This window comes from Betaproteobacteria bacterium, assembly GCA_016709965.1.
GTDB classification, from domain to species: Bacteria; Pseudomonadota; Gammaproteobacteria; order Burkholderiales; family Rhodocyclaceae; genus Azonexus; species Azonexus amarohabitans.
Genome location: JADJLT010000002.1, coordinates 1 through 57,671, shown reverse-complemented (window position 1 = coordinate 57,671; position 57,671 = coordinate 1). Strand labels below are relative to the sequence as shown.

Annotated in this window: 49 protein-coding genes, 3 tRNA genes and 3 pseudogenes (1 of these 55 running past the window's edge); 29 read left to right on the top strand and 26 right to left on the bottom strand. The window is 54.9% G+C overall.

From position 1 onward, the window contains the following. The 3 genes from IPJ12_11615 to IPJ12_11605 all read right to left on the bottom strand — a co-directional run. Positions 1-227, bottom strand: partial view of an o-succinylbenzoate synthase gene (locus IPJ12_11615; GenBank protein ID MBK7647786.1) — the start only. It extends 757 nt beyond the left edge of the window; the window shows 227 of its 984 coding nt (coding positions 1-227); its start codon is at positions 225-227; its stop codon lies beyond the left edge, outside the window. Then, positions 224-1,048 (bottom strand): 1,4-dihydroxy-2-naphthoyl-CoA synthase, encoded by an 825-nt coding sequence (gene menB / locus IPJ12_11610; protein ID MBK7647785.1) that lies wholly within the window; start codon positions 1,046-1,048, stop codon positions 224-226. The genes IPJ12_11615 and menB overlap by 4 nt, the downstream gene beginning before the upstream one ends. Before the next feature lie 76 nt (positions 1,049-1,124). Further along, positions 1,125-2,681 (bottom strand): response regulator, encoded by a 1,557-nt coding sequence (locus IPJ12_11605; protein MBK7647784.1) that lies wholly within the window; start codon positions 2,679-2,681, stop codon positions 1,125-1,127. An 86-nt stretch (positions 2,682-2,767) separates the two neighbouring features. On the opposite strand from IPJ12_11605, the pseudogene IPJ12_11600 reads away from it, so the two are divergent. Next, positions 2,768-3,744: pseudogene (locus IPJ12_11600) on the top strand (IS1595 family transposase). Here the strand turns inward: IPJ12_11600 and IPJ12_11595 are convergent. From IPJ12_11595 to IPJ12_11580, 4 genes are all read right to left on the bottom strand, one after another. Next, positions 3,731-5,146: a sensor domain-containing diguanylate cyclase gene (locus IPJ12_11595; GenBank protein MBK7647783.1), complete on the bottom strand. Its 1,416-nt coding sequence runs from the start codon at positions 5,144-5,146 to the stop codon at positions 3,731-3,733. The pseudogene IPJ12_11600 and the gene IPJ12_11595 sit on opposite strands and share 14 nt — an antisense overlap. A gap of 204 nt (positions 5,147-5,350) precedes the next feature. Continuing rightward, positions 5,351-6,088, bottom strand: coding sequence for a hypothetical protein (locus IPJ12_11590; protein MBK7647782.1), 738 nt, complete (start codon positions 6,086-6,088; stop codon positions 5,351-5,353). A gap of 11 nt (positions 6,089-6,099) precedes the next feature. Then, the gene (locus IPJ12_11585) at positions 6,100-6,924 is read right to left on the bottom strand and encodes an FTR1 family protein (GenBank protein ID MBK7647781.1); all 825 of its coding nucleotides are present in this window, start codon (positions 6,922-6,924) and stop codon (positions 6,100-6,102) included. Positions 6,925-6,930: 6 nt separating this feature from the next. Further along, the gene (locus IPJ12_11580; GenBank protein MBK7647780.1) at positions 6,931-7,269 is read right to left on the bottom strand and encodes a cupredoxin domain-containing protein; all 339 of its coding nucleotides are present in this window, start codon (positions 7,267-7,269) and stop codon (positions 6,931-6,933) included. A 254-nt stretch (positions 7,270-7,523) separates the two neighbouring features. On the opposite strand from IPJ12_11580, the gene IPJ12_11575 reads away from it, so the two are divergent. Next, positions 7,524-7,871, top strand: coding sequence for a PilZ domain-containing protein (locus tag IPJ12_11575; GenBank protein MBK7647779.1), 348 nt, complete (start codon positions 7,524-7,526; stop codon positions 7,869-7,871). Positions 7,872-7,893: 22 nt separating this feature from the next. Here IPJ12_11575 and ilvN read toward each other — a convergent pair whose 3' ends face one another. Together ilvN and ilvB are read right to left on the bottom strand one after the other, a co-directional pair. Further along, the gene (gene ilvN, locus IPJ12_11570; GenBank protein ID MBK7647778.1) at positions 7,894-8,205 is read right to left on the bottom strand and encodes an acetolactate synthase small subunit; all 312 of its coding nucleotides are present in this window, start codon (positions 8,203-8,205) and stop codon (positions 7,894-7,896) included. A 1-nt stretch (position 8,206) separates the two neighbouring features. Continuing rightward, positions 8,207-9,877, bottom strand: a complete 1,671-nt coding sequence (ilvB, locus tag IPJ12_11565; GenBank protein ID MBK7647777.1) for an acetolactate synthase large subunit — start codon at positions 9,875-9,877, stop codon at positions 8,207-8,209. Positions 9,878-10,286: 409 nt separating this feature from the next. Between ilvB and IPJ12_11560 the strand changes: the two genes are divergently transcribed. Beyond that, positions 10,287-11,945 carry a hypothetical protein gene (locus IPJ12_11560; protein MBK7647776.1) on the top strand — a complete coding sequence of 553 codons (1,659 nt, stop codon included), beginning with the start codon at positions 10,287-10,289 and terminating at the stop codon, positions 11,943-11,945. Between the two features lie 73 nt (positions 11,946-12,018). Here IPJ12_11560 and IPJ12_11555 read toward each other — a convergent pair whose 3' ends face one another. The 4 genes from IPJ12_11555 to IPJ12_11540 form a co-directional block, all read right to left on the bottom strand. Then, positions 12,019-12,789, bottom strand: coding sequence for a hypothetical protein (locus IPJ12_11555; protein ID MBK7647775.1), 771 nt, complete (start codon positions 12,787-12,789; stop codon positions 12,019-12,021). A gap of 65 nt (positions 12,790-12,854) precedes the next feature. Next, on the bottom strand, positions 12,855-14,888 hold the full coding sequence (locus IPJ12_11550; GenBank protein MBK7647774.1) for a response regulator: 2,034 nt from the start codon (positions 14,886-14,888) through the stop codon (positions 12,855-12,857). A 133-nt stretch (positions 14,889-15,021) separates the two neighbouring features. Then, positions 15,022-16,554, bottom strand: coding sequence for a fumarate hydratase (locus tag IPJ12_11545; protein MBK7647773.1), 1,533 nt, complete (start codon positions 16,552-16,554; stop codon positions 15,022-15,024). A gap of 13 nt (positions 16,555-16,567) precedes the next feature. After that, complete coding sequence (locus IPJ12_11540; protein MBK7647772.1) at positions 16,568-17,104, bottom strand: TIGR00645 family protein; 537 nt, start codon at positions 17,102-17,104, stop codon at positions 16,568-16,570. 252 nt (positions 17,105-17,356) lie between these two features. On the opposite strand from IPJ12_11540, the gene acs reads away from it, so the two are divergent. From acs to IPJ12_11480, 12 genes are all read left to right on the top strand, one after another. Next, complete coding sequence (gene acs, locus IPJ12_11535) at positions 17,357-19,318, top strand: acetate--CoA ligase (GenBank protein MBK7647771.1); 1,962 nt, start codon at positions 17,357-17,359, stop codon at positions 19,316-19,318. A gap of 174 nt (positions 19,319-19,492) precedes the next feature. Beyond that, positions 19,493-19,684, top strand: coding sequence for a hypothetical protein (locus IPJ12_11530; GenBank protein MBK7647770.1), 192 nt, complete (start codon positions 19,493-19,495; stop codon positions 19,682-19,684). Beyond that, on the top strand, positions 19,685-22,396 hold the full coding sequence (locus tag IPJ12_11525; GenBank protein MBK7647769.1) for a histidine kinase: 2,712 nt from the start codon (positions 19,685-19,687) through the stop codon (positions 22,394-22,396). An 18-nt stretch (positions 22,397-22,414) separates the two neighbouring features. Continuing rightward, positions 22,415-22,786, top strand: a complete 372-nt coding sequence (locus tag IPJ12_11520; GenBank protein MBK7647768.1) for a response regulator — start codon at positions 22,415-22,417, stop codon at positions 22,784-22,786. Positions 22,787-22,877: 91 nt separating this feature from the next. Continuing rightward, positions 22,878-25,040, top strand: coding sequence for a 3'-5' exoribonuclease (locus IPJ12_11515; protein MBK7647767.1), 2,163 nt, complete (start codon positions 22,878-22,880; stop codon positions 25,038-25,040). 7 nt (positions 25,041-25,047) lie between these two features. After that, complete coding sequence (locus IPJ12_11510; protein MBK7647766.1) at positions 25,048-26,103, top strand: hypothetical protein; 1,056 nt, start codon at positions 25,048-25,050, stop codon at positions 26,101-26,103. A 95-nt stretch (positions 26,104-26,198) separates the two neighbouring features. Beyond that, entirely contained in the window at positions 26,199-28,088 is a 1,890-nt protein-coding gene (locus tag IPJ12_11505; GenBank protein MBK7647765.1) for a CBS domain-containing protein, read from the top strand. 2 nt (positions 28,089-28,090) lie between these two features. Then, a complete protein-coding gene (locus IPJ12_11500) occupies positions 28,091-28,756 on the top strand; it encodes a hypothetical protein (protein MBK7647764.1) in 666 nt (221 codons plus the stop codon). Between the two features lie 81 nt (positions 28,757-28,837). Next, positions 28,838-30,802, top strand: a complete 1,965-nt coding sequence (locus IPJ12_11495; protein ID MBK7647763.1) for a VC_2705 family sodium/solute symporter — start codon at positions 28,838-28,840, stop codon at positions 30,800-30,802. Next, positions 30,802-31,050, top strand: a complete 249-nt coding sequence (locus IPJ12_11490) for a DUF4212 domain-containing protein (GenBank protein MBK7647762.1) — start codon at positions 30,802-30,804, stop codon at positions 31,048-31,050. Before IPJ12_11495 ends, IPJ12_11490 begins: the two co-directional genes overlap by 1 nt. Before the next feature lie 314 nt (positions 31,051-31,364). Continuing rightward, positions 31,365-31,455 (top strand) — tRNA-Ser (locus tag IPJ12_11485). A gap of 123 nt (positions 31,456-31,578) precedes the next feature. After that, a complete protein-coding gene (locus IPJ12_11480) occupies positions 31,579-31,785 on the top strand; it encodes a type II toxin-antitoxin system HicB family antitoxin (protein MBK7647761.1) in 207 nt (68 codons plus the stop codon). 81 nt (positions 31,786-31,866) lie between these two features. Here IPJ12_11480 and IPJ12_11475 read toward each other — a convergent pair whose 3' ends face one another. Then, positions 31,867-32,682, bottom strand: coding sequence for an inositol monophosphatase (locus IPJ12_11475; protein ID MBK7647760.1), 816 nt, complete (start codon positions 32,680-32,682; stop codon positions 31,867-31,869). A gap of 67 nt (positions 32,683-32,749) precedes the next feature. Between IPJ12_11475 and IPJ12_11470 the strand changes: the two genes are divergently transcribed. Beyond that, a complete protein-coding gene (locus IPJ12_11470; protein MBK7647759.1) occupies positions 32,750-33,511 on the top strand; it encodes an RNA methyltransferase in 762 nt (253 codons plus the stop codon). 8 nt (positions 33,512-33,519) lie between these two features. On the opposite strand, the gene IPJ12_11465 is transcribed toward IPJ12_11470, so the two are convergent. The 7 genes from IPJ12_11465 to IPJ12_11435 all read right to left on the bottom strand — a co-directional run bounded on the left by IPJ12_11465 (position 33,520) and on the right by IPJ12_11435 (position 40,739). Continuing rightward, positions 33,520-34,398: an HDOD domain-containing protein gene (locus tag IPJ12_11465; protein MBK7647758.1), complete on the bottom strand. Its 879-nt coding sequence runs from the start codon at positions 34,396-34,398 to the stop codon at positions 33,520-33,522. Positions 34,399-34,461: 63 nt separating this feature from the next. Further along, positions 34,462-34,537, bottom strand: a tRNA-Val gene (locus tag IPJ12_11460). 9 nt (positions 34,538-34,546) lie between these two features. Then, on the bottom strand, positions 34,547-34,819 hold the full coding sequence (locus IPJ12_11455) for an HU family DNA-binding protein (GenBank protein MBK7647757.1): 273 nt from the start codon (positions 34,817-34,819) through the stop codon (positions 34,547-34,549). A 163-nt stretch (positions 34,820-34,982) separates the two neighbouring features. Then, entirely contained in the window at positions 34,983-37,394 is a 2,412-nt protein-coding gene (gene lon, locus IPJ12_11450) for an endopeptidase La (GenBank protein ID MBK7647756.1), read from the bottom strand. A 67-nt stretch (positions 37,395-37,461) separates the two neighbouring features. Next, positions 37,462-38,724 (bottom strand): ATP-dependent Clp protease ATP-binding subunit ClpX, encoded by a 1,263-nt coding sequence (gene clpX, locus IPJ12_11445; protein MBK7647755.1) that lies wholly within the window; start codon positions 38,722-38,724, stop codon positions 37,462-37,464. Positions 38,725-38,737: 13 nt separating this feature from the next. Continuing rightward, on the bottom strand, positions 38,738-39,367 hold the full coding sequence (gene clpP / locus IPJ12_11440; protein ID MBK7647754.1) for an ATP-dependent Clp endopeptidase proteolytic subunit ClpP: 630 nt from the start codon (positions 39,365-39,367) through the stop codon (positions 38,738-38,740). Positions 39,368-39,434: 67 nt separating this feature from the next. Then, complete coding sequence (locus tag IPJ12_11435; protein MBK7647753.1) at positions 39,435-40,739, bottom strand: trigger factor; 1,305 nt, start codon at positions 40,737-40,739, stop codon at positions 39,435-39,437. Positions 40,740-40,905: 166 nt separating this feature from the next. Here IPJ12_11435 and IPJ12_11430 point away from each other — a divergent pair. The 4 genes from IPJ12_11430 to IPJ12_11415 all read left to right on the top strand — a co-directional run bounded on the left by IPJ12_11430 (position 40,906) and on the right by IPJ12_11415 (position 45,095). Continuing rightward, positions 40,906-40,981, top strand: a tRNA-His gene (locus IPJ12_11430). Positions 40,982-41,158: 177 nt separating this feature from the next. After that, the gene (locus IPJ12_11425; GenBank protein ID MBK7647752.1) at positions 41,159-42,397 is read left to right on the top strand and encodes a tyrosine-type recombinase/integrase; all 1,239 of its coding nucleotides are present in this window, start codon (positions 41,159-41,161) and stop codon (positions 42,395-42,397) included. 411 nt (positions 42,398-42,808) lie between these two features. Then, complete coding sequence (locus tag IPJ12_11420) at positions 42,809-44,305, top strand: IS21 family transposase (GenBank protein ID MBK7647751.1); 1,497 nt, start codon at positions 42,809-42,811, stop codon at positions 44,303-44,305. After that, on the top strand, positions 44,298-45,095 hold the full coding sequence (locus IPJ12_11415; protein ID MBK7647750.1) for an ATP-binding protein: 798 nt from the start codon (positions 44,298-44,300) through the stop codon (positions 45,093-45,095). The genes IPJ12_11420 and IPJ12_11415 overlap by 8 nt, the downstream gene beginning before the upstream one ends. A gap of 317 nt (positions 45,096-45,412) precedes the next feature. Here the strand turns inward: IPJ12_11415 and IPJ12_11410 are convergent, their stop codons facing one another. Both IPJ12_11410 and IPJ12_11405 read right to left on the bottom strand, forming a co-directional pair. Next, positions 45,413-46,612: a hypothetical protein gene (locus IPJ12_11410; protein ID MBK7647749.1), complete on the bottom strand. Its 1,200-nt coding sequence runs from the start codon at positions 46,610-46,612 to the stop codon at positions 45,413-45,415. Between the two features lie 236 nt (positions 46,613-46,848). Beyond that, positions 46,849-47,550 (bottom strand): hypothetical protein, encoded by a 702-nt coding sequence (locus tag IPJ12_11405; GenBank protein ID MBK7647748.1) that lies wholly within the window; start codon positions 47,548-47,550, stop codon positions 46,849-46,851. Between the two features lie 171 nt (positions 47,551-47,721). Between IPJ12_11405 and IPJ12_11400 the strand changes: the two genes are divergently transcribed. The 3 genes from IPJ12_11400 to IPJ12_11390 are packed head-to-tail and all read left to right on the top strand — an operon-like array spanning position 47,722 to position 49,401. After that, entirely contained in the window at positions 47,722-49,041 is a 1,320-nt protein-coding gene (locus IPJ12_11400) for a trypsin-like peptidase domain-containing protein (GenBank protein ID MBK7647747.1), read from the top strand. Continuing rightward, on the top strand, positions 49,038-49,193 hold the full coding sequence (locus tag IPJ12_11395; GenBank protein MBK7647746.1) for a hypothetical protein: 156 nt from the start codon (positions 49,038-49,040) through the stop codon (positions 49,191-49,193). The genes IPJ12_11400 and IPJ12_11395 overlap by 4 nt, the downstream gene beginning before the upstream one ends. Beyond that, positions 49,177-49,401, top strand: a complete 225-nt coding sequence (locus tag IPJ12_11390) for a hypothetical protein (GenBank protein MBK7647745.1) — start codon at positions 49,177-49,179, stop codon at positions 49,399-49,401. Before IPJ12_11395 ends, IPJ12_11390 begins: the two co-directional genes overlap by 17 nt. 1 nt (position 49,402) lies before the next feature. Here IPJ12_11390 and IPJ12_11385 read toward each other — a convergent pair. From IPJ12_11385 to IPJ12_11375, 3 genes and pseudogenes are all read right to left on the bottom strand, one after another. Next, positions 49,403-50,931: pseudogene (locus IPJ12_11385) on the bottom strand (IS66 family transposase). Positions 50,932-50,993: 62 nt separating this feature from the next. After that, entirely contained in the window at positions 50,994-51,332 is a 339-nt protein-coding gene (gene tnpB, locus IPJ12_11380; protein MBK7647744.1) for an IS66 family insertion sequence element accessory protein TnpB, read from the bottom strand. Between the two features lie 52 nt (positions 51,333-51,384). Then, the gene (locus IPJ12_11375; GenBank protein ID MBK7647743.1) at positions 51,385-51,693 is read right to left on the bottom strand and encodes a transposase; all 309 of its coding nucleotides are present in this window, start codon (positions 51,691-51,693) and stop codon (positions 51,385-51,387) included. Here IPJ12_11375 and IPJ12_11370 point away from each other — a divergent pair. The 6 genes and pseudogenes from IPJ12_11370 (at position 51,590) to IPJ12_11345 (ending at position 56,519) form a co-directional block, all read left to right on the top strand. Further along, positions 51,590-52,432: a hypothetical protein gene (locus IPJ12_11370; protein MBK7647742.1), complete on the top strand. Its 843-nt coding sequence runs from the start codon at positions 51,590-51,592 to the stop codon at positions 52,430-52,432. The genes IPJ12_11375 and IPJ12_11370 overlap by 104 nt on opposite strands. A 160-nt stretch (positions 52,433-52,592) precedes the next feature. Beyond that, positions 52,593-52,888 (top strand): annotated as a pseudogene (locus IPJ12_11365) (transposase family protein). A gap of 625 nt (positions 52,889-53,513) precedes the next feature. Further along, a complete protein-coding gene (locus IPJ12_11360; protein MBK7647741.1) occupies positions 53,514-54,107 on the top strand; it encodes a hypothetical protein in 594 nt (197 codons plus the stop codon). Positions 54,108-54,702: 595 nt separating this feature from the next. Further along, a complete protein-coding gene (locus IPJ12_11355; GenBank protein MBK7647740.1) occupies positions 54,703-55,278 on the top strand; it encodes a hypothetical protein in 576 nt (191 codons plus the stop codon). 360 nt (positions 55,279-55,638) lie between these two features. Then, positions 55,639-55,998, top strand: a complete 360-nt coding sequence (locus IPJ12_11350) for a hypothetical protein (protein MBK7647739.1) — start codon at positions 55,639-55,641, stop codon at positions 55,996-55,998. Next, complete coding sequence (locus IPJ12_11345) at positions 55,977-56,519, top strand: hypothetical protein (protein ID MBK7647738.1); 543 nt, start codon at positions 55,977-55,979, stop codon at positions 56,517-56,519. Before IPJ12_11350 ends, IPJ12_11345 begins: the two co-directional genes overlap by 22 nt. The last annotated feature ends 1,152 nt before the right edge of the window (positions 56,520-57,671 follow it).

Genomic DNA, 57,671 nt, shown 5'->3' with positions numbered 1-57,671 from the left:
TGAGCAATCAGATCAAATTGAGCCGATTCTTCGGCGAAAGCCGTTGCCGCTGCTTCGCTGATGCCAAATTCGGGCAGGGGCGCGCAATCACCCCAACCGGTCAGCCCATCGGCAGTTTGCAGGCGGCACAGACGGCCCTGACGCTGGCTGAAGTCACCCTGGCTGGTTTGCCACGGACGTTTCAGCGGCAGCACATAGGGCAGCCAGTCGGCCGCAATAATCTTCACGGCCGTTTGCGGTACTTGCCGAAATTGGGCTGGCGGCGTTCGAGCCAGGCGTTGCGACCTTCCTGACCTTCTTCACTCATGTAGAAGAGGCCGGTTGCGTTGCCGGCGAGTTCCTGGATACCGGCCAGGCCGTCGGTGTCGGCGTTGAAGCCGGCCTTGATCATGCGCAGTGCCATGGGCGACAGTTGCAGCATGTCGCGGCACCATTGCACCGTTTCTTCTTCGAGTTGTTCGATTGGCACGACGGCATTGACCAAACCCCAGTCGAGCGCCGTGGCGGCGTCATACTGGCGACACAGCAGCCAGATTTCCTTGGCCCGCTTGAGTCCGATGGTGCGTGCCATCAGGCCGGCACCGAGGCCGGCGTCAAAGCTGCCGACGCGCGGCCCGGTCTGGCCGAAGCGGGCGTTCTCGGCGGCAATGGTGAGGTCACAGACAAGGTGCAGGACGTGGCCGCCGCCAATGGCAAAGCCGGCGACCATGGCGACGACCGGCTTGGGCAGCCGGCGAATCTGCATCTGCAGGTCGAGTACGTTGAGGTGCGGCGTGCCACCTTCATCGATGTAGCCCTCGGCGCCGCGTACTTTCTGGTCGCCGCCGGCACAAAAGGCTTCATTGCCGGCACCGGTCAGGATGATGGCACCGATGTTGTTGTCACGATGCGCTCGGTGGAAGGCATCGATCAGTTCATTGACTGTTTCCGGACGAAAGGCGTTGCGCCGCTCCGGTCGATTGATGGTGATTTTGGCGATGCCTTCGGCGGTGTCGTAAAGGATGTCGGCGTAGGGTTGGGCGCTTTGCCAGCAAATGCTGTTCGTCATGATTCGGCGGTCAGTTGCAATGGGCGGAAGTATAGCCGGGCGGCGTGCGGCAAATGAGGATCGCGACTTATAACGCTCAGATTGCCGCCAACGACCCGGATTTCGACAGCCATTTGAACAGGGTCTCGTACAGCTCAGCCGGCTTGACCGGCTTCCCGAGATGTTCGTTCATGCCGGCGTCGAGACAAAGCTGTCGATCCTCGCTAAAAGCGTTTGCTGTCAGCGCGATGATGGGGAGCGTCTCGTAACCGGGCAGGGCGCGAATGGCCTTGGCCGCTTGCAGTCCGTTCAATTTGGGCATGCGGAGATCGAGCAGTACCACATCGTAGCGAGTCTGCTTCGCCATCGTTACTGCCTCGACACCGTCATTGGCGATGTCCACAATCAACCCGACCACCTCCAGCAGATCGCGGGCAACCTCCTGATTGATCGGTTCATCTTCGGCAAGCAGAATCCGCCTGCCTGAGTACTTGTCATGCAGGCGTTCTTCCGCAGAAGACAGGGCCGGGCGAGCAGATGACTTTATTGGCGGGATGGCTTTGGCTATTCGCGCAGTGAACCAGAAAGTACTGCCCGCACCTTTTCCGCTATCCAGTCCGATGGTGCCACCCATCAGTACGACCAGACTCTTGCAGATCGCCAGTCCCAGCCCTGTGCCACCATATTTCCGCGAAGGTGAGGCATCTGCTTGTTCGAAGGGTCGGAACAGCCGGGACTGGTCCGCTTCGGATACGCCGATACCAGTATCTCGTATCTCGAAGCGAATCATCAGATCGTCGGATGTCTCTTCGACTGGTGCTGCTGAAATGGTGACTGAGCCGCTTGCAGTAAATTTGATGGCATTGTTGGTCAGGTTGAGAAGTACCTGGCCAAGTCGCACAGGGTCGCCCTTGAGACGGCCGATCGGCCGGGGCGGGGCATGTACGGTCAATGCCAGGCCTTTGTCTGCCGCGGTTGGGCGCGCTAGTGAGTTCAGCGTGTCGAGCACTGCCGGTAATTCGAATTCAACCTGATCCAGGTGGTAACGCTCGGCTTCTATTTTGGAAATGTCGAGAATGTCGTTGATGATACCGAGCAGATGATCCGACGCCCCTTTGACCTTGTTGAGCTGATCAATTTGTTTGCTGTCGGTGGCGCGGCGTAGCGCCAGAGTGGTCATGCCCATGATGCCGTTCATCGGCGTGCGCAACTCGTGACTCATGTTGGCCAGGAAGGTGGTTTTTGCCCGATTGGCGGATTCTGCTGCTTCCTTGGCGATGGACAGGGCGGCAGTGTGTTCTTCGACCAGGGCTGCCAGATGGTGGCGGTGACTCTCCAGTTCGGCTTCGATGTGCTTGCGTTCGGTGATGTTACGTCCCGAACCGACGGTGCCGATTACTTCGCCGTGTTCGTTGAGAAAAGGTGCCTTGCGTACGTCGAGGTAGAGTGCTTCTCCCTTGACGTTGCCGAACTCCTCAAACGATGACGGAATCCCTCTTTTGAGTGTGATAGCGTCGGTATTCTGGCAAAGCTCGCCGAAGGTATGCCACTGAGGGTTATCCGGATGCAGTTCCTGTTGTCGTTTGGCAAAAAAAAGATCTGATTTCCCGATGGGTTCATCGGTATCAACCGCCATCAGAAGCTCTTCACTCATGGCCTTGTTGGCAAAAATATAGGCTATGTAATCTTTGCATGTTGGTCTATAACAAAGTTATCTGAATCAATCGGATAGGTGTTGCGATGAAGCCCAATGATTTCCGGAAACTGTCGAGTGCGTTGAAGGAATTGACGCCGCACCAGCGGCAAGTCTTGATGGATCGGCTGCAACCGGCGGCGCAGGAGTCGGCGTCCTACCAAGTGGTTGAGACCCGGATGACCGAGAAGCCGCACTGTCCGCATTGCGCACACGAGCAGGTTTCCCGCTGGGGGTTCGCCAATGGCTTGCAACGTTATCGCTGCAACGCCTGTCGAGCGACTTTCAACGCCCTGACTGACACACCGCTAGCAGGACTTCGGCACAAAGCGAAATGGATGGACTATGCGAAACAGCTGGCTGAGGGGACGAGCATCCGCAAAAGTGCCGCTGCGGTGGGGATTCATCCCAACACGGCATTCCGCTGGCGCCACCGCTTCCTGAACTTGCCCAATGGTCAGCAGGCGATCAGCCTGGCGGGCATTGCTGAAGCCGATGAGACGTATTTCCTTGAGTCACAGAAGGGCAGAAGACAAGGTTTGAGTCGTGCTCCCCGCAAGCGGGGCGGCAAAGCCAGTAAGCGCGGCCTGTCGGAAGAACAGACCGCTGTCCTGATTTGCCGGGATCGTACCGGCAACACCGCAGACTTCATCCTGGAGAAGGCCGATAAGGCACACCTCGGGGCGGTGCTCAAGCCGCTTTTGGCGACCGATGTCATTCTGTGCACCGACGGAGAAAAGGCGCTGGCGGCTGTTGCCAAAGAAATGGGTATCACCCACCGGCCGGTCAATCTGGCTGCTGGTCAGCGTGTTGTGGCGGGGTCTATCATGTGCAGAACGTCAATGCCTACGATAGCCGACTCAAGGAATGGATACGCCGCTTCCACGGCGTCGCCACCCGCTACTTGGGTAACTATCTGGGCTGGCGACGATTGATTGAGCGACACGACCGCGATATTTCCTCTGACGATTTCCTCCGTGCCGCTTTGGGGATCGATGGAGTTCAACATGCTATGGGTACATAGCCAAAATATAACGTTGCTCAAGGTCTTTCGCCCAGATCATGTCGGGAACGTTATCGCACATCAGCCGCAGCATCGAAGCCAGCTTTCGTGAATGCTCGCTTGCTTCTGCCAGTTCTGTCGTACGCAGTGCAATGCGTGCTTCCAGTTCTTTTTCGGATTGCTCCAAGGCTTCCCTGGCCAGACGTTCGGATTTCAGCGCTTCTGCCTGCGCATCTTCTTTTTCCCGACGCAGATCATGAATGCGGTCTGCCAGAGCAAAAGAGAAAAGGAGCATTTCCAGTGCAGAACCGATCAGCATCCCATAGGTGGTCAGCAGATTGGTGGGAAGCCAGTTGAAAGTTCTCAGGGCGAGGAGGACGACTCCAATCAGCAGCAGTGACCAACCCGTAAGAAAAGTACCGGCACCGGGCTGACGGTGTTTCAGGCCGATCAGGCCGCAGGCGACGGCGGTCATCGAAAATACCGATCCAATGATCGCGGTGGCAATGGCGCCTGGTCGATAAGCGTAGAACAGCGTGGCCAGTGCAAGCACAAAGCAGCCTTGAAGAACCCGGATCAGCTTGTCGAAGGCCGGCGAGTTTTGGGATGTGTTCAGGAATTGTCGGGTGAACATTGCCCCGAAATAGCCGGTCAGGCAGAAGCTGCCGGGCAGCGCTATATTTCCCCAGACTGGTGAGTCAGGCCACAAAAACTGGTTGCCGAGGCCGAACATGGATAGTTGGGCAAGAATCATCCCGAGCGCGCAGCCGACGTAGCTCAGATAAATACGGTCACGCAGCGAGAAGTAGAGCAGCAGGTTGTAAAGTCCCAGCGCCAGGAGCATGCCAAAATACAAGGACATGGTGCTGTAGGCGACTTGATCGCTGGCATTAAGCGCATCCGGGGACCAGAGCGTCATCGGCAGTGTCAGACTGCCTTCAGAGCGGATGCGAAGGTAAATGGTCTGATCAATACCGGGCGTCAGATCAACGGGAAATACCAGATTGTGGTGAGCAAAGGGCCTGGCCGCAAAGGGTTGGCGATCGCCAGCGGCCTGCTGAATGACTTCGTCACCCTGACGGGTAAAATATTTGACTTCGTCCAGTGACGGATAGGCGATGGCAAGAAGCCAGCTGCGGCGTGTGTTCGCTTCTGGACTCAGTTTCAGGCGTAACCAGTAGGTGGATGCCGTATAGCCAAAATTCAGATCAGTACTGCCAGCGATAGTCTGAAAATTGCCGGCGATCTCCGGACGTTCCATATCTTCGAATTTCAGCTGGCCGTTAACATCTTCAAGAACCTCCAGATGAGGTCTTAAGGCAACCGTGCTTGTATCTGCGGTTAGACGTAGCTCAGTCTGCGCATGGGCAAGGCTCAGTAACGTTGCCAGCAGAAAGGCGAGCAGCACGCGAGCGAAATGCATGAAGTATCCGGAATATTATATTTTTTCGCATGATACTACGCTAAAAGTGATAGTTGTCTGTGCAGGTGATTCTTGTGCTGTTGTTCTGACAGTTGTTGTCGGAACAATGATGTGCGCTGCAGCCACTGCTGCGGCCATATTCTGGCAATGATAGTTGTCTCGCCGTACCGTAACGGCGAGACAACGAGCGCTTGGGTAGGTCGGTCAGAACTCGTATTCAACCTGCACGCGGACGGTATGCTCCGGCGCTGCGCTCGAAGCAGCAAACAACCATGCTGCGTTGTATTTGATGAACTGGTGATCACTGACCGGAAGCTTTCCGAAGACAGCCGGACCCAGTTTGTGGATACGTTCGCTTTCTGGCGCCCAACGATTCCATTCGCCCATTTCACCGAACCCCTGTAGTCCAAACTCAAACTTGGGCAGCCAGCGGTATTTTGCCTGCCACTGGTATTGAAGTTCTGTTTTTCCCGGTGTTTCTGCCTTGAAACTGCGCTGGAACAGCAGGTTGGCATTAAGCTGGATTTTGCCAAACTCGGTTTGAAACAACGGGCCCCATTTCACTTCCCAGCCTTCGGCATGATCTTTTGGGCGTTCGATTTCAAGAAGAAATCCGACGTCTACCGGGTATTTGCCCGTCTCGGTCAGCTGAAACTTGTTCTCCCATTCGATCGCATCGTAATGAGTGCCTTCGCCATTGGCGCTCTTGTATTTCAGGTATATCTCGGTAAACCACCATTCAGTGGCACCGTAACCGAAGCCGATGCTGGCGGCAGATTCGTGCGGGTCACTGCCATTTCGCGCAGTACCGTACTTGAAGTCGATTTCCTTTTCACCATATTCGACGGTCGGTGTGTAGATGTAGTCCGATGGTCCGGCGTGGGCAAAGATCGGGCTCAACAAAGCCCCTGCAACCAGAATTGTTGCATAAGCGGGTTTCATGGAAATTTCCTTTAAGCGGCAGAGAGGGTCGGTGTGCGCGGACGAACCAGATACATTCCGGTCAATATCAACATCATTGTGGTCATGTAGAAAACCACCTGAATTCCGGAGGGCATGGCTTCATAGCCAATCAAGGTGTGCAGGAAACGCCCGAAAATTGAGGCGTTGTCCAGCAACCATGAGGTGTTCCAAACAGGATTGCCCAGCGTGGGCAGCAGGTCAGCCTGGACCAGAAAGCGCGCAACCTGGCTGGACATGGCACAGGCCAGAAGCAGGATAAGTCCGCTGGTTGAAGCAAAGAAGAGGCGGGGCGGAATGTTGAGGAAGCCGGCATAGAGACCGAAGCCAGCCGTCATGCCAAGAGCCAGACCGATCAGGCCACCACCAATGATGCTGGTCATACTTTCGCTGCCGCCAGCCAGCATGCCATAGAGGAACAGCGCGGTTTCCGAGCCTTCTCGCAGAATTGCCAGCGTAACCACCAGGGCCAGGGCCGACATTTCCCGGCCACCCGAGGCGACATCCGCCCCTAATTTCTTGGCATCGCGAGCCAATTGCGCACCGTGTCGAGCCATCCAGATGTTGTGCCAGGCGAGCATCATCGCTGCCACGGCAAGAACGCCAGCATTAAACAGTTCCTGACCCATACCTTCGGCCATGTCGGCAATTTGACCGGTCAGCGAGGCGACGATCAGCGAGCCGACAACACCGGCTGCGATACCGGCAATCAGCCAGACATTTCGCGTTGGCATGTTGCGGGTGGCGGCAGCGATGATGCCGATGATCAGTGCTGCCTCGAGCACCTCCCTGAAGACGATGATGGCGGAACCAAGCATATTCAATTACTCCGCGATGACTGTGCCGCGAGCCGTCTTTTCATTGAACTCACCGAAAAATGGGTAACGACCTGGTTTGAGGGGGCCAATGTAAATATTGACCTTGGTGCCAGGGGCGATGATCTTTTCCCGGTTCAGTTCGTGGCTTTCGAATTCTTCAGGCGTTGCGTCCTGGTTATGGACGACCAGTTTTACTTTTTGGCCGGACGGAACACGAACTTCTGCAGGTTCGAATTTATGGTCGCGAATGACCACCATTACTTCGCTATCGGCTGCGAAGACGGACATTGAACACAAAGCAAGCAAAGCAAAAAGTTTTTTCATGACAGCTCCTTTGTTGCGCATGATAATAATTCGCATTTAGATTGTCAACAATCCAGCGGGCGCTGTTCGCCTGTGATTTTGCGTAGAGTCAGGGTGATGTCTGGTGGGCTGAAAATGACAAATGCGCTGCGTTGACTGCGCTTGTAAAGGCGGGACAGGTGGACTAACCTTAGTATTGACTCTTACATACCCGTGGCATTTACCTATTTGCTACACGCCTAGATGTCGGGATTGAACAAATCGCGGCATGAATATAGTCCGATCGGAAATGCATAGTGAGAGAACGCCGTCGCTCCCCCCGAATTTGTCTTAATGGTCATGTCTATCTCAGTCTGGGTGGACATAACCTTGCGTTGCCTGCGGCTGATATTTCCGTCTCTGGTGTGGGCGTATTGATTGATGAGGCGGTTTTCGGTGCCAAGCCGAGCGGCGAGGTTGGTGTCTGCCGAATTGAGTCAGCTGATTTGGGCGGTCGGATCGAAGCCTACGTTAGCGTCATGCGGATACGGCGGCTGGGTGATCAGCGCCTGGTTGGTCTGCGCTTCGAGTCAATCAGTGATGATGAACTGGAGTTGATCCAGGAATACAATCGGAAGCACCGGGAACTCCCGGCAACTTCCTGATTGTTTGACTATTTTTGCTGCCTTACGGGCGGAAGAAGCTTTCCAGATCCTGAAAGACCGCATGTTCGGCGTTATGCCGGCGAAGGGCGATGACGTCCTCCAGCTTTTCCACCTGTTTCATCATTTGCGAAAGACGCTGGTCTTCGTTGACCAGTAGCCAGATGCGACTCTGGCGACCATCACCCACCGGCAGGCAAAGGATGCCTTCAACGTTATATGAGCGGCGTGAAAACAGCCCGACCACGTGCGACATCACGCCGGGGTGGTTGTTGACGTCAATTTCCAGCACGGCACGTGACAGAGCGTTTTGTTCATTGCGGTTGATGGCGTTCATCTCAGGCTCCAATCATGTCGCGGTTGGCGGCACCGGGTGGCACCATCGGGTAGACCTTCTCTTCGGCATCGATGCTGGCGTGGATCAGGCAGGGGCCGGGGCGGGTAATTGCTTCCTGCAGCGCGGCGCTGGAATCGGATGCAAGGTCGAGGTCGACCGCGGCTATGCCGAAGCCTTGGGCGACCTTGATGAAATCCGGCATGCCCTTGAATTTCGAGGCAAACAGGCGCTCGCCGTAAAACAAGGTCTGCTGCTGATGCACTAGCCCGAGTACGGCATTGTTCATGAGCACGATTTTGAGGTTTACGTTTTCCTCAGCAGCGGTGACCAGTTCCTGGATGTTCATCAGGATAGAGCCGTCGCCGGTAAAGCAGACCACGGTGCGCTGCGGTTCGGCCAGCGCGGCGCCGATGGCGGCCGGCACGCCAAAGCCCATGGTGCCGAGTCCACCGGAGGTCAGCCATTGGCGCGGCCGACGCAGCGGGTAGGCTTGAGCGACCCACATCTGGTGCTGGCCGACGTCGGTGGCGATGACTGCATCGTCATCGAGGCAGGCAGCGACGCTTCTGATCAGGCCGAAATGGGATCGCGGGTTGTCCGCGTCGTGCATGTCGAGCGGAAAATCGGCTTTCAGGGTATTGCTACGGTCAACCCAGATTTTTCGCGAATTTTGAAATACAGCAGGTAGCAGTTGGTTGAGCGCTTCCTGCACATCCGCGGTAATACCGATGTGGGCCGTCTTGATTTTGTCCAGTTCGGCAGGGTCGATGTCAATGTGGATAATTTTCGCTTGCGGGCAGAAGGCAGCGACTTTGCCGGTGGCGCGATCATCGAATCGGGAGCCGACGGCAATCAGCAGGTCGCATTCTTCGAGAGCGAGATTGGTATAACGCGCTGCATGCATGCCGAGCATGCCGAGCGCCAGGGGATGATCAACCGGCATGGCGCCCAGCGCCATCAGTGTCATGACGGTTGGCAAGCCGGCTTTTTCAGCAAGTTCGATGGCCGAAGCGGCGGCGCCGGAATGCACGACACCGCCACCGAGATAAAGGATGGGGCGTTCGGCAGCATTGATCAATGCTGCGGCCTGCGCGATCAGTACCTGATCTGCCTTCGGGGCAGGCCGGGTGCAACCGGGTTCGGGCAACTCGCTGATTTCGATGGCCTGGCTTTGCACATCCTTGGGGATGTCAATCAGCACCGGGCCGGGGCGGCCGGAGGCAGCGATTTCGAAGGCGTGCGGAATGACTTCCAGCAATTCCTCGACCGATGACACCAGAAAATTATGTTTGGTGATGGGAATGCTCAGGCCGTAGGTGTCGACTTCCTGAAAAGCGTCGGTGCCGATCATCGCCTTGGGCACTTGGCCGGTGATGGCGACCAGCGGAATCGAGTCGAGCTTGGCGTCGGCGATGGCGGTCAGCAGATTGGTTGCACCGGGGCCGGAGGAGGCCATGCACACCGCCACTTCGCCGGTGGCGCGGGCCATGCCCTGGGCGATGAAGCCGGCGCCCTGTTCATGGCGGGCGAGGACGTGGCGGATCGTCGTGGATTGCCCGAGCGCATCGTAAATCGGCAGGATGGCGCCGCCCGGGTAGCCGGTAACGATGCGGATGCCCTGACGCTCAAGGAGTCGAACGGTGATCTGGGCGCCGGTGAGTGTTTCTGTCATGGAGATTTCCTTTGGGTGGGTGGCTTAACCGGCGGGTTCCAAAACAAAACCCCGCCGGTTTTCGCCGGCGGGGTTTGGGGTTCTGTGCTGCTTCTGCTTACCCGATCCGCGACGGCGCGTGCTTGACGACGCCTACTACGACTACGCGTACGACGACCGGTTCAACTGCAAGTGCAGAGAATTGGCGGGAGGTACGGTTTGCGTTCATGCGGGATTCGGTGGGGGAAATTCAGAAGAAGCGTAACTATCGTTCACTTCGTGCTGAAAATCAAGGGCTTGAGGTGCTGTGGAATTCGATCGAAAATTTGCGAGTATCCGGCAGGCAATCCGGCGCTAATTGTTGGATACTTCGTCGATATTGAGGATGAATCAGGAATGCCGATAAACATGAACAGGCGGGGAAGATTGCATGACTGAGTCTCTTGGCGATACCGACGCGGGCAGGGTTCGCTTGTTCCACGCCAGTCTGGTTTGGCCGCTGCAACTTGAGCCATTGACGGTGAGTGGCACCGAAGGAAGGCACTGGGAAGTTTTTGAGTCGTGCAAGGAGCCTCATCCCTGGCACCGTATTGATGACGAATTCATGGAGGACTCGAGTCAGTTCGAGGAGCGGCATTATCGGGAATTTGTCTCGTTTCTGCCTTATGTGCAGCGCTTTTTGTATGGGGAAGGCCGTTCGCGAAATTCGCGGCCGGGTGACCCGCCGGGCAATTCGCCGATGCACGTCTTTCGGCGCAAGGATATTGCCAGCTTGCGATTGGTCCTGCGCAAGGGACAGGCACCGATTACCTTGAAGCTGGTTCATCTTGACCTGTATTTTTTCCACGACCTGGATGTCGTGCTGCTCAATCTCGAAGTACGTGCCGATGAATTGCCGCTAGCTACGGCGCGCGACCTGCTATTCCGCTTTGGTCGTGCCTATCCCTCGGGTTGGGAGGAGGGTGGCGAGGGGCTCCACAACGTCTATCTGGCCGAGTGGATCGGCGTTGATGGTCAGGTGATTGCGCGTTCCGATGCCGAAAAGCGGGAGAAATACCTGAGTTATGTCTGCCAGCATCGCAGCCCCTGCATTTCCGAGCATTGGGCCAGTCTGTTGCGGCCGATGGTGCTGGCGCATTCCGATGAGGTCGGGAGCTTGCGCTACCGCCTGATCGAATATCAGCGCATGCCGGTGATGGCTTATCTCGCTATCGACGAGCCGCGCAAACTGACCCGCGAGGATTGGGTGCGCATTGGTTTTGCGACCACCTTGCACCCAAATGAGACACTGCCGATTAACGAACCGGGGGTCATCGAGTTTGAAAATCGGTTCTGCCAGGACCGGTTCTGGACCAACAGCGAGGCCGGCCCGAATACGCGTTTCATGTGTACCGGCAATGCGTTTACCGTCGTTGGCGATGCGGCGTTCCCGTTTTTCGTGGATGGTGAACGTGGGGTTCTGGCTCAGTTCCGGCACCAGTATTTCATCGTTTTTCTGATTGCCCACCTGCATCGGGCGTCGCTGCTGGCGTTTTCGGAAGTCCTCGTCGACGCCGTCAATGATCTCGATATTCGTGACGATGTTTCGGTTCGTCGCTTCAAGCGTCGTATCCGGGCCAACTTTGAAACCTTTCTGCGCTTTACGCACCGCTACTGGTTCCATGAGCTTTCCGAACGGCCGCACGTGCAGACCATGTACCGTCTGTGCTCGAATCATTTGCACAACGACGCCATGTACGATGACGTGCGCGATGAAATCCGCGAGATGAGTCATTACCTGGACAGCGATTCGCAGCGTCGGCAGTCCAATACGGTGGTCCGGCTGACTGTGATTACCATTCTTGGTTTGATCGCCACGGTGACGACTGGTTATTTCGGCATGAACATCATTTCGTTTGGCGAGGGTTCAGTGCTGGAGCGGGGGCTGCATGGGCTGGTCGCCACCACGGTATTTATCGTGCTGGTCCTCTTTGCGGTTGCCAAATCGAAACGCCTGTCTGATTTCCTGGAGGCCTTGTCGGATGAAAAACTGACGCTGGTCGGCAAGTTCCGTGCGCTGTGGGGCGTGGTGGGCAAGACGGAACGCTAAAAAGCGGCGAATCGGAAATTTCGATTTTGGCTATTTTTTCCGGTTGACCGTAGCAATGACTTTGATCCCGCAGTTAGGGGCGCAGCAGTCCGATTTCTCGTGCCGTCGCCGGGCCAATCAGCGTGTCAGCAAGGCTGGCGGGCATTTCGGCCGTTTGTTCGTCAATCGGCGTGCGCCCCCCCATGATTTCCGCCATTTCCTGTGGCAAACGCGGATTGCGTTGTGGTTCAGCATAGCCATCCGGGTAGATCGGTTGCAGGGTGGCGAGGTTGTATTTGTCCGTAGCGCCGAAGGTGTGCAACATTTCGTGGGCAATCACGACGCTGTTTTGTCGACGCTGCTGGCGGCTGGCATAAACGTGGATGAGGCCGATCTGTCCTTTCGACAGACCCGTCGAGTGCGGCACCGCTCCGTTGAGTTCAGGGTCGTGAAATAGCACAAATAGCCGGATATTCGGTCTTGGTCCGCTGATCTGGTCATGCTGCGACGCCCACCAGCGCAATTTGAGGCTCCACCAGATGGCGTCCAGTGCGCTTGCAGGGCGAGGAGGGAGGGGCGGCATGTCGGCCTGCGGCGGCGCGACGTTGAGAATGATCGGTTGCAGTACCGAGTTGCCGGCATTTTTCGTCTGTAACTGCATCCATTCGGCGATCTCGGCAAAACTGTCGTTGTTCAAGCTGCGAATGTAGTTGGCAGTGGCTGGCGAGTTATCGCCCGCGATTGGATAAATCGCGACATGGATGCTGTGTTCCCAAGCGGTCAGCCGCGAATTGCTGCGCCAGTCAGCAAGGCCAACGGTGGCCAGAATAATCAGCAGAATGAGGATGCGGAATTTGCGGAACATGGTGTCGGCGGGGGGAGTCTAGCGCGCTAACTCAAGCGACCCGGCACCGCGGACCGATGGGCTGATCAATGTGTTGCCGCCGCGGTGGCCTGCTCGAGCGAACGAAGGATAGCGGCGAACAGATTTTGCGGTTCGATCGGCTTGGCGACAAAGTCGTTCATGCCCGCCTCAAGGCAACGCATCCGGTCTTCTTCAAAGGCATTGGCGGTCATGGCAATGATCGCCACTTTCGCGCCAACAGGCAGTGAGCGAATCAACCGGGTAGCCTGCAAGCCATCCATGTTCGGCATTTGCATGTCCATCAGGATTACATCAAACCTTTGGCTTTCCAGCATGCCGACAGCCTGGCAGCCATCGTCGGCCAAGGTCACGATTTGTCCTGCATCTTCCAGCATGGAGGCGGCAATTTCCCGATTGATCGGTTCGTCATCAACCACCAGAACACGGTGCCCTGGAAAGCGTTTGATCAGTATTTGTTCAGGACTTTCGAGCGTGCGAGGCATGACGTTGGATGCTGTATAGAGCTTTTTTTTCAGTCTTACGGTCAACCAGAAAAGACTGCCTTTTCCCAATTCGCTGCTGGCACCGACAGTGCCGCCCATGAGTTCCGCCAGCCGCTTGGTAATTGCCAGTCCTAATCCGGAGCCCCCATATTTTCGTGTAATCGTATTGTCCGCCTGTTCAAATGCAGAGAATAGTTTGGACAACACATGGTCCTCGATGCCAATGCCGGTATCCTCGACTTCGAAGCAGAGCAGGGCGTCCTCAGCATTGTCTTCAAGCAGGCGAACGCGCAGAGTGACTTGGCCGGCCTCGGTGAATTTGATGGCATTGGCCGCGTAGTTGAGCACCGCTTGTTGCAAGGCTGTGGCATCGCCCAAAAGGTTGGGCGGCGTGGGGTCAGCTTCGGTAATCAGGCGCAGACGCTGATGCTGGGCGCGAGCTTGCAGCATCGAGGTGACGTTGGCGAGAATACTGTCGACCTGAATTTTCGTTTGGGTAAGTGTGACTTTTCCTGCTTCGATTTTTGAAAGTTCAAGCACCGTGTTGATGATGTTCAACAGGTGGGTGCCGGCTGCTTCCAGTTTGTCGATCTGTTCGAATTGTCGTGGTGTCAAGCCGCCACGACGGATCAGATGCGCCATGCCGTTAATGGCGTTGAGCGGCGTCCGGATTTCGTGGCTCATGTTGGCCAGGAATGCGCTCTTTGCTACGCTGGCTGCTTCTGCAGATTCCTTGGCTTTGCTCAGCTCGGCGGTACGTTCTTCGACCAGTTTTTCAAGTTGTTTGTGATGCCCGATCAGTTCGTCCTGAGCCATTTTGGTGGGCGTGATGTCGCGGGTAATCGACAATAGGCAAGTGACGCCATCCAGCTCTATTCGAGAAACCGAGAACATTCCCCAGAATATTTCGCCAGTTTTTTTGCGAAAGCGTGCCTCAAGGAGCAACTTGTCCTCACCATTGCGAATCCGCTCGGCAAAGCGTTGGCGATCCGCGGGGTCGAACCAGATGTTGAGGGTCAGTGCGCTCTGCCCGATGAGTTCATCCCGCGTGTAACCGATTTTTTCGATAAATGCGTCGTTAATGTCGATATAAACGCCGTCTTTCAAGCGTGTGATGGCGATCACATCAAACGTTGTCTGGAATACAGTTTGGTAACGTGTCTCGCTGGCATCGAGCGCTAGCCTTGAATTGATAATCTCGGTGATATCCTGGAAATACCAGACTCGCCCCAGATATTCACCACTGCTGCTGCGTAGTGGCGTTGAATGGCGCTGTAGCGTACGTCCATCCTTCAGAAGGATGTCGCAGATGTCTTCCATCTCTGGATTCGCGTACAACTCAAGTACGCGCTCGATAAAGGACTCGGGGTGCTCGACCAGCAGAGCTACCTGATTGAGCTGGTTTGAATCTGGTGTGAATAGCAAGTTATCAATTGGTGATGCCGGTATGGGCAGTCCCCAAACAGAAAAAAATCGCTCATTAACTGAAACGACTGCACTGTCCTGATTGACGACCAGAACTCCATTGGGCGACCCGTCAACGATTGCGCGTTGCAATGAGGCATGAAAGGAGTCGCTCAGCTTGCCCGTGTCCATGATTATGCGCGGTCTATTGAATCACTAATTGTACTCACATTGTATCCAACAGCGTGATCTGGTGCTCTCTGGTAAATCATCGAGCAGGCGCAAAAAACCCGGCATTTGCCGGGTTTTATGTGGGTGATTTCTATCACGCAGCGACAGGAATCTTGCCAATCTTGATCTGCCATTCTTTCGGCCCGGTGTTGTGAACACTAATGCCTGAGGAGTCCACTGCAACGGTCACCGGCATGTTCTCGACATCGAACTCGTAAATCGCTTCCATACCGAGATCCGCGAAGCCGACGACCTTGGCTGACTTGATCGCCTTGGCCACCAGGTAGGCGGCGCCGCCGACGGCCATCAGGTAGGCCGACTTGTTGTCCTTGATCGCCTCGATGGCAATCGGGCCGCGCTCGGACTTGCCGATCATCGAGATCAGGCCGGTTTGTTCAAGCATCATGCGGGTGAACTTGTCCATGCGCGTGCCGGTGGTCGGGCCGGCCGGTCCGACAACTTCATCACGCACTGGATCGACCGGGCCGACGTAGTAAATGACGCGGTTGGTGAAGTCCACCGGCAACTTCTCCCCCTTGGCCAACATGTCGGCAATTCGCTTGTGAGCGGCGTCGCGGCCGGTCAGCATCTTGCCGTTGAGGAGCAGCTTTTGGCCCGGCTTCCAGGCGGCAACTTCTTCCTTGGTCAGTGTATTCAGATTGACCTGGGTGGCGGACTTGAGATCCGGCGTCCAAGTGACGGCCGGCCAGTCTTCCAGCTTCGGCACTTCCAGCTTGGCCGGGCCGGAACCGTCGAGATGGAAATGGCAGTGGCGGGTTGCGGCGCAGTTCGGGACCAGAGCGACCGGCAGGTTGGCCGCATGGCAGGGGTAGTCCAGAACCTTGACGTCGAGCACGGTGGTCAGGCCGCCGAGGCCTTGGGCGCCAACGCCCAGTGCATTGATCTTTTCCATCAGTTCGAGGCGCAGCTCTTCCGGGCGGGTCAGCTTCGCACCCGTAGCAGCCTTGGCCTTCAGTTCGTGGATATCAACCGGGGCCATGATCGATTCCTTGGCCAGCAGCATGGCCTTTTCAGGCGTGCCGCCGATGCCGATGCCGATGATGCCGGGCGGGCACCAGCCAGCGCCCATTTCCGGAATCTTGTGCAGCACCCAGTCGACCAGATCGTCGGAAGGATTGAGCATGGCGAACTTGGATTTGGCTTCCGAGCCGCCGCCCTTGGCGGCACAGATCACTTCAACATGATGTCCGGGAACGATCTCGAAATGGACGACGGCCGGGGTGTTGTCCTTGGTGTTCTTGCGGGCACCTGCGGGGTCGGCCAGCACCGAGGCGCGTAGCGGATTGTCCGGGTTGCCGTAGGCACGACGGACGCCTTCGTCAATCATCTGCTGAATGCTCATGGTGGCGTCAGGCCAGGTAACCTGCATCCCGACCTTGATGAATACCATGCCAATCCCGGTGTCCTGGCAGATCGGGCGATGGCCTTCGGCCGACATGCGTGAGTTAGTCAGGATTTGGGCGATGGCGTCCTTGGCGGCGGGGGATTCCTCGCGGTCATAGGCTTCACCAAGTGCCTTGATGTAGTCCAGTGGGTGATAGTAGCTGATGTACTGGAAGGCATCGGCAACGGACTGGATCAGATCTTCTTGTTTGATGGCGGTCATGCGCAACTCCGGGTCAGTGGTTTTTTTGATGTTGCAATGCGAGGGTCTGGGTCATGGTCTTGTCAACCAGGGCCATGGCCAGGGCGGAAAAAAGGAATACAACATGGATGATCACCTGCCACATCAGCGTGTGCTCGGGCAGGTTGGCGGCATTGATAAAGCTTTTCAGCAGGTGAATCGACGAAATGCCGATGATGGCGGTCGAAAGCTTGATCTTGAGAACACCTGCATTGACGTGGGACAACCATTCAGGCGTATCCGGATGGTCATCGAGATCAAGTCGGGAAACAAAAGTTTCGTACCCGCCGACAATCACCATGATCAGCAGGTTGGCAATCATGACGACGTCAATCAGGCCGAGTACGGTGAGCATGACATCGGTTTCGGTAATGTGCGCGGTGTCGAATGCGTTATGAACCAGATGGCTCAATTCGACCATGAACAGCCAGCAATAGACCACCTGGGCAACGATCAGGCCCACATAGAGCGGGGCCTGAATCCAGCGGCTGGCGAAGATTAGGGACTCGAGAGATTTGATCGGTGAACTCATCGTGGGATTCGGAAAAAGGAGGACGGGAAGTTTATCACGCGACTGGCAAGCTTCCGGAATCCCCTCAATTGCTGCGCCGCAGCGTGATTTCGTAAGGCGTTTGTAAGAATATCGACGTCTAATGCCGCATCAACGCTGGCGGGGGAGGGTAGTGTTCTCCAGCTTGCGCGGCTTTACACCGTCTCGGGATTTTTCCGGGATCTACATCGGTTGTTTCAACGTAAATTGCGAAGTACCGCAGAGGAGAAGAATATGTCGAATGAGTCCGTGCAGCTAATTTATCCGTCTGAAGAAATGGTCAAGAACGCGGCGGTTTCGGGGATGGACGCCTACCGGGCGCTGTGCGCGGAAGCGGATGCAGATTATCCGGAATTCTGGGCCAAGCGTGCCCGTGAAATGATCACCTGGAAGCAACCGTTTACCCAGGCGCTGGATGAGTCCAACGCCCCGTTCTTCAAATGGTTTGCCGATGGCAAGCTGAACGTTTCTTACAACTGCCTTGATCGCAATGTTGAGGCTGGCCTGGGTGACAAAGTCGCCATCATCTTTGAAGCCGACAATGGCGAAGTGACCAAGGTTACCTACAAGGAGATGCTGACCAAGGTTTCCAAGTTTGCCAACGCCCTGCGTGGCATGGGCGTCAAAAAGGGTGATCGCGTCGTCATCTACATGCCGATGACCATCGAAGGTATTTGCGCGATGCAGGCTTGTGCCCGTATCGGCGCCATTCACTCCATCGTTTTCGGCGGTTTCTCCGCCCAGTCGTTGCGTGACCGCATGCACGATGCTGGCGCCGTTGCCCTGATTACCTCCGACGGTCAATACCGTGGCGGCAAGGCCATCCCGCTCAAGCCGATCGCTGACGAAGCTTTCGCCATGGGTGGCTGCGAGTCCGTCAAGAACGTCATCGTCTTCAAGCGAACCGGTGGTGATGTTAACATGCTGGCTGGTCGTGACACCTGGTTGCACGATGCAGTTGCCAATCAGTCTGATGTTTGTGAGCCGGAATGGGTTGAAGCAGAACATCCGCTGTTCCTGCTCTACACATCCGGTTCGACCGGCAAGCCGAAGGGTGTTCAGCACTCTACGGGTGGCTACCTGCTGCACGCCATCATGACCATGAAGTGGACCTTCGACATCAAGCCGACGGACGTCTTCTGGTGTACGGCTGACATCGGCTGGGTCACTGGTCACACCTACATCACCTATGGCCCGCTGGCCTGTGGTGCAACCGAAGTCGTCTTCGAAGGCGTTCCGACCTACCCGGATGCTGGGCGTTTCTGGAAGATGATCCAGGATCACAAGGTTTCGATCTTCTACACCGCACCGACAGCCATCCGTTCGTTGATCAAGTCTTCCGACACCAACCCGGCCGTCCATCCGAAGGCTTACGACCTGTCTTCGCTGCGCATCCTTGGTTCGGTCGGTGAGCCGATCAATCCGGCTGCCTGGACGTGGTACTACGAAAATGTCGGCGGCGGTCGTTGCCCGATCGTCGATACCTTCTGGCAGACCGAAACCGGTGGTCACATGATCACCCCGCTGCCGGGCGCTACGCCGCTGGTTCCGGGTTCCTGCACCCTGCCGTTCCCGGGCATCCAGTTCGCCGTGGTCGATGAGACCGGTGCCGATCTGCCATGGGGTCAGGGCGGTATCCTGGTTTGCAAGAAGCCTTGGCCGTCGATGATCCGGACGATTTGGCAAGACGATGATCGCTTCGTCAAGTCTTATTACCCGCAAGACTTCCAAGGCAAGTACTACCTGGCTGGCGACGGCGCGATTCGCGACAAGGATACTGGCTACTTCACCATTACCGGTCGTATCGACGACGTGTTGAACGTTTCTGGTCACCGCATGGGTACGATGGAAATCGAGTCTGCGCTGGTTGCCAATCCGCTGGTTGCAGAGGCTGCTGTTGTTGGCCGTCCGGATGATCTGACTGGTGAAGCGATCGTGGCGTTCGTTGTGCTGAAGGGCTCACGCCCGACAGGTGATGACGCCAAGCGCATCATCAAGGAACTGTCTGACTGGGTGGGCAAGGAAATCGGTCCGATTGCCAAGCCGAAAGACATTCGTTTCGGTGACAATCTGCCGAAGACCCGTTCGGGCAAGATCATGCGCCGTTTGCTGCGTGGTCTGGCCAAGGGCGAGGAATTGACGCAAGACACCTCGACGCTGGAAAATCCGGCCATCCTGGAACAACTCAAGGGCTAATTCAGGCGCTGGGCACAGAGGCGGCGAGCTTGCCCGCTGCCTCTGACGAAGAATAGGCAAGGAGGGGACAATGGTCGCCCATAAGGTGGCCTTCCGTGTAGTCGCAACAGACTATATGCCAACAACGGCTGGCACGCTTGGCGTGCCGGCCGTTTTCTTTTTCAGGATGGGGTTGTGAAAAGAGCAAATCCGACCCGTCAGCGGCTGGCTGCACTCGGCCTGCTTGGCGCGCCCCTATTAACGTACCCGTTACTTAGCCTGCCAAGCGGCGAGTTCGGGGGTATTCCTGCGACCTATCTGTATCTGTTCGGCGTCTGGGCTGGATTGATCGCTTTGGCGGCCTGGGTGGCCGAGCGAGGCAAGTAGATGCTTTCCGGCTGGTTCATCGCGTTCTTGGCTGCAGCCTATCTCGGCCTGCTTTTTGCTGTTGCGCGTTTCGGTGATGCCCGTGCCGATGCCGGCAAATCAATCATCTCGCCTAACGTGTATGCCTTGTCGCTGGCCGTTTACTGCACCTCCTGGACTTTTTACGGTAGCGTCGGTCGGGCTACTTCCGGCGGATTGTCTTTCCTGACGATATATATTGGTCCGACGTTGATGCTGCTTTGCGTCGGCGTCATCATCAAGATGATCCGTATCAGCAAGGCTCAGCGCATTACGTCGATTGCCGACTTCATTGCCTCGCGCTATGGCAAGAGCCAGTTGCTGGCTGGCATGGTGACGGTTATAGCGGTCATTGGCGTTGTTCCTTACATTGCGCTGCAATTGAAAGCGATGGCAGCGAGCGTCGATGTCCTGCTTGATCATGCGGGTAGCAATGGCGAGATTCTGGGGCTGGATTCAACTTTTCTGATTGCCATCGTGCTCGCGCTGTTTTCGATATTGTTCGGGACGCGCCATCTCGATGCAACCGAGCGGCACGAGGGCATGGTAGCGGCAGTGGCATTCGAGTCGGTGGTCAAGTTGTTCGCATTCGTCGCAGTGGGCTTGTTTGTCACCTACGGGATGTTTGGCGGGTTCAGCGACCTGTTCCAGAAAGCCAGTGCGAGCGCCAACCTCAGTCGCTTGCTGCAACTTGATTCCGGACGAGCGGAAACATGGACCTCGCTGATTCTGCTCTCCGGGCTGGCGATTATTTTTCTTCCCAGACAATTCCAGATCATTGTGGTCGAGAACGTGGATGAGGCGCATCTCAAGCGCGCCGTCTGGCTATTTCCGCTGTATCTGCTGCTGATCAATATTTTTGTGTTGCCTCTGGCGCTGGGTGGTTTGATGCATTTTGGTGGAGATCATGCCGATCCTGATACCTTTGTACTGACCTTGCCGCTTGCCCGGGGGGCCGAGGCGATGGCGCTGCTCGCCTTTATCGGAGGACTGTCGGCGGCGACCGGAATGGTGATCGTTGAAACGATCGCGCTGTCGACCATGGTCTGCAACGACCTGGTCATGCCTTGGTTGCTACGGTCAACCTGGCTGCAGACGGAAAAACGAAAGGATTTGTCTGGTCTTCTCATCGCTATCCGGCGCATTGCCATCGCCTCAATCCTGTTGCTTGGCTATATTTATTTTCGTCTGGCCGGTGAAGCTTATGCGCTGGTGGGTATCGGATTGATCTCATTTTCAGCGGTTGCCCAGTTCGCACCAGTCATGTTCGGCGGCATGTACTGGAAGCAGGGTACGCGTGCCGGTGCGGTGGCTGGCTTGCTGGCTGGATTTGTCATCTGGGTATATACCCTGTTGCTGCCATCCTTTGCCAAGTCGGGCTGGATAGACAGCGGCTTTGTCGTGCAGGGATTGTTCGGCCTTGAATGGCTAAAGGCGCAAGCACTGTTCGGGTTGACTGGTCTGGATCCGATATCGCATTGTCTGTGGTGGAGCATGTTGGCGAACATCGGCGCCTATGTCGGGGTGTCGCTTAATACCCGGCCGGATGCTGTCGAAGCAAGCCAAGCCGAGCGATTTGTCGATGTCTTCCGTTTTGATTCACAAAATGCCGAAGCACGGCTGTGGCGTGGTAAAGCTTCACCAGAGGCCTTGCTGGGGTTGCTGGAGCGTTTCCTCGGGGCTGGACGAGCAAAGCAGCAATTAGGTGCCTATGCCTTGTCACGCGGTGCCAAAGACTGGCGCAGCTTGCCGGCAGATGCCAAGTTTGTTCAGTTCGCCGAAGCGGAACTGGCTGGCGCGATTGGTTCGGCCAGTGCACGGGTGATGGTCGCGTCCGTGGCACAGGAGGAAAATCTTGGATTAGAGGAAGTGCTCGATATTCTCGATGAAGCAACCCAAGTGCGGGCCTACAGCCACGAACTGGAGGCCAAGCGGAGCGAGTTGGAGGCGGCGACCGCAGAGTTGCGTGAAGCCAATGAGCGTCTGCGTGAGCTGGACCGCATGAAGGATGATTTCATCTCAACCGTGACCCACGAATTGCGAACGCCTTTGACATCAATTCGTGCACTCTCCGAGATGTTGCATGAAGACCCGCGTATTGAACTCAGTGATCGCAAGCGCTTTCTCGGCATTATCGTTGGTGAAGCCGAGCGCCTGACCCGCCTGATCAACCAGATTCTAGATATGGCCAAGCTGGAATCCGGACGGGCAGAATGGATTACCAGCGAAGTCGACCTTGGCGAAGTGGTTCGCGAGGCTATGGAATCGTTGGGTCAGTTATTTCGTGAGCGCTCGGTTGCTCTGGAGGGTGAGTTGCCGAGTCAGGGCCCGGTGGTCCTGGCTGACCGCGACCGTTTGACTCAGGTCATGATCAACCTGCTGTCGAACGCCGTGAAGTTTGTACCGAGTGAAACCGGGCGCGTTTTGGTCAGGCTCTCCAGCTCGGCAGGCCTTGTTCGGGTTGAGGTCCGCGATAACGGTCCTGGTCTGACGGCCGAAGAATGCAATGTCATTTTCGAAAAATTCCGGCAGGGTGGAAACACGATGACCGACAAGCCGCAAGGTACTGGGCTTGGCTTGCCGATCAGTCGCCAGATAGTTGAATATTTTGGTGGTAATCTTTGGGTTGAAAGCGAGCCCGGTTCCGGAGCAAACTTCATTTTCACGGTGCCTTTGCCGGTGCCGGAGGAATAACAAAGGGAGACAAACCTCATGAGCAAGAAAATCCTGATCGTTGACGACGAGCCGAATATTGTTATTTCGCTCGAGTTTCTGATGAAGAAGGAAGGCTTTACCGTGGCCGTGGCCGTGGACGGTGAGGAGGCGCTGGCCAAGGTGGCAAGCTTCGAGCCGGATCTGATTCTGCTTGATGTCATGATGCCAAAGAAGTCCGGTTTTGAGGTCTGCGAGGCACTTCGGGCCGATCAGGCGAGAGCTGGTTTACAGATCGTGATGTTGACGGCCAAGGGGCGCGATACGGAAGTGGCCAAGGGCCTCGCCATCGGCGCCGATGCTTACGTCACCAAGCCGTTTTCGACCAAGGATCTGGTGGCCAAGGTGAAAGCCATGCTTGGTGTTGCCTGAGTCGGGAATTTGCCAACTGCGAAAATAGCAGCTGCTCCTACGGTCAACGGCAAAAAAAGCCAAAAAATAAAAATTCCTCGGAATGCTCGCCATGAAGGCTAAACATCGTTTTATCGTTGCAGTCATTGTGCTCGGTTTGTTGATGACCGGGCCGTTTGTCGTGACCTCACTGCTCGTCTGGCTGGACCTGAAAGAAGCTGAGCGCGACATGCTGACTCAGTTGCTGTTGTCGCGCCTGCCGGTAGGGACAATCATGACCCTGTTCGGCTTTGCGGTTGGTGTTGGCGTACTGCACAAACTGTTCAAGCAATATGTTGAAGGGCTGTTACGCATGTCGGAAACGCTGCGCATGATGCTCGGCGCCAATCGAGATTTTCGGGTAACCGTTGAGGGACCGCCCGAAGTGCAACAGCTGGCTCAGGCAGCCAATGATCTGGCGCAGCAACGCGATGCTCTGATGGACGATGTGGATGCGCAGATTGCAACCGCCAATGCCTCGGTCGAGGAGGAAAAAAACCGCTTGGCCGCGCTGATGTCCGAACTGGCACAGGCGGTTGTGGTCTGCAATCTGGATGGTCGCATCCTGCTTTACAACAACCGCGCTCGACTCCAATTCAAGGCACTGTCGCAGGGGCCGACCTCGGTGGCCGGCGGTGCGTTGATCGGCCTTGGGCGTTCCATTTTTTCGATTCTGGAAAAGAGCCAGGTCGAACATGCCCAGGAAGTCATCTACCAGCGCATGTCAGCCGGAAAAACGGCAATTTCCAATTTCATCACGACGACACGCGGTGGTCAGTTGCTGCGTGCCCAGATGGTGCCTGTCCTTGCCGCCACTGGAGAGGCGGCGGAAGCAGCGATGTCCGGCTACGTGCTCACGGTTGAAAACATTACTCGCAGCATCGAGGAAGAAGAGCGCCGGGATCGGGCACTGCACTCGCTGACCCAAGGCAGCCGTTCCTCGATTGGCAATATCCGCGCAGCCGTCGCCAATTTGCTGGATTATCCTGATATGGAACCCGAGCTGCGCGAACGTTTTCTGCGGGTGATTGATGACGAGGTTGCCAAGCGCAGTCAGGTCATCGATCAGACCATGAGCCAGTTCTCCGATGCCATCAAGACGCGCTGGCCGCTTGAGGATATTCTCGGCATCGACATCATTGCAGCGGCGCAGCGCCGTATCGATGAAAAGCTGAAGTTACAGACCAAGACCGAGGCGCTTGACGATGCGCTTTGGATCAAGGCAGACAGTTTTTCGCTGGTTTTTGCGCTGGTCAGCCTGGCATCGAAACTGCAGGATCACTACGAGCCGCGCGAACTTCGATTTCGCCTGACATCGGCCGGCAGGCTGGCTTATCTCGACTTGATATGGGCCGGGCCGGCCATGTCCTCCGAGACCTTCTACACGTGGGAAATGGAACCCATGCAGATTGGTGGCGAAACTTCGCCGCTGAGCTTGCGTGACGTTATCGACCGGCACGCCGGTGAAATCTGGTATCAGCGTGAAAAGGCTGCGCATCGCGCCTATTTCCGTTTTGTGTTGCCGGTGGCAGTACCTGAAATCGAGCCGGATCTGGAGGAGCGAACCAGCGGTAGCGGGCGTCCGGAATACTACGATTTCGATCTGTTCAAATTTGAAGACAAATCCATCGATCTAGATCGCAAACTATCCGAGTTGACTTATACCGTTTTCGATACTGAAACGACCGGGCTTGAACCTTCCAAGGGCGACGAAATCATTCAGGTGGGCGCCGTCCGCATCGTCAATAACCGGCTGCTGCGCCAGGAGACTTTCAACCAGATTGTTGACCCCGAGCGGCCACTCAAGCCGGAATCGATTCCTATTCACGGTATCACCGAAGACATGGTGCGTGGCCAGCCGAATATCGACGTCGTGTTGCCGGCCTTCCACGAGTTTTGCGAAGATACCGTGCTGATTGCGCACAATGCCGCGTTCGACATGCGCTTCCTGCAACTCAAGGAAGAGCGTACCGGCATTCGCTTTACTCAGCCGGTACTGGATACCCTTCTGCTCTCTGCCGTTGTTCACCCAAATCAGGAGTCACACAAACTCGACGTCATTCTTGAACGTCTGGGCATAACGATCGGCAAGCGCCACAATGCGCTGGAGGATGCGCTGGCGACCGGCGAAGTTTTCCTGAAGCTGGTCAAGCTGCTGGAGGATCAGGGCATCGTAACCGTACGCCAAGCCCTCGAAGCGGCTGAGAAGACCTATTTTGCCCGGATTAAATATTGAGGTTAGCGTGAACTCCGACTTCACGCTGCCTTGCCGGCAGCAACTCGCCCTTTTATCCGCCCTCGAGGCGTTGGCAACACTTGATATGGCGCCAGCACTGGCTGGCCGTCTGCGAGAGTTCCAGCTGCGCAAGGCAGGCAGTGGTCTGGACGGTATCGTTGCAGCACGTTTTATTTCTGCATTCAATGATCGCCTGTCATCAAAGCTCATTGAGCTGACGGCGCGCCGGCATCATTTGCCACCCGTCGCTTGGTGCTGGCTGGCGCTTGGTTCGGAGGGACGAAATGAGCAGACGTTTGTTACTGATCAAGACAATGGCCTGATATTCAGTTCAGCGAGTGTTCAGGAAGCCGTTGCCATGCGGCAACTCTTCCTGCCCTTCGCGCAGGAGGTCAATCAGCATCTCGCTGAGTGTGGTTTTGCCTTGTGCAGTGGTCAAATCATGGCCGGCAATCCCGCTTGGTGCCTGTCGTTCGACGAGTGGCGCGAGAGGTTCATCAACTGGGTGCGACGCCCCGATCCCAAGGCATTGCTCAATGCCACCATCTTCTTCGATCTCCAGCCACTGTATGGTGACCTTGAACTGGGGGAGCGACTGCGTACGCTGTTGCTATCGCTTACTGCTGAAACGCCATCATTCCAGCATCTGATGGCGGCGAATGCCTTGCAGGCAGAAGCGCAACTCAATTTCCGTGGTGAACTTGCGGTCGATGCCAATGAGTCCATCGACATGAAAAAATTCGGTAGTAGGATTTTTGTCGATGCGGCCCGAATTTTTGCACTGGCTACCGGGGTGAGAGCGGTCAATACCGCCGAACGTCTGCGGGGGGCTGGACCGCTGGTGGGTATGCAAACGCATGAGATTGCTGCGGTCAACGCGGCTTTTTCGCATATTTTGAAATTACGTCTGGCGCAGCAAATTGATGCTGCTGCCAAAGGTGAGGTGGCGGGATATGGCCTGAAACCCGCAACACTGCATGATCTCGATCGGGCCATTTTGCGTGAGGCGCTCAAACAGGCGAAACGTCTGCAGCAACGCCTCAAGTTAAACTATGCACTCTAAAATATGAGGTTGTCGTGACTACGCAACAGCAAAAAGGACAAGAAATGGCCGTCGGTCAGGTTGAAATGGCACTGCGTCAGGATGGACGATCCAGGATGGCCGGAAATACGCAGGCTTTCCTGCGCAATCACGCACCATTCAACAAGATGCAGCCGGAAGCACTGCAAAATTTTGCCGAGAAGGCACAGATCGTTTTTTATGCGGCGGGCAGCGAGATTGTCGGGCCGGATTCGGGCAAGGTCCGGTTCTTTTATCTGATTGAGTCAGGCAAGGTGCAGGCGCGTCAGGCCGGCGAAGTAACCGTCACTGAATATTCGATTTTAAGCCTTGGGGCTGGAGAAAGCTTCCCGATCGGGGCGGTAACGGCAGGGCGGCCATCGACCAATGTCTATCTGGCGGTGGAAGATACCTTTTGCTATCAGTTGCCGGCCGATGATTTCCTGGCGCTGATGAGCAGCAGCCCGGAGTTCAACCTGTTCTGTACGCGCTATATTGCCAGCCTGCTCGATCAGTCGCGTCGCCAGTTGCAATTGCAATTTGCCCAGCGCGCCAGCGAGCAGCAGACGCTGAATTCCCCGCTGGCGGGTATCGGGTCGCGGACGCCGATTACCGTGTTGCCCGAAACGCCATTGCGCGCGGCACTTGAAACGATGTCGCAGGCTGGTGTTGGTTCACTTGTCGTTGTTGGTGGAGACGGCAAGGCGGTTGGGGTATTTACCCGTACTGACCTGCTTGATCGCGTCGTGCTGGCCGACCTGCCGCTGAGCACGCCGATTGCACAGGCCATGTCTGCCAAGCCGTTCATGATTGAAGAGCACGCCACGGCTTACGACGCGATGTTTGCGATGGCTACCCATGGTATTCGCCATGTGCTGGTGACCGATGCTGAGGGCAAGCTGACTGGGGTGGTTTCCGAACGAGATCTTTTCTCGCTGCAGCGTGTTGGCTTGCGCCAGATTCGTCAGTCCATCGATAGTGCCCAGAACGTTGAGGCTTTGCAGCAGGCCGCCACTGATGTTCGGCAACTTTCGTTCAACATGCTGGCGCAGGGCGTCGGTGCTGAGCAACTGACGCAGTTCATCTCGGCATTGAACGATGCACTGACTCGTCGAGTCATTCAGCTCAATCTGGAAAATCATAATTTTGACGGGATCGAATGGGCGTGGCTGGCTTTTGGTTCCGAGGGGCGTGACGAGCAGACTTTCAGTACAGACCAGGACAACGGTATTGTTTTTGCACCGCCAGAGGAGGTATCGATCGATGCGCTGAAACAGCGCTTTCTGGCCTATGCCCTTGACGTTAACAAGGACCTGGACCGCTGTGGTTTTCCGCTCTGCAAAGGAAACATCATGGCGAGCAATCCGCAGTGGTGTTTGACGCTCGATGAGTGGAAAGACCAGTTTTCTACCTGGATTCGCATACCGCAACCTGATGCATTACTTAACGCAACCATTTTCTTCGACTTTCGGCCGTTGTTTGGACAGGTGGAGTTGGCTGATGCCATGCGCCGTCATTTGTTGGCCCAAACAGCAGTCAATCCGATGTTCCTGCGCGCCATGGCAAAGAATGCACTCGACGTTGAGCCGCCTCTTGGCAAGATACGCGATTTCCTGACGGATCTTGAGCCCGGCCATCCCGGCAAGATCGACTTGAAAAAATATGGCTCGCGCATATTCGTCGACGTGGCACGTATCTATGCGATGGCAAGTGGCGTTCACAACACCAACTCGATTCAGCGTCTACGAATATCTGCGCAGCGCCTGTCAATTCGCAGCGAGGAGATCAACGCTGTGCTTGAGGGGATGAACTTCATTCAGTTGCTCCGTTTGCAACATCAATATCTTGAAGGGGAGCCGGGCACTCAAGGGGACAACCTGATCGATCCGGAAACACTGAATGAACTGGATCGTCGTATTTTGAAGGAATCGTTCCGCCAGGCCCGGAAGATACAGACTCGTCTCAAACTCGATTACCAGGTGCAATGACCATGCTCGGGCTGAAGAAATTTCTGTTTAAGGGTGGTGCCCCAGCAAGCCTTCCAGGCGATGTGCAGGCCTCACTTGAAGCCTGGCGGCGCAGTGCCGCGCCGAGCATGGAAGAACTTCATTTCCATACGCGATACGTTGTCGTTGATATCGTCAGTAGCGGCTCCAATCCTGATAGTGACAAATTACTTGGTTTGGCTGCAACGTCAATCTGGAAGGGGGCTGTCCAGCCCGACGATACCTTCTACGTGGACTTTTCGACGCTGGATGGTGAGGGTGCTGCGGTCGACCGGCAATTAACGGCGTTTTTGCTATTTGCTGCCAAGGCACCATTGGTGACTTATCATATTCCTTATGTGGGAGGCTTCCTGCACCGCGCCTTCAAAGAACGCCTCAATGTGGATTTTCAGCCCCAGTGGATAGACCTCGCCTGGCTGCTTCCTGCGATGTTTGAAGATAAGGGCCATACGGTTATGCCGCTGGACCACTGGATTGATGAATTTGGCCTTGAGGCCGGAACTGGTCGGCGTGATGCCATGGCCAACACGCTGCTGCTAGCCCGGATTTTTCAGATGCTGACTGTCCGTGCCGTGAGCAAGGAGATCGATACCGCGAGCCGGTTGATCGAAGAGTCCCAGGCCAGCAGTTTCCTCCGTCGAAATCACTAGCAGCAAAGGGCTGTGCGCTCTCTGACCAAACTGCAGCGCTATTACCTGTATTACACAGGTGGCTTCCTGTCGTTTGTCGGGATGCTTGCTGTGCTGGAAAAAAACGGAATGTCGCCGCGTTGGATCGGCTACTCCTTCTTGTTTTTTACCATCTCCATGTATGCCATCATCGGCATTGTTAGCCGGACGGCTGACGTTTCGGAGTACTACGTAGCCGGTCGGCGTGTTCCAGCCTTCTTTAATGGCATGGCGACCGGCGCTGACTGGATGAGTGCTGCGTCATTTATCGGTCTGGCGGGCACCCTCTATCTGTCAGGCTTTCAGGGTTTGGCCTATGTTATTGGCTGGACAGGGGGGTTTGTCCTGGTCGCGCTGTTACTCGCACCTTATCTGCGACGTTTCGGCCAATATACAGTGCCGGATTTTTTGGGTGCACGCTATGGCGGGAATGCCATTCGCCTCGTTGCTGTTGGCGCCGCAATTCTGGCGTCCTTCGTCTACGTGGTGGCGCAAATCTATGGGGTTGGAGTTATCACCAGCCGTTTTGTCAGCCTCCAATTCGAGATTGGTGTCTTCGTTGGTCTGGCGGGTATCCTGGTCTGCTCCTTTCTGGGCGGGATGCGAGCGGTGACGTGGACACAGGTAGCCCAATATCTGATTCTGATCGTTGCCTACATTACTCCGGTTGCCATTCTTTCCTATAACGTCACTGGTAATCCAGTACCACAACTGGTTTATGGGCAGGTACTGCAGCAGGTTACGCAGTTGGAGAACCGTCTATTCGAGACACCAGCAGAAATTCAAGTACGGCAGCTCTACCGTGAACGGGCAGATTTGTATGCTCAGAAAATCATGCAGCTGCCGTACTCATTGAGCTTCGAGCGAGAACAGTTATCTGTTCAGATCAATCAGCTCAAGGCCAGCGATGCACAGATGAAAGACATTGTCGTTCTTGAACGGCAGCGTCGAGATCTACCGCACGATCCAGATCAGGCCAGAGCGCGTTGGGAAAATGCCATGTTTTCCGCCGTTGACCGTAGCAAGCCGCCGATTCACCACGGTGAAGCTTTTCCCGGTGAAACGCCAGAAGAGCGGGATGTTTTGCGGATCAATTTTCTGGCGCTAATCTTTTGCCTGACTATTGGCACAGCTGCATTACCGCATGTTCTGACACGCTACTACACTACGCCAACAGTTCGTCAGGCCCGAGAATCGGTGTTCTGGTCGTTACTATTTATCTTGCTCTTGTACATCACCGCGCCGGCTTACGCGGTTTTTGCAAAATATGAAGTCTTGTCGCACCTCGCTGAAATTCCCATTACCAAATTGCCGGGCTGGGTTGCCGCGTGGTCAAAAATCGGGCTGGTCAGCATTGAGGACATCAACGGTGATGGCATTCTCCAACTGGCCGAACTATCGCTGAATCCCGATGTGATCGTCCTGGCAACCCCGGAAATCGCGGGCATGCCCTATGTGGTCTCCGGTCTTGTCGCGGCTGGCGGGTTGGCGGCAGCGTTATCTACGGCAGATGGCCTGCTACTGACCATCACCAGCGCCCTGTCACATGACGTCTATTACCGCATTATCCGGCCTGACGCTTCAACCCAATTCCGTCTGGTAATTTCGAAATCAATGTTGTTGGTCGTAGCTGTATTGGCTGCGACCGTTGCGGCTCAAAAGCCAGGAACTATTCTCTCCATGGTGGCTTGGGCATTTTCAATTGCAGGCTCCGCATTCTTTCCTGCCCTTGTACTAGGAATTTTTTGGGAACGAGCGACGCGCGCAGGGGCACTTGCCGGCATGCTTGTAGGCATTACTCTCACCATTTACTACATTTTTCGTGTCGAATTTGACAGCATTCCCGTGCTTGGTATCAGTGGATTCAATATGGATCCCTGGTTTCATGTTGAATCTACCTCGGGGGGGCTATTTGGCGTTATTGCCGGATTTTTGACTATCGTGCTTGTCAGTCTCTTTACGCGTCCAGATCCGAGTGCAGCAAGCTTCCTGAAGACGATACGCTTCCGTAACTCGGGGGAGTCATAATGGCGAAATCGGACGCCTATTGGCGCAAAACCCGGCGCCTGACCTTCTCTTTACTGTTCGTCTGGGTGTTCACTACATTCGGCCTGACCTGGTTTGCCAGAGATGCCAACGAAATTCTTATTCTTGGCTTTCCTTTGGGCTTCTACATGGCTGCGCAGGGCACCCTTGTAATTTATTTGCTTATTATTTGGTGGTACAACCGACAGATGATAAGAATCGATGCCGAGTTTGGTATTGAAGATGACTGACGGCCTACGGTGACCTTGTTCCTGATTAGTGCAGTAAGGTCTGTAATAGAAATGCTTGCTCTATGCTTGGCTGGGCAAGGATTTCTTTACCTCGTGGCAGGGCGAAACAGAGCGGATAATTATGTCTATCGACTATTTGATCTGATTACCAATGCGCCACGCAAGCTGCTTGCCTCGGTATTGCCAGCATGCGCGGGGCCTGTAGCTGGTGGTATTTTCAGCTTTGTCATCCTGGTGCTTCTATGGCTGGGGCTGGCATTTATCCGAAAGTCTATTTGACCAAAGCCGTTGTTCTGCTACAATGCGCGGCTTCCGGAGGGGTGGATGAGTGGTTTAAGTCGCACGCCTGGAAAGCGTGTGTAGGGTAATCCCCTACCGCGGGTTCGAATCCCGCCTCCTCCGCCAAAAATTACACAAAAAGCGCCCTATAGGGCGCTTTTTGTTGTTCCATAAAAGTAGTTCGTGACTGATTGAAATGGAGGGGGGCGTGCTTTGGGGGGCTACCTCAAAGTGTGCGAGATTTAATTTATGGTAGAGAAGTTGAATTTTACAATTGATCAAGAAGGCGGAGTTTTTGTTGCTCGGTGCATAGAGCTGGATATCTCAACCGACGGTTTGACCAAGGAAGAAGCGGTCGAAAACCTGAAGGATGCACTTGATTGTTATTTTGCTAACCCGGATGAGCGCCTTGATAGGCGTCTCGATCGATCTGGCGAGAAAGACGAATCGCTATAGTTTTTTGCCGGACTTTGTATTGCGATACTACTGCACATTCGAAAAAAAGCACCTAAAGGTGCTTTTTGATTTCTATTTTGGTTAGCCTCGAACAGATTCCGGTAGCTTGTCTTGGATAAGTTTAAGTAGCGGGGCGAATACTTTAGGAGTGCCTGCAACGAGATTTCCAGATTCCAGGTAAGTGGCATCACCGCGCAGATCACTCACCAGACCACCTGCTTCGGAGATTAGGAGCGCACCCGCTGCCATGTCCCACGGAGAGAGGCCAAACTCCCAAAATCCGTCGTAACGACCACAGGCAACATATGCCAAGTCAAGTGAGGCAGCCCCGGGACGACGTTGTCCGGCAGTCTTCTGAGTCAGTTCTTTGAAGATAGCGATGTAGGTGTCTATGTGATCGAACATTCGGTACGGGAAGCCGGTTCCAATCAGTGAGTCCTGAAGTTTGGTGCGCTTGGAGACGCGAATGCGACGCTCGTTAAGGAATGCACCCGCACCTTTGCTGGCTGTGAATAGTTCATTGCGATTGGGGTCGAAGACAACGGCTTGTTCAATCACCCCGCCCTTTGCCAGTGCTATAGATACGGCATACTGGGGGAGACCGTGGATAAAATTGGTTGTGCCATCGAGTGGATCGATGATCCACTGATACTCTGAATCACCGCTACCATTGCTCGAGGCGGTCGCGCCGGACTCCTCTGCTAAAATGCCGTATCCGGGGTAGGCATCCACCAAGGTTTCAATAATTGCAGCTTCAGCTGCTTTATCGACTTCAGTTACGTAGTCGTTAGGTTGTTTGGTGGTGACCTTGAGTAAATCCAGGTCGTTAGACGCACGATTGATGATCTGGCCAGCGCGACGCGCTGCCTTGATGGCAATATTCAGAGTTGGATGCATGAGCTTAAAGAGCTTTTGCGGGGGGCAGGGCCACCCGAAATATATTTGAAAGAACGAATTTTACACTATGAACCCAGAAGTCCTGCTTTCGCGTATTCGAGTTGTTCTGTGCCGCACCAGTCACCCCGGCAATATCGGTGCGGCAGCGAGGGCAATGAAGACGATGGGTCTTTCGAAACTGTATCTTGTCGAGCCCAAAAAATTCCCCGACCAAGAGGCAGATACGCGGGCAACCGGCGCGGTTGACCTGTTGCAAAACGCCACGGTTACGTCGTCACTGAAAGAGGCGCTAGCGGGAGCGTCTTTTGCTGTTGCGCTTTCTGCACGGCAACGTGATATTGGGCCGGTAATAGGCGCACCGCGCGAAACAGTGGCACGCCTCTTGATTGAGGCAGGGCAGGGGGATGTTGCCCTGGTTTTTGGCAATGAAACAGTTGGTCTTAGTAACGAAGAAATCCTCTACTGCCATGCAGCCGTGAGCATTCCTACCAATCCCCAATTCAGCTCGTTAAATTTGGGATCAGCCGTTCAAGTTCTTTCTTACGAATGTCGTATGGCAGCCTTTGACTCAATGCCGCCTGCTTTAGCGCAAGGCGTCACACCTTTTTCTTCGCCGATGGCCACTCATGATGAAGTTGAAGGTCTTTACGCCCATTTGGAAACTGTAATGACAGATACAGGATTCTTCAATCCAGCGCAGCCAGGGCGTTTGCTTCAAAAGCTGCGTCGTCTATTTGGTCGGGCGCGCTTGGAAAAAGATGAAATCAATATTCTTCGCGGGGTATTGGCATCGACACAGGTCAAGACCAGCCACGGGCGTAAGTGTTGATCGAGCTTTCAGGCAAAACTGCTCCGCATCTCTTGGGCCAGCGCTTCAATTTCCGGCCGCAAATACCCGTATTTCTCTTCAATTGAAGCCAGTTCGATTGGCAATTCCGGTTGATCCTGCATTAGCCATTCAAAATGCCCACCGCTGAGCATATTGGCGACGTAAATAACGTCTGCCAAGTTCCTGATTGTCGTTGGGGTTGTTCGCATGTGGTCATGATCAATGGTTGCCTCGACAATTTCATCGGGAAGTCCCAACGCATTTAGCAAGGAAACACCAATGCTTTCGTGCCATTGAACAATCAGATACTTGATACTCTCCGGGCGATGGCGCAATTCCTCGTACTGAGTGGCCCGATAGAGCATATAGAACGCGCCGAGGTCATGTATCAAGCCAGCCAGCATCGCTTCATCAGCATTTTGGTTGGTCATTTGACGGGCGATTACGTTGGCTGCAGCAGCGCAATGGATCGAATGCTCCCATAGCGAATGGGTAATGCTGGAAAACTCAGCCATACCCTTGGCACGCATGAGTTGGGTCATCACGATACTGAGCGATGCGGTGCGTACAGCATTGAGACCAAGCCGATGAATTGCCGATTTTAGGTCAACCAATTCACGACCTTCTGGATTGAAGACCACCGAGTTGGCCAGATGCAGCAATTTTGCAGAAATCAGCGGCTCAACCGAAACTGCATGGGCAATATTCGCAATGGTCTCTGCAGGATCGTGCAGGACTTTACGCAGACGAAGAACAGCATCGAAATAGGTTGGGAAGACGACTTCGCCAGAAAGCTCTTTTGCGATGTCAGTCAGCATTTCGAAGCGTTGGTTTTTTAGCGCTTCACCTTTTTTGTCCTGATCGTTAGCGATTTCTGTAGGTTTCATGAAAGCATTATCAAACAAAACCCCGCTTTGCGGGCGGGGTTCGACTTGTCATTTCTGAGTTTTTGGTGGGTGCTGAGGGGCTCGAACCCCCGACATTCGCCTTGTAAGGGCGACGCTCTACCAACTGAGCTAAGCACCCAAAATAAAATCAATTACAGGCATCCTTCAAGCCTTTGCCAGCACGGAACTTAGGCGATCTGGCGGCTTTGATCTCCAGTGTCTTGCCTGTGCGAGGATTACGGCCCGTACGAGCGGCGCGTTCGCCAACGTAAAATGTACCGAAGCCAATCAGGCTAACCGTGTCGCCTGCATTCAGCGCTCCCTTGATGGAGTCAACCGCTGCATCCAGTGCTCGGCCTGCGGCGGCTTTGGAAATATCGGCTTGAACGGCGATGGCGTCGATTAGTTCAGTCTTGTTCATTTACGTCCCCTAAAATTCGATTTGAAGTGATGAAAAGTTTGCGAGGACGAATTTATAGCTCCGCCGAAATCCTTGTGTCAAGTGGATTTACAGGGAGTTGTCAGGGGAAGAGCGCAGAGGAAAGGATGCCGGACTTATTACGGGGGCATCCTTTCCTTGTGAATCAATGTGTAAGCAATGTCTTTGCGGCAGATTCTGCTGACGACTGGACGCCAGCGTCTGCAACTGTGGGTTCCGGAAGTGCTTCCGGCATACGCTCCAGCGCACGCTCCAATACCTGGTCGATCCATTTAACCGGAACGATTTCAATCTTGTTTTTGATGTTGTCGGGAATCTCGGTGAGGTCCTTGATGTTCTCCTCCGGAATCAGCGCCATCTTCAAACCACCGCGAACGGCGGCCAGCAGCTTTTCCTTGAGGCCACCGATCGGTAGAACCTCGCCGCGCAGTGTGATTTCGCCGGTCATGCACACATCGCAACGAACTGGAATGCCGGTATATGACGAAACCAAGGCTGTTGTCATGGCACCACCAGCCGATGGGCCGTCTTTGGGCGTTGCGCCTTCAGGAACGTGAATATGGATATCCGTTTTCTCGAATGTTTCGTCCTTGATGCCAAGGCGACGAGCACGGGCACGAACGACGGAGCGTGCCGCTTCGACTGATTCTTTCATGACATCGCCCAGCGAACCAGTGCGAATGATGTTGCCCTTGCCTGGCATGATGGCACATTCAATGGTCAGCAGTTCTCCACCGACTTCTGTCCATGCCAGACCGGTTACCTGACCGACCTGATTTTCTTTCTCAGCCATGCCGAAGCTGTAACGACGTACCCCCAGGAATTTATCGAGGTTTCTTGCGTTGACCGCAATTTTTGTATCGCGCTTCTTCAATACGAGGGTCTTAACGACTTTGCGACAAATCTTCGAAATTTCGCGTTCCAGTGCTCGAACACCCGCTTCACGGGTGTAGTAGCGAACGATGTCGCGAATGGCGCTGTCGGCAACTGCGATTTCTGTCTTCTTTAGACCGTTATTCTTTATTTGCTTGGGCAACAGATAGCGCATAGCAATATTGACCTTCTCATCTTCCGTGTAGCCTGACAAGCGAATGACTTCCATCCGGTCTAGCAAGGGAGCCGGGATGTTCAGCGTATTTGCTGTGGCAACGAACATGACATCGGAGAGGTCGAAATCGACTTCCACATAGTGGTCCTGGAAGGTATGGTTCTGTTCCGGATCGAGCACTTCAAGCAGTGCGGAAGAGGGATCACCCCGAAAATCCTGGCCGAGCTTATCCACCTCATCCAGCAGGAAAAGGGGATTTCGTACCCCGACTTTGGTCAGGCTTTGCAGAATCTTGCCCGGCATGGACCCGATGTAGGTGCGACGGTGACCGCGGATTTCCGCTTCATCACGAACGCCACCCAAAGCCATACGAACAAACTTGCGGTTCGTCGCTTTGGCAATGGATTGGCCGAGAGATGTCTTGCCGACACCCGGGGGACCAACCAGGCAGAGAATCGGCGCCTTGACCTTGTCGACACGTTGCTGAACAGCAAGATATTCAACGATGCGCTCCTTGACCTTTTCCAGGCCAAAATGGTCAGCATCAAGAACCTTTTCTGCGGCCAGCAAGTCCTTGTTGGTCCTGGTTTTCTTGCGCCAAGGCAGGCCGATCAGCGTCTCGATGAAATTACGGACAACGGTGGCTTCTGCTGACATTGGCGACATCAGGCGCAGTTTTTTCAGTTCGCCTTCAGCCTTGGCCTGGCCTTCCTTGCTCATGCCTGCGGATTTGATCTTCTTGTCCAGCTCTTCCAGATCGGCGCCTTCTTCACCTTCGCCGAGCTCCTTCTGGATAGCTTTGACCTGTTCATTCAAATAATACTCGCGCTGACTTTTTTCCATTTGGCGCTTGACGCGGCCTCGGATGCGCTTTTCGACCTGAAGAATGTCAATTTCAGCTTCGAGCTGGGAAAGCAGGCGGTCGATTCGGTCGCGAATACTTTCCATCTCCAGAACTTCCTGCTTTTGCTCAAGTTTGAGCGGCAGATGTGCGGCGATGGAGTCTGCAAGGCGGCCGGCATCTTCAATTCCGGCAATTGAAGACAGTACCTCAGGCGGGATTTTCTTGTTGAGTTTGACGAACTGATCGAATTGCGCGACTACGGCGCGGCGCATAGCCTCGATTTCATGGTCTTCGACGCCCGGTTGCAGAATCGGAACAGCTGTTGCCATAAAGACAGACGATTGCACCTCGATGGCTTCTACGCGGGCGCGCTGCGTACCCTCAACCAGCACCTTGACAGTACCATCGGGCAACTTGAGCATCTGCAGTATGTTGGCCATACAGCCGATGCGATACAGATCCTCGGGTTCCGGTTCATCCTTGGCCGCTGATTTCTGTGCAACCAGCAGAATGTTCTTGCCAGCCTCCATGGCCATTTCAAGAGCCTTGATTGATTTCGGGCGGCCGACGAAGAGCGGGATGACCATGTGCGGGAACACCACGACGTCGCGCAGAGGCAGCAACGGCAGTTCGACGGTTTCCGGGAGCGTGTTGGGGTTCGACATTACGATGCCTTTGAAATAGGTATGTGCCCCCTACGTGGGGGCGGGGAACCGCAATTCAAGTACCGGCTCAGTTGGAGCCAGAAACCTTTGGCTGATCGGCGTAAATAAGCAAGGGCGGCGTGTCGCCAGTGATCATGTTTTCATCAATCACTACTTTTTCGACATTCTCCATGCCCGGGAGTTCGTACATCGTGTCGAGTAATGCATGTTCAATGATCGAGCGCAGACCGCGAGCACCTGTTTTCCGAGCCAACGCCTTCTTTGCGATGGCAGAAAGGGCGCCGGGGCGAACTTCAAGCTCCACCTCTTCCATGCTAAACAGCTTCTGGTATTGCTTGATCAGTGCGTTCTTTGGTTCGGTCAGAATCTGGATCAGCGCTGGCTCTTCAAGTTCCTGCAAGGTTGCAACTACCGGCAGGCGACCGATCAGTTCGGGAATGAGGCCGAATTTGATCAGGTCTTCCGGCTCTGCATCAAGCAATACTTGGCCGACTGCTTTCTTGTCTTCCTTGCTCTTTACTTCGGCACCGAAACCGATACCACCACGTTCCGAGCGATTGAGAATGATTTTTTCCAGGCCGGCAAACGCGCCGCCACAGACGAACAGGATGTTGGTCGTATCGACCTGGACGAAATCCTGGTTCGGATGCTTGCGGCCTCCCTGCGGGGGGATCGAAGCTACGGTGCCTTCGATCAGTTTGAGCAGGGCTTGCTGGACGCCTTCGCCCGATACGTCACGGGTTATGGAAGGATTGTCGGATTTGCGGGATATCTTGTCGATCTCGTCGATGTAAACGATCCCTTGCTGAGCCTTTTCGACATCGTAGTCACACTTCTGTAGAAGCTTCTGAATGATGTTTTCGACGTCCTCACCCACGTAACCGGCTTCGGTAAGCGTCGTGGCGTCGGCCATGACGAACGGTACATTGAGCAGGCGAGCGAGGGTTTGGGCAAGCAGCGTTTTGCCGGAACCAGTCGGGCCGACAAGCAGAATGTTGCTCTTGGCCAGTTCCACTTCGCCGGCATTCTTGGCGGTGTGACGGAGTCGCTTGTAGTGGTTGTAGACCGCCACGGCGAGAATGCGCTTGGCGACTTCCTGGCCGATGACATACTGGTCAAGGATCGAGCAGATCTCACGCGGTGTCGGCAGGTCGGAACGACCAGCCTTGGCGGCTTCTTCCGGAAGTTCGTCACGGATGATGTCGTTGCAGAGTGAAATGCACTCGTCGCAGATGAACACCGACGGACCGGCGATCAGTTTTTTTACTTCGTGCTGGCTCTTTCCGCAGAAGGAGCAGTAAAGAAGTTTTTCCGGGCTGCCTTTAGTCATCTGAGGTCTCCGTTCAAGCCGCGTCGCGGCGGGTCAGTACCTTGTCGATCAAACCGTATTCTGCTGCTTCGGCGGCCGAAAGGAAATTGTCGCGATCTGTATCTTTTTCGATGCGCTCAAGCGGCTGGCCACTGTGCTCGGCCATGATCCGGTTCAGGCGATCACGAATTGAAAGGATTTCCTTTGCATGGATGGCGATATCCGACGCCTGGCCCTGAAAACCGCCCAGCGGCTGATGGATCATCACGCGGGAATTTGGCAGCGCGAAACGTTTACCCTTGGCGCCGGCATTGAGCAGGAAGGCGCCCATGGAAGCGGCCTGCCCGATGCAGAGGGTCGATACGTCCGGCTTGATGAATTGCATGGTGTCGTATACCGACATACCTGCCGTCACCGAGCCGCCCGGTGAGTTGATGTAGAAATAAATATCCTTGTCCGGATTTTCCGCTTCAAGGAAGAGCAATTGGGCAACAACCAGATTGGCTGTTACGTCGTTGACAGGGCCGACAAGAAAAATCACGCGCTCCTTGAGGAGGCGCGAATAGATGTCGTACGCGCGTTCACCGCGGCCGCTCTGCTCCACCACCATGGGGACCATGCCGAGTGCCTGCGGATCCCAGTTGCTTGCGTTATCGATATTCATGTCAGCCCTTGTGCGTTGCTTGTTGGTTACATTCAAGACGATTGTCGCTTTCGCGACAAGGTCAAGATTACTGCTTCTGACCCATCAGTTCATCAAAAACTGCAGCCTTGTCGCTAACCTTGGCCTTGCTCAGCACCCAGGTGACGACATTATTTTCGATGGCGACGCCTTCAACTTCCTGAAGGCGCTGCGGTTGAGCGTAATACCAACGGATGACTTCTTCCGGATGCTCGTAGCTTTGGGCGGTTTCTTCAACCATGGCGCGAACCTGCTCCGGAGTTGCCTGAAGCTTTTCCGTTTTGACAACTTCAGCAAGGATCAGGCCAAGGATGACACGACGCTTGGCCTGGTCGGCAAACCATTCCGGCTGAATCGGCATGTCCTTGATCTTCATGCCACGCTGTTCCATGTCCTGGCGGGCTGCCTGCATCAGACGCTGGATTTCCATGTCGACCAGAGAGGTCGGTACGGAGATCGGGTTGGCCTTGATCAAGGCTTCCATGACCTGATCCTTGACCTTGCCTTCGATGCGGCGCTTCACTTCGCGTTTCAGGTTGGCTTCGATTTCGCTGCGCATCTTGGTCACGTCGCCGTCGGCGATGCCCATGCTGGTGGCGAATTCGGCGTTCAGTTCCGGCATGACCGGCGCCTGCACCTGCTTGACGGTGATCTCGAACTGGACTGTCTGCCCTGCCAGATCTGCGGCGTGGTAGTCGACCGGGAAGGTCAGGTCGAAAGTCTTGGTGTCGCCGGCGCTGGCGCCTTCAACAGCATTCTCGAAATCCGGCAACATCATGCCCTGACCGAGCACGAAGGGGTAATCACTGGCCTGGCCGCCTTGGAAAGGAACGTCATCCTTCTTGCCGAGGAAGTCGATGACAACACGGTCTTCCTTGGCGGCAGCACGGTTGGCATCGGCGTAGGAAACACGCTGCTTGCGCAGGATGTCGAGGGTCTTGTCGACTTCGGCGTCCGTTACTTCGAGGACCGGGCGTTCGACTTCCGAGGATGACAGGTCACCGGGGGTGAATTCCGGGTACACCTCGAAAACGGCGGAGAATTCGATGTGGGTGGTGCTTTCGGTGGTCTTCGGCTCGATGCGTGGGTAACCGGCGACGCGCATCTGCTGGGCGGTCACGGTTTCGACGAAGACACGGTCGAGCTCTGCTGACAGTACTTCGTGACGAGCCTGGTCGCCGTGCTGCTGCTTGACGATGTTGAACGGCACCTTGCCCGGGCGGAAGCCAGGTACCTTCATGTTCTTGCCCATGCGTTTCAGGCGTTGTTCCATTTCCTTCTCGACATCGGCGATGGCGATGGAGAGGTCGACGCGGCGTTCAAGTTCGTTAGCTTGTGCAGTGGTTGCTTCCATGAGAGTTCCTTGTGACTACAGAGCCGAAAAAATAAAGCTGACAATAATATCATGGGAGCCCCAATGCAGTGCGCTTCAACGTCATGGTAGGGATCTTTGTCATCGATGTATCTTTGCCTGTAGACAGAGTCTTCGGAACTTCGTACAATGCGCGCCTTCTTCAGCGGCGGCTGTAGCTCAGTTGGTAGAGTCCCGGATTGTGATTCCGGTTGTCGTGGGTTCGAGCCCCATCAGTCGCCCCAAAATATCGTTTCACCAAGTATCAAGAAGCACCATAAACCCCAACAGCTATAGGCTCTTGGGGTTTTTTGTTGTCTCAATGCATCCCAAGGATTACCATTAGATACCAATAGATTGTTGGTATTTATGTTGGTAGTTCATGTGCCAACATAGCCGTGTACCAACAAAGGAGCGCGGATATGACCACAGGTACGTTATCGGCGGTTGCAGTCAAGAATGCCAAGGCCAAAGAGCAGCCCTACAAGCTCTCAGATGGGGGCGGCATGTTCCTGCTTGTTGATGCCAAGGGCGGCAAATATTGGCGCCTAGCTTATCGGTTTTTAGGTAAGCAGAAGACGTTGGCGCTTGGCGTTTATCCGGAGGTGTCGCTAGAGCTAGCCCGAAGAGCTAGGGACCAAGCCAGGGAGCAGTTGCGCGAAGGTGCCGACCCCGGAATGGTTCGCAAGGTGGGCAAGTTGCTAGCGCACCAGGCCGCCCTAAACAGCTTTGAAGCTGTTGCCAGAGAGTGGCATAAGAGGTTCTCCACTGGCTGGACTGCCCATACGATTAACAAGAATATCCGAATACTCGAACTGAATGCGTTTCCCTGGCTTGGCGAGCGCCCAATTTATGAAATCAAGGCCCCCGAGTTGCTGGCTGTATTGCGACGGGTCGAAGAGCGTGGCTTGATGGACACGGCGCACCGCCTGAGACACACATGCGGTCAGATTTTCCGGTATGGAATTGCTACTGGTAGGTGCGAACGAGACATTTCAGTTGATCTTCGGGGGGCTATTGCGCCACGTCGGCCGCAGAATATGGCGGCCATCGTTGATCCGAAGGTGTTTGGCGAATTGTTGCGCGACATCTGGGAATACCAGGGAACATTGACCACGTGCTGCGCCTTTCGGTTATCTGCACTTTTCGGTCTTCGCCCAGGTGAGGTCAGGAATCTTGAATGGTCAGAGGTAGATAAGGATGAACGCCTGATCCGCATTCCGCTTGGAAAGATGAAGGCGCGTCGGCTTCACGTAGTGCCGCTTTCCAAGCAGGCCTTGGAGATCATTGAAGATATTCGGCCGCTGACGGGAACTGGTCACTACTGTTTTCCCGGATTGCATAGCCGAGAGCGGCCGATGAGTGAGAACACTATCAACGCAGCGCTGCGTAGGATGGGGTACGACACCAAAACCGAACATACCGCGCACGGATTTCGCAGCTCATTTAGCACCATGGCACACGGCTCCGGTTTGTTCCGTCCGGAGGTTGTTGAAGTGCAACTGGCCCATAAGCATGGGGACGCGGTGCGGCTTGCCTATGATCGGGGTGACTTCCTCGAAGAGCGGCGCAAATTAATGGACTGGTGGGCCGACCAATGCGATCAGATGCGCCAAGGAGCAAAGGTGATCAAATTGAAGGTTGAGGCGGGGCATAAATGATAGCGGCCTAGCGTGAGCAATCTTCCTGTTGTGGCTGATGATCAGGTTTATTGAGTCAAATATATTTTTACTCATCAAGAATAAAGTCGCATATGGCGAGGATGGTATTCCACAGCTCCGTTATGAGTTCCTCGCGTACAGCCTTTGGATGTCCGAAATAGATCTACAATTTTCGGACAAAAATTCTTGCCTTCTGTCCGAAAAAATTGTACAAATATCGGACAGGAGGTCATGTGTCAGATATCAAATCCGCCATTTCGTCGCAAATCAACGCTGCAGGTCCAGGCCTCGTCTGGGTGTTGACGCTCGTTGAAAACTGACCAGAAAAGCGAGGTTGTGCGCGCTGAAAATTGACCAGGGTGATTAACTAGTCCGCTCATTTTTTGAGCAGGATTTTAGGAGATGATCACCATGAAGGATCTGGGAAGGATTCGGCGGTTGTTTTACCGGGATGGCGTGTCGCTATCCGAGATTTCGAGGAAGACGGGGTATAGCCGGAACACCGTCAAGCGTTGGTTACGGACGCCGGAAGGCACGGAGCCGAAGTACGAACGGGAGAACCCGAACGTCAAGATTGCGCCCTATGCGGCGCGACTCATCAAGGCGCTGGAAACGGATGCTCGGCGCCCGAAACGGGATCGGCGTACGGCGCTGAAACTCTTTGGTGAATTGCAGGCGGCCGGATTTACGGGCACCTACTGCCGGGTCACTGAGTTCATCCGGCGCTGGCGTTCCGATGGTGGCGCGGCGGTCAGCAAAGCCTTCGTTCCGCTCCACTTTGAATTAGGCGAAGCCTTCCAGTTCGACTGGAGCGAAGAGCATTTGGTGATCGGTGGTGTCTGGCGCAAGATTCTCGCCTCGCATCTGAAGTTCTGTGCCAGTCGGGCCTTTGTGGTTCAGGCCTACCCGACGCAAGGCCACGAAATGCTGTTTGATGCCCATACCCGTTCGTTTGCGGCCTTGGGCGGCATTCCTCGGCGCGGCATCTACGACAATATGAAGACGGCCGTGGATAAGGTGCAGAAGGGCAAGTCCCGTATCGTCAATGCCCGCTTCTCGGCCATGGCCTCCCACTACCTGTTCGACCCGGATTTCTGCAATGTCGCCAGCGGCTGGGAGAAAGGCGTTGTCGAGAAGAATGTCCAGGATAGCCGGCTGCGGCTCTGGCAGGATGCCGGCAAGGAACGCTTCAGCTCTTTCACCGAACTGAACGTCTGGCTGCTCGAACGCTGCCGTAGCCTGTGGCAGGAATTGCGCCATCCTGAGTACGCGGATCTGACGGTGGCCGAGATGCTGGAACACGAGCAACCGAGCCTGATGCCAATGGTGGCGCCCTTCGATGGGTATGTTGAAACCCTGGGCAAAGTCTCCAGCACCTGCCTAGTCACGCTGGATCGTAATCGCTATTCGGTGCCGTGCGAGTTGGTCGGCCAGGTCGTTAGCCTGCGTCTCTATCCGGAGCGGATTGATATGGTGGCGCACGATCTGCGCATGGCCAGCCATCCACGTAGTTTCACCCGGCAACAAACGCTCTACGACTGGCAGCACTACATTCCGCTGATTGAACGCAAGCCGGGTGCCTTGAGAAATGGCGCGCCATTTGCCGACATGCCGGAAGCTTTGCAGCGCCTGCGCAGTTTGTTGCTGCGTCGAGAAGGTGGTGATCGGGTCATGGCCAAGGTCCTGTCAGCGATTGCGCAGTTCGGTCTGGAGTCTGTGCTGGTGGCGGTCGATCTGGTTCTGGAATCAGGCTTGCCCAGTGCCGAGCACGTCGAGAACATGCTCAATCGACTGAAGTCTGGACCCATGCCACCACCGGTGGAGACCCCGCTGACGATCAGCGAAGCACCGATCGCCGATACGGGTCGCTACGACCAGCTGCGCGTGGAGGTGAGCGACCATGCGTGAGCTGATGAGTGAGTTCAAGGAGCTGCGCCTGCACGGCATGGCTGGTGCCTGGGAAGAGCTATCGGCCAACGGTGGCGCCGGCATCGACACTTCTCGCTGGTTGATCGAGCATCTGCTGCAGGCCGAACATACTGACCGGGTCATGCGCTCGATTGGCTACCAGATGCATGCGGCCCGCTTCCCTGTACATCGGGATCTAGCGGGATTCGACTTCGATCAATCGAAGGTAGATCAGAAACTGATTCGGCAACTGGCCGACCTGTCCTTTACCGAGGAAGCGCAGAACGTGGTGTTCATCGGTGGCACGGGAACCGGCAAGACGCACCTGGCCACGGCACTGGGTGTTTCGGGGATTGGGCACCATAACAAGCGGGTTCGGTTCTTCTCGACGGTGGATCTGGCCAATGCCCTGGAACAAGAGAAGGCGGCCGGCAAAGCTGGCCGGATTGCCTTGGGACTGCTGCGCATGGATCTGGTGATTCTCGATGAGCTGGGCTATCTGCCGTTCAGCCAGGCTGGTGGTGCCTTGCTGTTTCACTTGCTGTCGAAGCTCTACGAGCACACCAGCGTGATGATCACGACCAACCTGACCTTTGCCGAATGGCCGAGCGTCTTCGGCGATGCCAAGATGACGACGGCGCTGCTCGACCGCCTGACGCATCACTGCCACATCGTGGAAACGGGGAATGAGTCATTTCGCTTCCGGCACAGCACGGCAACGGCCAAGTCGAGGATCAAGGCAAGGGAGCAGAGCAAGCGGGGAAATCCACCCGAGGAGGACGCGTTCTGATCAGGGCCGCGTTGGGAAATCCGTTCCGGACTTCGTCCTCCACGGCTTTCCCAACGCATTCATCGTGGCTCGGAAATCGATTGTTCTGAGCTACACTTATCCACAAGCCAACCTATGTCAGGTGGCTATCACACCTGGTCAAAATTCAACGAGCACAGGTGGTCAAAATTAAACGCGCGCCGACACTCCAAATTTCAAACTGCCGTGGGCTGGCGCTTTACCCGTCAAGCTAGCGATCTACCGAAAACGAATCACCTTCTTTGTGACGTGATGGCCAATACGTTCTTCGCCACGCAGGGGCACTCGTTCGATTGAGTTCATTTCTCCTGCGGCCGCGCATCCTTATTAAGTAGTCCCTTAACAATCTGTGCAAAAACCGGTGCCGCCGTATCACCGCCATAGGCAAGTGGGGCATCCTTTTGAAACCTGAACACCACGCCCACCAGCCAACGTGGATGGTCAGCCGGCGCCATGCCGACGAAAGTAGCTGATTGCAGGCTGGTTGCAGTTGCTTCACCGCTTTCGCTTTTCTGATGGGTCAGCCTTGAACCGTTGGTGCTGGTTTTCCCGGCAACCCGAATCTCTGGAAGCATGGCCTTGGGGGCCGTACCTTCGGCGCTTGTGGCGCGGACAAGTATTTCGCGAATATCCGCCGCTGTACCGGGTGAAACGATGCGGGTAGCTGGTATCAATTCCGGAGACAACTCCTGAATTGTCAAAGGCCTCTTCAACCCGCCATTGGCAATCGGGATATACGCGGCAACCGCTTGCAGCAGATTGGCTTTCAGGTACATACCAGGTTGCGCCAGCATCGGCGCCGACCAGCTTTTCCAATCGATGGGATCCGACGAGACAGTCGTATTTGATCCCGAGATTTTCAGAAATGGATCAAAGCCCAACGACTGCGACAAATCTTCCAAAGGAAGCATCAAAGCGATCTTGGCGCTACCCACATTGGATGACTTGACCACAATATCCGAGGTGCTCATGTATTTTTCCGGGTGAGCATCCGTAATTTCAGTAGATCCTACGATCAACGTACCGTGCGTATCAAGTTGGGTATCAGGTCTGACTCGTCCCGTCTCCACCGCACGAGCCACGAGGAGTGGCGTCATCAGACTGCCCATCGGAAAGTGCACAGCCCCAGTGCGAGCAATCTCTTTCTCCAGCTGATTCGGGTCTCGCAAATTGGTTGGCTGTTCAAAGTTCGGCCCATTGACGATCGCCCGAATTTTCCCGGTGTCGACCTCAACCACCACTGCAACAGCGTCAACCGGATCGTAAGCAACGATGCCCTTCGCCAGTGCTGCGCCGACTAGTAACTGAATTTGTGGGTCAATACTTGTTCGGGACGCTACTTCTAAATTAATCAGTTCAGACTCAGCGAGTTGTTCCGGAGCAAGCTGTCGTTCACCCATCGTGCAAGCGGTTAGCGTTACCGCGAAAACGGCGGCGAAGATAAATGTTCGCCCCATGTCATGCGGCGCAATTTTTAGTGATCTGTATGGCTTTGACATTATCGAATCCAAGGCTATAGGCGGAAAGGAGGTTGAAGTAACGGTAGATTGCTCAGATCTTGCCAATTCGACGGACACGCTGGGCGAAGGTCATGAACGTGATCGAATCGAATTCAAAAATGCAGGAGCACCGCCATTCATAAAAATCGACGAATTTAATAACCACGATGATTGCCCCCGCACTTCTTGACGCTTGGCTCCTATTTGGCAGAATAGGCAAGGCACATACTTCTATCTCATTTCGGTACCGCCACGCTCCTGTCCGGAACAGCCATCTTCAACTGTCTGGCACGCTCAGCCTTCTCCATGGCTAGGAGTTGCTCTCCATTTGGAACAAAAGGGGTCAAGTATTCCTTGGAGCAGACCAGCCTAAGTGGGGATTGATAGAAATGGAGGATGCGCTGGGCCTTGGGTTGGTCGACATCCTTGCAAATTTCAAGCTTTCCGTCTTTGTCATAGACGCAGAGGGCCAGCAAGGTGGTTTCGCCATCCTTGCAATTCAGATCCAGAGTGTGAACAACCGTCGCTGGATATTTCCGTTGAGTCGCAGGATCCATGATCACCTTGCCGTTGTAGTCTTCACGCAGGTAGATACGCCGGTTTGTCAGGCTGAAGGGATGTTCCTGGTCAGGAATGGCAACATGGACTCGCTGATGGGTTTTGTGAGTTTCCAACTCGATCCACCGGTTAAGTGTGGATTTCATGATCGCAGCCATTGAGGCTTGATAGGCCTCGCAGCGCTGCAGGAGCTTCTGATCGTCAGATTCGTCCGAATTCGAACAGGACTGGATTAAAGCAAACTGCTCTTCCGCTGTGAGAGTGGCCGAAGAACCGCCTTGGGACTGCTCTGCCAGGGCATGGCCGGCAAGCCAAAGGCCAGAGCTGAGTAACAGCGAATAGCACAGGCACTTGGCGTCATTCAATTTTCGGGACTTCATTGCTGGCTCCTGATCAATGCTTCACGACTTGGTTTACGAAAGAACTACGCTTGCGGTTGAAACGCCAAGCGCCGAACAAGTGATGAATCAATTACGTAATATCCACTTGCATATTATGGGACAAATCCGGGACAATCAAGATGTTTTTTCTTCTGGTGTCGGGTCATGCGAATGTTCAAACTATATCTTCTGGTTCTTGCAAGCTGCTTTCTGCCGCAGCTTGCACAAGCGCGCCTTGCGATGCCGTCCAGCGCTTCAGACGGGGCGCGGGTTTTTGCCGGGGTTCGGCCGGCGGTCGTTGCCCTGCGTACGTCACTGATCGATTCCGAGCAGCGCAATTCCAGCGGCTCCGGCTTTCAGGTTGACGCGCGCGGCTGGACGATCACCAACTTTCATGTTGTTGCTGACTACCTGTTTGATCCAGCCAGGTACCGTTTGCACTACGAAACGGCCGGCGGTGGGCAGGGCGAAGCTGAGGTCATTGCCATCGATGTGCTGCACGATCTTGCCCTGGTGGCGCCGCGAAAACCGCTACCGAAAGGTGATGCCAGACCGCTGGCACTGCCAACGCACGGTACGATCCACCGGTTGGCAAAGGGCGAGGCCATCTACGCCGTCGGCAATCCGCTCGATCTGGGCATGACTGTCAGTGCCGGCACTTACAGCGGAGTCGTCGAGGGTACTTTCGTGGAGCGCATCCATTTCACCGGCGTGCTCAATCCGGGCATGAGCGGTGGGCCGGCGCTGGATCGCACGGGCAGTGTGGTCGGTATCAATGTTTCGCGCTCCTTCGGGCGTGAGTCGGTCAGCTTTCTGGTGCCTGCAATCCACGCGGTCCGACTGTATGCCGAGGCCAGCCGGCAATCGGCGCTGCCAGTCGCAGAACTGCGCCCAACGATAGCCCGCCAGATGCTGGAACGGCAGGCCAGGCTCGCCGAACTTGCGCTGGCCAAGCCATGGGCCGGCGAAAGCCTGGGCAAGTACAAGGTGCCAAGCCTCCTCGCGGACTACATGGATTGCGGTGCAGCCAGCAACGAGTCGGCTAATGCGCCGCCACCCGTCGCGGCGAAGGCGATCGCTTGTGCGCTTAAAACATCCGTGATGCCGGCTCCGGAAGCGCGCAGCTCAACCCTGTCCTACCGTCATACCCTAATCCGGCCACGGTCACCCGATACGCTCAACGCGTTTCAGTTGGCCGCTGCTGCGAGTCCGAGGTTTCTCAATGGCATGGCGATCGCCCAGAACTCGGTCATGGCCCGCCAGGTCTGCCACAACAGCTACACCAAAGCCGGGCCGGCGCAAGAACTGCCTGTCCGGCTGGCCTGGTGCGCCCAGGGCTACCGGGATTTTCCCGGGCTTTACGATTTCCAGATTGCGGTTGCCACGCTCGATGATGATCAGTCGGTACTGGTTTCCCGCCTGACGCTGGAAGGGTTCACCTGGGACAACGCGTTGGCCTTGACCAAGCGCCTGCTGGAGGAAATTCAATGATTATCTGGATCGAACAACTTTCCGGGCAGCACGCGGTTCAGATCCGCACTCGTTTTGAGCTGCTGCCGGTCCGTCTGGGGCGCAGCTACGCCAACGACTTCATTGTTGAAGACGCCGGCGCCGCCCCTGGAGCACATGACAATAAGCAGTGATCCCGATGGTGGGCTGCTGGCCAGCGCGGTCGGCGAGGCGACATTCGAGATCCTGGACGATCCGCAAGCACGGCAGCTCGCCCGTATCGACGGCAATACCGTGATCCGGATCGGCAAGATCTTGCTGCGCGTGCGCAGCGAGGCCGATGTCCTCGAGCTCCCAGAGTGCAAGACTGTAAGCCCCCGGCGAACCCAGGTTGTTTTCTGAGTCAGGCGATAGTTTGAGGCTGCCAGCGATGCGGCAGTAGTTCGCCGACACGGCTTGCTGGTTGGGTCGGCAGGCGCGTCAGGACATCTTTCAGATAGACCAACGGATCATAACCATTCAGTTTGGCGGACTGGATCAGGCTCATGATCGCGGCGGCGCGTTTGCCGGCACGCAGGCTGCCGGCAAATAACCAGTTCTTGCGGCCAAGCGCGATAGGCCGAATCTGATTCTCGATCCAGTTATTGTCGATCGGCACCTGACCATCGGACAGGTAATGCGTCAGCGCCACCCAGCGTTTCAGACTGTAGTCGATGGCTCTGGCGGTCCCTGAACCATTGGGCACCCCCTGCCGTTGCCGGGTCAGCCAGGCATGCAGCTCATTAGCAATCGGTTGGGCTTTCGCTTCCCGGATTCGTCGTCGCTCATCGGCATCGAGGTCAACGACCTCTCGCTCGACCCCATAGAGTTTGCCGAAATACTCCAGTGCTTCACCTGCAATCAGGCTCTGCTTCTGGCTGTGCAAATCGAAGAACTTGCGTCGGGCATGCGCCATGCAGCCCGCTTCGGTGAGGCCCTTGGCCAGCAGGGCCTTGTAGCCTGAGTAATCGTCACAGATCAGCGTGCCGCGCCAGTCCCCCAGGAATTCCTGGGCATGCCTGCCAGCACGACTTTCGGCAAAGTCATAGATCACCGCTTTGGTCGGCCTGAAGGCGCCGATGCTGTATGACCAGAGATAGGCCCGATGTGTCTTGCCGGCCCCCGGGTCCAGCATAGCGACTGGCGTTTCATCGGCGTGAAGCACCCGATGCCCGAGCATCTCCCCCTTCAGGGCATCGACCAGCGGCTGGAGGGCCACGCCGCATTTCCCAACCCATTGGGCCAGCGTCGATTGCGGAATGGCCAGTCCGGCCCGGCCGAACATCGCTTCCTGGCGGTAGAGGGCAGGTGATCGAGGTACTTGGCAACCAGCACCTGCGCGAGCAGTCCGCTGGTCGGAATGCCCTTGTCGATGACGTGTGCCGGGACCGGTGCCTGGATCAGTGTTTCGCACTGCCCACAGACCCACTTGCCGCGAATGTGGCGCTCAACGCTGAAGACGCCGGGCGTGTAATCGAGCTTCTCCGACACATCTTCGCCGATCCGTTTCATCGTGCAGCCACAAGGGCAGACCGTCGATTCCGGCTCGTGATGAATGTCGGTACGCGGCAGACTTGCCGGCAACGGCTGGCGTTTGGCCTGGCCTTTCGCCTTCGCTGGTGTTGCAGAAAGTTGCGCCAGCTCTTCTTCCATCGCGGCCAGATCGGCATCAATGGTTTCCTCGAACAGTTGCCGCTGCTCGACCGGCCAGTGCTCGGTCTTGACCCCGAAGCGCCAGCGCTTGTGCACGGCCAATTCATGCGTCAATTTGTCGATCTTGCCCTGCCGCCAGTTCAGTTCACGATCACTCTCGGCCAGCAAGCCTGCCTGACGAATCACCAATTGGCGAAGTTCGTCAGCACTGAGTTGATCAAGGTTGGCGGGCAAGGACATGACCGGCATGATGCCGGCCACCACAGCCTTTGGCTATCATGGACTTCCCTACTGGTGGACCGTCAAACGATCCGGATTACACCGCCGTCTGCCAGGCGCTCCCAGGGCAGACCGAGGACGAGTGCATCAAACTGCGACCGGGACAGTTCAACACTCGTATTGCCATGTCGCCAGCAGAATCGCCCCTGATTGAGCCGACGGTTCGCTAGCCAGATGCCGTAGCCATCATGGACCAGCACCTTGAGCCGGTTAGCTCGGCGATTGGCAAACAGATAGGCGTGGTGCGGCCGGGCTTCGCCAAACATCGAGACGACCCTGGCCAGGATCGTCTCGGTCCCTGCCCGCATGTCGAGCGGTGTGGTCGATAGCCACAAGGCATCGACCCGAATCACCGGAGCCAATCTCGCAACCAGGCGGCACAATCACTCGCTGCCTGTCCGGGCCATTCAATCTTCACCGCCGTGTTGCCTCGCCGGACTTCGATTCGGATGTCGGGGACGCTCGAGACGATGGGGGAATCGCTACCGCCACAAATGCCGGTTCGGCAATGCACTTCGATGAAATCGACCGTGCCGGCAGGCTGCGGCTCGGTGGCTCAATGCCTCTTTCCCGCATCCAGCGACGGACCTGATTTGCATTCACCTCGTTGGCGAGTGCAATGCCGGCGACTGATGCCCCGGTCTCACAACAGGCCGCGATCATTGCCTGCTTGAACTCTTCGGTATGGTTCCGCCTGCGGCGGCTTGGCTTCTCAATTTCCATAGTGTCCACCATCGTTCTTAGTGGACACTATCTTCACGGTCTAAGCCTTCAATTCACAGATGACTTCGCCGGGGGCTTACGCAAGACTGCGCCGGCCGGCAAGACGGTATCCGAATACCTGCGGGCTGGCCTGTTTTTTTCCATGTTGCCCATCCTGCTAGGCATCGCCCTGTTCGCGTTACGCAACTGGCTCGCCGATACCGATGCCTCCGGTTTCAGCCACTACTTTGTCGATCGCCTGGCACTGCTCTATGGCATCGTGCCCTGGGTTGGCCACTGGGCGCTGCTCTCCAACGCTTTCGCTGGCGACAGCCGGATTTCCCGGCATCTGCTCATCACCGGTCTGGGGCTGTCGGCGCTGGCCCTGGTCAAACTGGCCTTGCCTCTGCTGTCATCCGGTTTGGCGGTCGGGCTCACCGGCTGGCTCGATCTGCCGCTGTCGGCCTTGGTCATTGGCGCGACCCTGATCGCTCATATCGCTGAAGTCGCCAACGGCCGCCGTATCCTGCCTGCCGTGGCCCTCAGCATGTTCGCTATCTGCGTCGCCACCGGCGCCGGCTGGTATCAGGACAGACAGAAGGCCCAATTGCATGCCCGAACACCAATGCCTGGGCTAAGCCCAGCCAAAGTTCGTCTGGCAGCCATCCAGGACAGAGCTGAAGTTCTGACGCAGTTGGGCAAGATCGAGACTTTGGCTACAGAGGAGCTAAAAGCGCCGCTGCCTGATGAGTTGAGGTAACGATGACCTTTGTTAGGAGGCCTTTAGGAATGCCAATATCGATTGTTTGTTGGTATTAGCATATTTATTAACGAGACATACTGTGGAGGCTTGGTAAAACAGCGCATCAAGAAAATCATCGAATAGCTCAATGGGTTTTCTGCCTCAACATGTATTTACATTGTGGCGCATCCTCGACCAGGCGGCTCGCTTTCGGGGCTACCCCAGGGCCATTCGAACCGACCAAGGGCCGGAATTTACCGGCAAGGCGCTTGACCAGTGGGCATGCTAGCATGGCGTTCAGCTCAAATTGTTCCGGCCGGAAAACCCACGCAGAACGCGTTCATCGAGTGCTTCAACGGACTCTTCCGGGATGAGTGCCTGAATGAACACTGGTTCACCAGCATATGACACGCACAGGTCGTCATTGAGGCTTGGCGATGTGAATACAACGAGGAGCGACCGAAGAAATCCTTGGGCGGTTTGACACCTACCGCCTATGCCAAAGCACTGATCCAGAAATCAGTTAAATTAACCTAGGTCTCTAAAGCTTCCAGTCAGGTTTCTACGTGAATTCGACAAGCATATATATATAGAATTAAAGTTCGCTCTACATATATCATGGAGCGATACCACCAAGGTGGCGTAGCTGAGCGTTGAGTCCTCGAAGCAATCGGACGTATCACTTGGCTTCAGTGGATATTGACGCGATACTTGAGTTTGAATCGTTGCATCTTAGCAAGGTTGAGAAGGCGTGGTCGATGCCAAATGAATGAATCGACGAAACAGTCTCCCAATCGTTACCCATTTCCACGCCTTAAGAGTCGAATATGCTGGAGACACTGATACCGTTCCTTGGCTCACTATTGAGCCCAGCGATTTGCAAATACGTTACGGAAGAAATGCCTAGCAAAATTTTGGAAGGTATTGTCGGCAACCGCGGGGATGCAAGCGCAGTATTTCTGGGTAAGCAAGTTTACGGGTCCTTAATTCGGCGCTATCGCCAAGGGCGCCTTGATGAGAACGGCGATGTGGAGAAGGCACTCGTCGACAGCTTGCGGAAACCTATACCGCCCTAAGCGAGCAGTGTAAGGGAAAGATAGTGGGTAGCATTCAACGGGAATGGATCGATGATGTCTTCAAGACCTTGTTGGATGTTGACCATTGCCAGTGGCTCATCTTTGAGCAGTTTGAGGTGGGGCCAACAGATGAAAAAGATGCCGGAACACTGAGCCCAGAACGGCTAGCTGAACTCGCTGCTATGGGAGCACCTGACCGTGGAGTGCAGGCCATGCTGGAACAGGACGTAATGGCTGCAGCTGAGGTGCAGGATGCGCTAATCAGCCGAACTCGGCCAGATTGGTTCAACTCTCTTGTTCAGAAGGGTTGGTACGAGCCTGGTCATCAGCCCGACCCGATCACCCTTGGCCACATCTTTGCTTTGCAGTTTCGGCATAAGATCAAGTACCGGCCTGAGGTTAGTCGCATTTTGGTACAAGACGGCTTGCAGTCTCTGCGCGAAGGCACTAAAGGAATAGAGGCCGAACTCATAGAAATACGTACAGCCCTTGATCAATTGCTGTCCAGTAAAGGTGTTCAGCTTGCGCTACTGGACGCATTGGATTCCACCCTAGGTGAGCTGCCTGCAAGAATGGTGGCCTTGAAGACGAATTCGTCCGCCAGGGAGGGCAGTTGAAGGAAATTGATTCCGGTCTAATCGCCTTGGTTAGCTTTCAACACAACTTTCGGAAATGAATCCATGGGAGGTTGGGCCGAATTGAAGACTCTATCGAGAGGTTTGGCGACAGAATAGCAAAGCTAGATGAACGTTTGGCAGAAAGCTTGTCGCACTCTTCAACATTAGGGACTGTGGCAAGAGATAGATGTAGTCTTACCGAACCGCTACCCCTTTCGAGAATGCCTATTGGTAGAGATTCTGAAATTGGCCAACTAAAGGAGTACTTAGGTGACGACGCGACGAGGATGATCCGAGTATTGGGGCGTCCTGGCTCAGGGAAGACAACGCTAGTCTCTTATGTACTATCGCATGCGATAAAGGAGGGAAAAAATTCATTACCTGACAATTGGAAGATTGACGGACTTGTCTATCTTCGCTGCAGCGCGTATGGAGATAGGGTTGCAGCAAGACTTCTGGAAAAACTCGACAGTTTGTTAACGCAGTTGGGCATTTCGTCAGTTGTCACAAGCGCTCAAGCAAGTTCTTTCAATGAAAAAATTGCGTTGTTTTCCAAGGCTACAACCAACCTCAATATTCTCGTCTTTTGGATAACTTGGAATCAATTATCTGCGTGGAACGTCAGGATGAGCTTCTTGACCCTGATCTGGGGTGCCTCTTCAAAGAAATATTGCTTGGCCAATGCAACATTCGAATCGTTTATACAAGTCAGGTAAATCCAAAAATTCTGCTTGATTCCAATTTTGAACCAATAGAGGCTATCGCACCGGGTCGCCAGAGAGCACTGATCTTCAAACAGGGCTCAACGCAGAAAGAGGGGGTAGAGCTATTAAAGCAGCAGGACCCACAAGGATCGTTGCGACTGTTCGACCTCCCACAGTTAACCCTCGAATCGGTAGTTTGCATGGTAGGAGGAAACCCTAGAGCACTTGAAGTCATTGGCGGTCTTCTGCACAGCGGCCAGATATCTTTGAGCGAAATTGATGCACTACTAAGCGCAAGAACCGAAACTGTGCATTTTCGGGAACTCCTTAGTCAACTGATAGGTAACTATTTTCAGAGGCTAAATAATAAAGAAAAGCAGTTTTTGCAAGCATTAGCGGTGTTTGGAAGGCCGGTAGCCATGGGGGGCTATCAGGTTCGTTCTGGAGTCATGCGGATCAGAAACTAACCCGAATCTCGATCAGACGTTGCAAAGCCTTTTAAGAAAGAGGTTGATCTTCTGGAGTGTTTCGGAATGAACTCGATCAGCATGATGCTGATCGAGCATTTATTATTACCAGCTTACCCACTGATGCCGAGGGGGCTAATCAAAATTCCTGGACAGTGAAAACTTATTTCAGAATGCAGCCCTCTACTGGCATTCTCAACAGGTCTCTGAAGAGAACTGGAGAACAGTTACAGATTTGGAGGCTCACTTTTGTGAGTATGAGATACTTTAATCCAAAATAACTGGGTAGCTGCCGTTGGCTTAGTGCTGGCGATATCTGATTTCCTATTGCGACGGGGTATTACCTTCTGACTGAAGGAAATGCTTGAGGATTTGCACAAGTGCCAAATGCCATTTCATGAGCGAGGAATAATCAGCAGATTGTTGGCAGACACCAATGTGCGCTTAGGTGAATATGAAATCGCAAGAAGCCTTGCGGCCGTCGCTGCCAGTACTGCCGATGCAGAAGGCGTATTGGAAGAGCGTCGACTTGATTCTATCGCTGCGCGCCAAATCGAAGCAAAATGCGAGCTAGAACTAGGGCGGGTGGCAAATGCGATCGTTATCTTGGACAGCAGCTTGCTTGAGCTTCGTTCCACATCAGGAGCACCGCCCATGGATCCGAAACTTGCCGAGGTGATGCTTCGCGTACTCGTGACTTGGCTTTTGCGAACAGCGTAGTTGGAGAGGTAGAACTCGCAATTGAGCTTTCAAAGGAGGCTGAAACTATTGGCCTCCAGCATAAAAAATATTCATTGGCGCATTGTTGTTGTGGCATATCAAGGGCTTTATTACTCTATCTCGGGGAAATGGCGAAAGCGCGCGAAACATATCTGAAAGCAATTAGTTTAGGTCGAGATCAGAACGAGCGCTTTCCTTTAGCATTGGTTTATGGCCTGCTCTCTGAACTTGATTTGATTACTGAACAGGGTAATGCAGTGGATTTTGCTCTACGTGCCTTGGAGATGGAGCAGGATATTCGTAAGAATGCTGTTACGGGTAGTTGGTGTCACTGGCTGATAGCACTTGCTCTTGCACGCAATTCTGACAGAATTGTAAACGCCAAAGATCACGCGGAAGAAGCACTCAAATTCAATAGGCCGTTGAACAAACCCAAATCCAAGAGCGTTACTGGGTATTGTATGTTTAAGGCTTGGCCAGCGAGAGAATGGGGTAAAGATACTGGAAGAGGTTATTCGTGAAACGGACAAATTAGTACGCTCAAAGGATCGAAACTGGGAGGTTCTATATGCCAAAGGGTGGGCACTCTAAGCTTAGCGAGTTGCGGCTATGCCGCTTTATGAGGCTATCGAGGTATATGAACTCGCGCGCCTAGCTTCGCCGCATCTGGGGCATATCGCTCGAACCCGGGTGCAGTTTGAAGTGATTAAGCCTCTGCTTGAGGCCCAACTTGGCGCCAAGGAATCGAATTCGAATCGATATTTCAGGTAGTAAACACTAACCAGGCGGTAATACCAATGTTTTCGCCGTGGTTAATAGATCAGGGGTCAATTCGGAAAGCTCGACGTATTCGATGGAAGGAGATGCGACGAGGTACTGCTGCTTCGTAAATGGTAAGTAAATGGTTTGGACTGTATATTTTAAGCAGGAACATCCGCAATTTGGGAACTTACTAGGCCTAAATTCGATCTGGTAAGTATGCTCACCCGTGATAAATGCCTGCCAGATGATTAGGTAAGCCTTCGGATTAATTGCTGGCTGGCGTTCAACAAGGTCAGTCGCGCCAGGATTGAAAACCAGATGTTGCAATATCGATCTTAAGGTCTGGGACCAGCCAATCTATCGCTGATATGCCTGGAAGCATTCTGGCTAGAGTCCTTCTGCGTTTGCGGCTGCAATCGCAAGGTGTCCGGGGATACAACAAAGGCCAGGGTGACCATACAAAGCCATGCAGACATCAAAGCCTTCTCGACAGATCCAATGACGAGATCAGCCATCCTGCGATAGGCAAATATACGATCCTCACCATCTCGGTAGCAATCTGTTAATGATGTCGCGCCCGAAACTCCCCTGCAAATCCACGATTCTTCAATGAAGTTACTTGATAGAAAGAAAACGCGGCCAGCCGCACTAGATATTGCTTAGTTTCTATCGTGACGTCCGAGATCGCTCTAAATCCTAGTCCAACTACTACCAACGAACCGGCATCCCGTGCAATAAATTTCTTATTTAGGCAGGCGAACTTGGTACAGGAGAAATAATGCCAATTTGGGAACGTAAATAGCCGTCAAAATTGCCCAATACTTCCACCGATTCTTGATTAGTGAAGCCGTATGACTGCAAAACCATAGCCTTGTCATTTTTCCACTGGATGTTTATGGCAGCTTGTTCCG

Bases quoted from the DNA above. Each gene is read 5' to 3' on its own strand.
- menB (MBK7647785.1), bottom strand. From the start codon at position 1,048: ATGACGAACAGCATTTGCTGGCAAAGCGCCCAACCCTACGCCGACATC.
- IPJ12_11605 (MBK7647784.1), bottom strand. From the start codon at position 2,681: ATGAGTGAAGAGCTTCTGATGGCGGTTGATACCGATGAACCCATCGGG.
- IPJ12_11595 (MBK7647783.1), bottom strand. From the start codon at position 5,146: ATGCATTTCGCTCGCGTGCTGCTCGCCTTTCTGCTGGCAACGTTACTG.
- IPJ12_11590 (MBK7647782.1), bottom strand. From the start codon at position 6,088: ATGAAACCCGCTTATGCAACAATTCTGGTTGCAGGGGCTTTGTTGAGC.
- IPJ12_11585 (MBK7647781.1), bottom strand. From the start codon at position 6,924: ATGCTTGGTTCCGCCATCATCGTCTTCAGGGAGGTGCTCGAGGCAGCA.
- IPJ12_11580 (MBK7647780.1), bottom strand. From the start codon at position 7,269: ATGCGCAACAAAGGAGCTGTCATGAAAAAACTTTTTGCTTTGCTTGCT.
- ilvN (MBK7647778.1), bottom strand. From the start codon at position 8,205: ATGAACGCCATCAACCGCAATGAACAAAACGCTCTGTCACGTGCCGTG.
- ilvB (MBK7647777.1), bottom strand. From the start codon at position 9,877: ATGACAGAAACACTCACCGGCGCCCAGATCACCGTTCGACTCCTTGAG.
- IPJ12_11560 (MBK7647776.1), top strand. From the start codon at position 10,287: ATGACTGAGTCTCTTGGCGATACCGACGCGGGCAGGGTTCGCTTGTTC.
- IPJ12_11555 (MBK7647775.1), bottom strand. From the start codon at position 12,789: ATGTTCCGCAAATTCCGCATCCTCATTCTGCTGATTATTCTGGCCACC.
- IPJ12_11550 (MBK7647774.1), bottom strand. From the start codon at position 14,888: ATGGACACGGGCAAGCTGAGCGACTCCTTTCATGCCTCATTGCAACGC.
- IPJ12_11545 (MBK7647773.1), bottom strand. From the start codon at position 16,554: ATGACCGCCATCAAACAAGAAGATCTGATCCAGTCCGTTGCCGATGCC.
- IPJ12_11540 (MBK7647772.1), bottom strand. From the start codon at position 17,104: ATGAGTTCACCGATCAAATCTCTCGAGTCCCTAATCTTCGCCAGCCGC.
- acs (MBK7647771.1), top strand. From the start codon at position 17,357: ATGTCGAATGAGTCCGTGCAGCTAATTTATCCGTCTGAAGAAATGGTC.
- IPJ12_11525 (MBK7647769.1), top strand. From the start codon at position 19,685: ATGCTTTCCGGCTGGTTCATCGCGTTCTTGGCTGCAGCCTATCTCGGC.
- IPJ12_11520 (MBK7647768.1), top strand. From the start codon at position 22,415: ATGAGCAAGAAAATCCTGATCGTTGACGACGAGCCGAATATTGTTATT.
- IPJ12_11515 (MBK7647767.1), top strand. From the start codon at position 22,878: ATGAAGGCTAAACATCGTTTTATCGTTGCAGTCATTGTGCTCGGTTTG.
- IPJ12_11505 (MBK7647765.1), top strand. From the start codon at position 26,199: ATGGCCGGAAATACGCAGGCTTTCCTGCGCAATCACGCACCATTCAAC.
- IPJ12_11500 (MBK7647764.1), top strand. From the start codon at position 28,091: ATGCTCGGGCTGAAGAAATTTCTGTTTAAGGGTGGTGCCCCAGCAAGC.
- IPJ12_11495 (MBK7647763.1), top strand. From the start codon at position 28,838: ATGCTTGCTGTGCTGGAAAAAAACGGAATGTCGCCGCGTTGGATCGGC.
- IPJ12_11490 (MBK7647762.1), top strand. From the start codon at position 30,802: ATGGCGAAATCGGACGCCTATTGGCGCAAAACCCGGCGCCTGACCTTC.
- IPJ12_11480 (MBK7647761.1), top strand. From the start codon at position 31,579: ATGGTAGAGAAGTTGAATTTTACAATTGATCAAGAAGGCGGAGTTTTT.
- IPJ12_11475 (MBK7647760.1), bottom strand. From the start codon at position 32,682: ATGCATCCAACTCTGAATATTGCCATCAAGGCAGCGCGTCGCGCTGGC.
- IPJ12_11470 (MBK7647759.1), top strand. From the start codon at position 32,750: ATGAACCCAGAAGTCCTGCTTTCGCGTATTCGAGTTGTTCTGTGCCGC.
- IPJ12_11465 (MBK7647758.1), bottom strand. From the start codon at position 34,398: ATGAAACCTACAGAAATCGCTAACGATCAGGACAAAAAAGGTGAAGCG.
- IPJ12_11455 (MBK7647757.1), bottom strand. From the start codon at position 34,819: ATGAACAAGACTGAACTAATCGACGCCATCGCCGTTCAAGCCGATATT.
- lon (MBK7647756.1), bottom strand. From the start codon at position 37,394: ATGTCGAACCCCAACACGCTCCCGGAAACCGTCGAACTGCCGTTGCTG.
- clpX (MBK7647755.1), bottom strand. From the start codon at position 38,724: ATGACTAAAGGCAGCCCGGAAAAACTTCTTTACTGCTCCTTCTGCGGA.
- clpP (MBK7647754.1), bottom strand. From the start codon at position 39,367: ATGAATATCGATAACGCAAGCAACTGGGATCCGCAGGCACTCGGCATG.
- IPJ12_11435 (MBK7647753.1), bottom strand. From the start codon at position 40,739: ATGGAAGCAACCACTGCACAAGCTAACGAACTTGAACGCCGCGTCGAC.
- IPJ12_11425 (MBK7647752.1), top strand. From the start codon at position 41,159: ATGACCACAGGTACGTTATCGGCGGTTGCAGTCAAGAATGCCAAGGCC.
- IPJ12_11420 (MBK7647751.1), top strand. From the start codon at position 42,809: ATGAAGGATCTGGGAAGGATTCGGCGGTTGTTTTACCGGGATGGCGTG.
- IPJ12_11415 (MBK7647750.1), top strand. From the start codon at position 44,298: ATGCGTGAGCTGATGAGTGAGTTCAAGGAGCTGCGCCTGCACGGCATG.
- IPJ12_11410 (MBK7647749.1), bottom strand. From the start codon at position 46,612: ATGTCAAAGCCATACAGATCACTAAAAATTGCGCCGCATGACATGGGG.
- IPJ12_11405 (MBK7647748.1), bottom strand. From the start codon at position 47,550: ATGAAGTCCCGAAAATTGAATGACGCCAAGTGCCTGTGCTATTCGCTG.
- IPJ12_11400 (MBK7647747.1), top strand. From the start codon at position 47,722: ATGTTCAAACTATATCTTCTGGTTCTTGCAAGCTGCTTTCTGCCGCAG.
- IPJ12_11395 (MBK7647746.1), top strand. From the start codon at position 49,038: ATGATTATCTGGATCGAACAACTTTCCGGGCAGCACGCGGTTCAGATC.
- IPJ12_11390 (MBK7647745.1), top strand. From the start codon at position 49,177: ATGACAATAAGCAGTGATCCCGATGGTGGGCTGCTGGCCAGCGCGGTC.
- IPJ12_11370 (MBK7647742.1), top strand. From the start codon at position 51,590: ATGCCGGCGACTGATGCCCCGGTCTCACAACAGGCCGCGATCATTGCC.
- IPJ12_11375 (MBK7647743.1), bottom strand. From the start codon at position 51,693: ATGGAAATTGAGAAGCCAAGCCGCCGCAGGCGGAACCATACCGAAGAG.
- IPJ12_11350 (MBK7647739.1), top strand. From the start codon at position 55,639: ATGCTTGAGGATTTGCACAAGTGCCAAATGCCATTTCATGAGCGAGGA.